We start from the raw sequence: 57,671 nt of genomic DNA on the forward strand, positions 1-57,671 counted from the left end.
AACTCATAGTGCCGGATAGCCAGCTCCGTACTGCTCCCCATTTTTGATTTTTTTCAAAAAGCAGTCACAGAATCGCTTCCTTCCTCGTCTTAATTAGACGTTTACTGAGTTACAATACAAAAAAACTCCAATAAGAGGTGAAGAGGATGATTTTAGTAACAGGCGCAACAGGTACGGTAGGACGTCACGTGATTCGGGAGCTGCAGCAGGCCGGTTATGGCGTGCGGGCATTGAGCCGCAATCCTGAAAAGGCGAAATTTCCGGAAGGAGTCGAGGCTGTCGCCGGGGACTTGGCGAAGCCAGACACCCTAACGGCGGCTCTGGAAGGGGTGGGAAAAGTGTTCTGGATATTGCCCAACGTAGCGGACTATGAGTTCCCTCGGATCGCTCGGCAGCACGGGGTTCGGCATATTGTTTTGCTCTCTACGGCAGCTGTTGTAATGGGTGCGCAAAACGCCATTGCGCGTATCCACATGCAAGCAGAGCAAGCTATCCGGGACTCAGGCGCCGCCTGGACGTTCCTACGGCCCGGCGCGTTCATGACCAATTCGTTGCAGTGGGCGGCTGCGATCCGATCCAAGGGGGATGTCAGGGTCCCGTTCGGCGACATCAGTTTCCCTGACATCGATTCGCGGGACATTGCCGCCGTCGCTGCAAAGGCTCTCATCACGGACGGTCATGAAGAGAAGATTTATAACTTAACCGGACCAGAATCGCTTACTGCAAGTGAACGGATGCGCATCCTCGGGGACCTATTGGGTCGCGATCTTGGTTTTGAAACGATTCCGAATGCCGTCGCCCGCGAGTTCATGCTTCAGCATATGCCCGCAGAGATTGTCGACGCTATGATTGATCAGTACAGGCATAGCCAAGACTCTGCCGTACTTTCCACGGTTGAAGAAGTAACCGGCCGGGCCCCTATCACCTATAAGCAATGGGCAATCGATCATATCGACGCTTTTCGGTAAATGTCGGTATTGTCTTACAATATTAAAAAGCCCAATTTCTCAGTTAAACTCAATCGTTTCTTACACAAAAATGACGCTTCCTTTATTTCGCGAAAACGCCCGTGGAACCGCTTTTTATCATTGAAAATTAATTTTTAAAGCATGGCACACGCCATAACAAGCTAAGTTAACACGAACATAACTGCGTACACTGCTACGTGGACCAATAAAAAAAGGACGCGAAGAACTACTAAGTTTTTGAGGTGGACATATGACTAGGAATGATTTAAGTAAATGGATTGAACGTCGTGAAGAAGGACGAGCCAAGCAGGACCTAGAGATCTTAAGCGAGGTTCGCGAGCACTTATTGGAACTATTGACCGATTATCCGGATGATGCCGAGATCAACTACCAAACTGGAATCGCACATGACAATTCCGGACTAGGACGTCAGGCGATTCCATATTATGAGCAGGCTATTAAATTGGGCCTTACTGGTCCTGATCTAGAAAGATGCCTAATGGGTCTGGGGAGTACGTACCGCTACTGGGGGGACTACCAAAAAGCAGTTGAGACGTTACGCAGAGGGGCGAAGGAATTCCCGGAGAACCGTGCAATTCAAGTATTTCTTGCCATGGCCCTGTACAATAGCCAAAACTACAAGGAAAGCGTTGAACTGCTGATCACCAATTTAATGGAAACTACCTCAGACGAAAAACTTCATTATTTTAAACGCGGGATACTGGCTTATAACGAAGACCTTGATGAAACAGCCGAATAAAGAGTGAGAAGATAGGTTTCTGAGGATGCGATTCGAGAAAAGCTATTTTATTTAAGCAAACTTGCGACTAATCATAGCAAGTTTTTCTTTTTTACCTAATTCCACAGCTAACTACATACATATCTACCTAATTATGATTCTGATTCTCAAAACGCAGTTAAATATCAAAAGGATCAATGGCACTACCATCAAACGAAACACTTCGTACTGTGTCTCTGTGTCATCTGTGTATATTGAGATAAGGATGAAATTTCATAATCTGTCCGTACATCATTCAGTTATTTTACTCGTTCAAAAGCAATGAAAAGTGCCCACAGGAGAGATGTGAAAAAGGAATGTATACTTATGCATGTGTGGCTGAAGTTAAAAAATATTTTTTCTAGCGATTTCTGCAACATACCGTCAATTCTGCCGCGGTGGACTTCAAATTCTAATCATTTCTGAAACATTCAAAACGGAGCCACGTGGTTTCGTGGGCTCCGTTTTCTAATTAATTCTGGAATATCACAGAAGTTGTGTGATGTCATAAATACTGAGAAAAATTTTTAAATTAGTGAGAAAAAATCTCCATATTTATTGACAAATGCATAAATATGCATTGTTCTACAATGGTTTGTGCCTTAGACGTCTGCTGTCCTCTATAGTTGATAGTATTTTGAATGGGCTAAGCGAGAGATGGCATTTTCGGCGTTTTTCGTATTATCAGGTTATCCAGTTTACTGGGTAGCCTTTTTTCTTTAGGCGTTTTACGATGGCGGTGGGAGAACGTGGGTGATTTGGGGGAAATACCCGTAATAAAAAACCAAAATGTTGTCCCACTACCCCAATGACCATGATTGAGCTGGTTAAGGCATGGATCTCGTATCACAAGTAAAGCTGTTGGATTGGAGCTATCGTGAGAATGCCGGCGATTATTCATGAGGAGATGACATGGGACCGGTTGTAGTTGTAGGGTTGGACGTCTCGAAAGGGATAAGTATGCTTCAGGCATTTACAGAATGGTATAAGCCGTATGGTAAGATCATGAGCATCATGCATACGGAGGAAGGCTTCGAGCGTTTGGGGGCTTGTTGGAGGAGTTAAAAAGAGTTAACTGGATTGGAGCCGACCGTGGTGTTGGATTTCCATGGAGTCCGGCAGTTCAACAACATTGTACATAACGCAGAGCCTGTGGATATTCATGAACCATGGGCTTTTCTTTTTCAATACACCTGGTTATTTGACGCTACGAAAAGTTGTATTGCTAACCGCGCGTGGTGGCGATTATTCGACTGAAGTGATGCAATCGAGCGAAATGGCCATGAATTAGTAAGTGTGTTTTAAATATGACACAAGGTGACATAATGAAGCTCTATAATGAGTAATAGATCAAGGAGAGGAGCAACAAATTATGAACCGACGAATCATTTTAGACTTGGCAGTTACTTTGGATGGTTTCATTGAAGGGAAAAATGGTGAAGTGGATTGGTGTATTATGGATCCTGAGCTCGAGTTTAATCAATTTTTAGATCAAATTGACACCATATTATATGGAAGAAAAAGCTATGACCAATGGGGAAAATACACTCCTAATAATGAAGATTCGGATGCTGACAAAGTATTTTGGGAATTGGTTCATAGTAAAGAGAAATATGTGTTTTCCAGGTCGCAGCAAGGGACGGACCATGAAGCCATATTCATAAACGATAATATTTTTGAAGAAGTAAATAAAATAAAGCAAAAGCCTGGCAAAGACATCTGGCTATATGGTGGAGCAAGTCTAATGACAACGTTTATCCAATTAGGACTTGTGGATGAATTTAGATTATCAGTTCACCCTGTTGTTTTGGGAGAAGGAAAACCGCTGTTTGCAGATATCAAACAACGGTTGAATTTAAAGTTGGCTCATACAAGAACGTTCTCTTCGGGCCTTGTACAGCTCATTTATCATTGGGACGGTGGGGGCCATGAACGTCAATGATATCGTCATTAAAGGTGCACGCGAGAATAACCTGAAAAACGTGAATGTCCGCATCCCGAAGCGGAAAATCACGATCTTCACCGGCGTTTCGGGTTCGGGCAAGTCTTCCCTGGTCTTCGACACCATCAGTGTCGAAGCCCAGCGGCAGCTGAACGAGACGTTCTCCGCATTCATCCGCAATCGGCTGCCCCGGTTTAGTCAGCCAGATGCCGATCTCATCGAGAACTTGTCTACGGCAGTTGTCATCGATCAGAAAAGGCTCGGCGGCAACTCACGTTCGACGGTCGGCACGATCACGGATATTTATGCGATGCTCCGGCTGCTGTTCTCCAGAATCGGCAAACCGTCTGCTGGCAATTCGCATGTTTTCTCATTTAACGACCCAGCCGGTATGTGCCCGGAATGCTCCGGAGTGGGACAGGTGGTACAGTTCGATGTGGAGAAGCTGCTCGATAGATCCAAGTCGCTGAATGAAGGCGCGATCCTGTTCCCTGCATTTAAAGTTGGTGGCTGGTTATGGAATACGTATGCCCATTCCGGACTGTTCGACAATGACAAACGGCTCGCTGACTACACGCCAGAAGAGTGGGATGTCCTCCTTCACGGAAAAGAAAGCAAGATCGTATACAACACCAAAGGCGGCGCCATCGAATCGGATTACGAAGGTCTGCTGCCCAAATTCACCCGCCTGTATTTGAAGCGGGATAGCAGCGAGATGTCCGAAGCCAAACGCGAATCGATTGACCGGTTCTTGTCCTACAGCAATTGTGACCTTTGCGGGGGAAGCCGACTCAATCAAGAAGTCCTTGGCTGCCGGATTAACGGTTACAACATCGCCCAATGCGCGGCTATGGAGATTAGAGAGCTTATTCGTATGATCGAAGCCATTCAGGATCCCGTTGCCGGACCCATGATTGACGGAATTCTGACCCGGCTGGGTCATCTAGTCTCCATCGGGCTGGAGTATCTGAGTCTGGACCGCCAGACCGCGACATTGTCGGGCGGGGAGTCGCAGCGCATCAAGATGGTCCGTCATCTGAGCAGCAGTCTTACCGACATGATCTACATTTTCGACGAGCCGAGCGTCGGGCTGCATCCACGGGATGTCCATCGTCTGAACGGCATGCTGTGCCAGCTACGGGACAAAGGGAATACCGTTCTTGTAGTCGAACATGACCGCGAAGTGATGGAGATCGCCGATTACATCATTGATGTCGGACCTCATGCGGGAACCCGCGGCGGAGAAATCGTCTACGAAGGCGACTTTGCAGGCTTGCTCCGCGCGGATACGTTAACAGGTCGGTACTTAAAACAAAGTCTTCCCTTGAAAACTTCAACCCGAGTGCCGAAGGGTTGGATGGCCGTAACCAAGACCAACCTGAACAATCTGAAGGATGTGACCGTCGATATCCCCGTCGGTGTGCTGACTGTGGTAACAGGGGTTGCCGGCTCAGGCAAAAGTACACTGATCAACGGAGCCTTCCTGCCCTCGCATCCGGAAGCGATTATCATTGATCAGTCGGCCGTGGGCACATCCATCCGCTCCAATCCGGCTACCTATACGGGGATGATGGACGAGATACGCCGGCTGTTCGCAGCCGCCAACAAGGTGAGCGCATCCCTGTTCAGCTTCAACTCCAAGGGAGCCTGTTCCAACTGTCAGGGTCTCGGCATGATCTACACGGATTTGGCTTTTCTCGAGCCCATAAGGACGACATGTGAAATATGCGCGGGCAGGCGTTTCAGCGATGAAGTACTTGAATACAAACTGAACGGAAAATCCATCAGTGACCTCCTCGCCATGACGGTACGGGAAGCTTCGGCGTTCTTCAGCAGGAAGGAACTGCTCTGTCAGTTGCAGACGCTGGAGGATGTGGGACTCGGATACATAACGCTGGGCCAGCCTCTGAGCACCTTGTCGGGCGGGGAATGCCAACGCATCAAACTGGCTGAGGAACTTCACAAGGAAGGCAGTCTGTATGTCATGGATGAGCCGACAACTGGACTGCATATGTCCGATATTTCTCGTCTGATGGACATTATGAACCGCTTGGTCGACGGTGGCAACACGGTGGTGGTCATTGAACACAACCTGGATGTGATTAAGAGCGCAGACTGGATCATTGACGTGGGTCCCGAGGGGGGGCATAGGGGTGGCCGAATTGTATTCGAGGGCACACCTGTCCAACTTGCTGCTGCTGAGCATTCTATAACGGGGACGTATCTGCGCAAGGCAGAAAATAGCTAGGGAGCGTTTTCCTGAGGTTACAACGAATTGTTCGTGTTTCTGCGTAAATGACCGGTCGAATGCCGGTCATTTTTTATTCGTTAGGGATAACATAGGACGTATAACCAGCCAACGTTAATGCCTCACGGGCTTTCTCAAGCTGATCGTATTTAACCAGCAGATAGTCCGTGTTATATATAGGAGAGACTGCAAAAACAGGGATCTCATGCTCCGCCAACGGCTTAGTCAGGGCATATAGAATCCCCGTTAGTCCGAATTCCAACACACCTGCCACCTAGATGCAGCGCCAGCCATCTCATCTTGGAAGCTTCATTGCAAATGCAGCTGAGGCACTTCAAATGCATTATGAAAACTACTGACATATTACCGTGGTATAATGAGAACCATCTACGTTATCGATTCAGTAAGGAGGGAACATTCTGAGAGCAGATCGGCTGCTTACCATTCTGTTGTTGCTGCAGAACCAGGGAAGAATGACGTCGCGGGAGTTAGCGGACAAGCTGGAGGTGTCGGAGCGCACCGTCTTTCGCGATATGGAGGCGTTAAGCGCGGCGGGCATACCCGTCTACGCCGAGCGCGGTTCCGGAGGAGGATGGTTGTTATCGGAAGGCTATCGGACCAATTTGACAGGGATGAAAACAGAGGAGATATTATCGCTGCTGCTCACCAATCCGTCCAATTTGCTGGATGACCTTGGCATTAAAGATCATTTTGAAGCTGCCTTTCAAAAATTGTTGGCCGCCTCTCCCGAGTCAATAAAAAAGAATGCCGAAATGGTGCGTCAGCGAATGCTTGTTGACGGGGCTGGATGGCATCAGTCGAAGGAATCGTTTGAGCATTTGTCGACTGTCCAGGAAGCGGTCTGGGAAGAGCGGCAGCTGAACATAAAGTACCGCAGGGACGGAGAGACCATGGAACGGATCGTCTATCCGCTCGGTATCGTCGCTAAACGAAACGTCTGGTATTTGATCGCAGAATCAAGCGGTGACTTGCGAACATATCGAATCTCTCGTCTTGTTGATGCCCGCATGTTGGAAGAAACCTTCAAGCGGCCCGACGACTTCGATCTGGAACTGTATTGGGAACAATCAACACAACAATTCAAAAAGAGTCTGCCCCGATATCCTGCGCGTCTGAGGGTCCATCTGAAGCTGCACTCTCGCATCGGACACGAGCGGTATGCCAAAATTATTCGAAGCGAGGAAGCAGACGAATGCTGTGAGTGGTCGGAGCTGGACGTTGAATTCCAGACACTCGATTCGGCTTGCGAAATCATTCTCAGCTACGGCTCTCTTGTTGAAGTGATGGCACCGGAGGAATTACGGGCAAAAGTTGTGTCCGAACTGACAGCAACCGCGTCGATCTATGCGACGAATAGAATATCATCCAGTTGAAAAGACACCCCCACGTATATTATCCAGGATTTTTGTCTAATGAATGCCATAAACAGGGTAGAGAAGCAGGGTGCACCACATTCGCATTTTTATGATATAACGTACAGTGCCCGATTTGACCTCCAAAATGAAACGGAAAGTAGATGGTCTTTTTTGGCCTTCTTGCTTCTATCCATTCTCTTGAGAGAAGAATATACGAAGCATTCGGAAAATGAACATTTACAAATTACAGATGATGCCAAGTATGATTTTACAATCATAAAAGCGACAAAATAAATAACAATTCACAATTAATAGAAACAGTCTTGAAAGATATACAAGCAAATAATAAAACTCTAGTATTGATCATCGATAATGAAATGGAATCATTATGTTCGAAAAAAAGTGCTTATGAGTGAGCAAATTCACTCGTAAGTATTTTTTTTGCTCGATTTAAACACTCTATACTTTTTTTGCATAAAAAATGTATAATTCCAAATGCAGTTTTTTGCATTAATTATGAAGAATGAGGGGAGCAAAGCTGAATCCACTCTTTGCTTGTCTCAATAAATAAGAAAATATCCCTTAATATATCAACATTTTTTAATTCATTTTTCTCAGTAAATATGACAACACACAGAAGTGTGTGGTGGCTGCTGCAGCTCTTAAATGTATGGGCGGAGAAATGCAGGGACGTCTGCTTCCGGATAGCCCAGAAGAAACAGAACGCTGCATCCGAATGGGGATTTCTAATCCAAGCCAACCTGTATATGGACGATATGGTAGGCTGGGACAGCGTCTTGTTCGTTGCAACCGGCGTAACGTCAGATGGTCTCCTGAAGGGAGTGCGCTATCTGCCGAACCAGAAAGCTGAAACGCATTCCGTCATTACGCATTCACAAAATCAGATCATCAGCTTCCTGCATACCATTCATAAAATGCCGATTTCAAGTGAGATTTTTACGGAAGCAGCGATGTAAGTGAATTTTTGTTTAAAATCACAAAGACACAGAGCGCCCCAATAAACGCAGGAATTCTTACGTTTATTGGGGCGTATTAATGAACTACCAACCTCTATTGCCTGAACATCAACGAGAATCCTCTGGCAGAAAAAACGCGAAGACGGTTGCAATCGATTGTCAACTAAACCGATAAGGGGGGAATTCATATCCATTACTTCGTGAAGAACAAAAGAATGCTGGTCGCGATTGTTGTTATTTTCATGCTGTTAACAACCGCATGCTCAGGTGGTGGATCGGGTACGGGGAAGTCGAGTGGGAATGGTGCGCAGCAAGGAACGGACAAAACTAATGCGGGAGAGCAAGCGCAGCAGCCTGCTCCGTCCACCGATCCTGTAACGATCACGATCGCTTTTCCATGGGAAGAGGAAATATTCAATTCCCGTTTCAAGCCTATCGAGAAGAAGCTTGGGAATATTACGATCAAGCGGGTCGGTGCCGCAGGAACAAATGAAGCGCTGCAGGAGCTGTTCGCCACCGGAGCTGAGCCGGATATCATTATCGGCAATCATGGCTTTAAGCCGTTATTCGATCTTGATGTCGTTGAGCCACTGGATGAATTGATGAAGGCTAACAATTTTGACGAATCGATTCTTGACCCTTCGCTCGTTGCTTATCTCCGCGCACAGGATCCCGATGGCCGGATGATGGGATTCCCTGACGGACAGGGCGGGCAAGTGCTGTTCTACAATAAGGAGATATTCGACCTGTTCGGCGTTCCATACCCGGACCCGGATAAAAGCATGACCTGGGATGAATTGCTTGGTTTGGCAGCGAAAATGACGGTGGAGCGCGACGGGAAGAAATATGTCGGGCTCGAGTTCGGATGGGGATCGATGGATTCGGACGCTATGGTTCCATTGAACGAATTAGCTTTAAATAAGACCGATCCGGATACCGGAGAAGTCCTCATTACGAAAGATCCGGGATTCACCAAATACTTTGATTGGATGAAAAAGTTCTACAGCATACCCGGAATTGTCGGCGAGCATACGAAGGGGAAAAGTCTGTTCACCATGAAACAAGCTGCAATGGCTGTAAACTGGAACGGTATTCTCACGGGGGACTGGGGCGATAAAGAGTTTAAGAAAAACATGGATGTTGCACCGGTTCCGGTATGGGCCGACGCGCCTGAGAACGGGCCGATCGTTGGGACATCGCCAATGGTCATTACGACATTCAGCAAACATAAGAACGAGGCGTTCAAGGTTCTTGCCGAATATATGTCCGATGAAAATCAGACGAACATCTTAAAGGATATGGCTTCAGGACCGGCTGTCTCCAATCCTGAAATCCGCAAAATGTACGGGACGAATGTCGAGGCTTATGCGGATAAAAACATCGGCGCTTTCTTCAAAGTATGGCCCGTCATTCCGGAGAAGCGTTTCAGCTTCTGGGATCAGTATGTCGATATCGGCGCCAGCCTGGGCTCATTCGCTGAATCCGACAAGGATGTCGTCACATTTTTACGTAAGCTGAGTGAAGAGTCGGACAAAAAGATTAAAGAAGCGATGGCAGCTAAATAACGGATTGATTACACAAAAGCTGAAGCTTTAAACGTTAACCAGGTGATCTGGGAATAGACCGGTGGGAATCTGTTTCTGCCATTGAAATTGAAACGGTTACGATGCTATGGGAAGATGCAGCACGCCAGATAGGACTGCCTTACCGACTTCAGATTACCATTGATAACATGGAGATGCGGTATGAGACCATGAACTCTCTGTACGTGCTTATGGACGGAAATATCCCGTTCTTTGCGCTCCCTTTTCAGAGAGTGGTTTCAACGAATTTCGGCCATTACAGTGGGCTGATAAAAGAAGGGTTGAAGGAGATCGTAGATGCTGCGCTTTCGCGTAATTCTCTCCCTCCTAAAGCCGCGGCAGTAGTCGAGGTATTCGAGAACGGTGAAATTCCAGAATTAATTAGAATAAATATACAAAAAATGAATATCACAACAAGAAAACTAGGCGAGGTAAATAGCCTGGTTTTTTTGTAGTTTATGTATGGCTTTCGGATAATTAACCGTCAGCATTTTCCGAACAACTTAATTCTGTGCAAATGTGAATGAACTTTCTCTATATCTGTTGAGGGCCCGTTTTTTTATGATGGGTGTGTAATCCAATATAAAGGAGGTTCACTCGAGTATGGGGAACAAAACGCAATTATTGTTAACAGATGAGCAAATGAGACAGTTTATCGTGGATGGGTTTCTGATTCTACAAACCGATTTTTCGAAGGAGTTTCATCGGAGTTTACTTGAGCAATTGAGTTACGTGTATGAGCATGAAGGAAATCCAGGCAACAATCTTCTCCCTCGGATTCGCGAGCTGCAGCAAGTTTTCGATCACCCCGTCATTACCGGCGCTTTAACGAGCGTACTCGGACCGGATTATATGCTGCATGCACATCGCCATGGGCATTTCAATGCCATTCCCGAGGCGGGCGGCTGGCACAAAGATAGCTATTGGGGTTACTCCAAAATGCGCAATCACCATCCATGGTGGGCCATGATCATGTATTTCCCACAAGACACACCAGCCCAATTGGGGCCGACCGGTGTCATGCCGGGGACTCAGAACTACCATACAAGAACTTTCGTCAACAATGAAAATAAGGAAGAAGCGCTCGCAAGTGGAGAAGCGGGAACATTTGCCCTGATCCATTACGATATCTGGCATCGCTCGACTCCGAACATGCTCGGCAAAGAACGTTATATGCTGAAATTCGAATTTATGAGAACGCAAGCGCCGACAAACCCGACTTGGAATCAAAAGGATGAAGTCTGGAAGCTTCCGGAACAGATTAAAAGTCCTTTCAGGCAGCAAGACACGATGTGGGAGGAAACGTGGAACTGGTTGTCCGGTAAGCTTGGCAGCCTCGCGAATACGGCTTCAGCGGACGCGGAGAGCGTTCAACAGCTGACCGCAGAACTGCGGGACGCTTCGGAGCCAAACGTGCTGCATGCGGCTTACGAGCTTGCCCGTAGAGGGACGCTGGGCGTAGAAGCTTTGCTCCAAGGCTTGAGCGATAATGAAGCCGGCGTATCGCGCACTTCCGCTTACGGATTATCCGTATCCGGGAGCGAAGCAGTCAGCGGCTTAACCGAAGCTCTAGATCACGAAAATCTGCATACGGTAGTGCATGCGGCTTTTGCCTTGGGCGAACAACGGGAGCTGACTAACGAAGCCGTATCCAAGCTGATTAACCTGCTTCAGCATCCTGCTCCTCAAGTTCGCTATACCGCAGCGGAATCGCTCGGAATGCTCGGCAAACCATCGGACGCAACGGTTGAAGGATTAATAGAATGTTTGAAAGATGAAGATGTGCAAGTCCGATTTACGACAGGCTTATCGCTGTCGAGATTGGGCGCAGCGGCCGAGGCGGCCGTGCCGCAATTGCAAATTGCTTTGGATGACGAGAACCGTTACGTCCGAGCCCACGCGCTAGAAGCACTGCGCTATATCGGGACGGAAGAAGCCAAAGATGCCTTGATCAAGCATCTGTTCAACTCCCGCTGGTGCTCGAACACAACGCCACAAAGCACGTTTTATCCATAAGCAAGGGAACAAGAGGGGCTGCCCGCCTTCTTCTTAAGATTATAGAATTTATAAGTTTTCAGCGAAGCTGAACAATTCTATAATCGCAAGAAAAACTTCTGCTAAAAGCGGTCTGTCTTTTGTGAAAGTACGTCGATAGACGTTTTTCTTATTTTGTCCGAGGGCCTGCCATCAGCTCCCTGTAGGTGCTCGGCGCGTAGCCGCTATGCTCTTTGAACATACGGGAGAAATAAGAAAGCTCCAGCCCGATGGAGTCGGCGATCGAAGAGATGCTCATGCTTGTGAACGTCAGCAGCTGGGTCGCTTTCTCCAGACGGTGGCGGTTAATATATTGGATCGGCGAGAGGCCGGTGAAGTTTTTGAACACATGGATGAAATAGTTCGGCTGAAAATGCGCAATATGCGCAAGTTCCTCAACCGTCATTTGAAGGGAAACGTTGTCCTCGATATGCTGCAGAACCGCGCTCATTTTATCATAGGTAGAATTGGTTGTACGATTCAGCTTGGTATGGCCGCACAGATCGAAGAACGAAGAAAGCAATTCAAGAAGTATCGAACGGATACGAAATCTGGACGTGAGATCATCTCGGTTCGCGTATCGGATGAGACGCTCGAACAGCCCTTTCATCTCCGCGGGTTCCGGTTGAACGACGTAAGAGGAAACGGCAACATGATCGAATAACTGGAGATCCCCAAGCTTCGAGGTGAAGTGGCACCAATACTTGCCCAGCGTGTTGTCACTGATCGTGCTGTAAGATTGCAAGATGCCAGCGGGCATAATATAGAGCTCTCCCGGCTTCGGATAATACTCTTGTTTGCCTATTTTCAAATAACCCTCGCCCTCCGTAATGTAATACATTTTGTTGAAGTTCGGGGTATAGTCATAATCGCGCCAAGTGACGGGTACTTTCGTATAGGCAGCGAAGAATAGATCGAGCTGCATGTTAACCAGGTATGGATTCGAGTCCAATCCAATTGCATTATCCATTCGTTTGCACCATCCTCTGCCAGAACGATCACTAATCATTAAATGCTAAGATGGAATGAAAGCATTGTCAAGACAGTTTATTGTATAGATGAAACAATGAGGTGAGTCTATTGGTGAGTAACATTCATGCGGGGGCCGACGCCCTCACAATCCATAATCAAGATCAAGTCGCGACGGTTTTGCGGGACTTGTCAGAAGGCGATACGGCATGGATACGGCATGGCGAGACGATGATTTCGATTAAACTTCTTGAAAACGTTGCATTTGGCCATAAAATTGCTATTACGAACATTTCGGAGGGATCGGTTGTGCGAAAGTACGGGGAAATCATCGGCCGTGCGACCAAAGAGATCGAAGCTGGCATGCACGTACACGTTCATAACGTGGAAGGCATACGCGGGCGTGGCGACAAAACGGCTCAGGAGGAACAACGATGAAGACGATACCTGCTTATATGCGGCCGAATGGCGATATCGGAATCCGCAATCATTTGCTAATCATCCCTACGGTCATCTGCTCGAATCAAGTGTGCAACCGGATTATGCAATCGGTTCCGGATACGGTGGCGATACCGCATCAGCATGGCTGTAGCCAGATCGGCGCCGACAAGGACCGCACATTCGACGTTCTTGCAGGAACGGGCAAAAATCCGAACGTCGGCGGTGTCATTATCATTAGCTTGGGCTGCGAAGTCGTTGATCCGAAGCGTCTTGCCGATGAAATTCGGAAGACGGGAAAGCCGGTGGAATGGTTCGACATCCAATCCGTCGGCGGGTCGGTAAAGGCCATCGGGCACGGCATCGAGATAGCTAAACGTATGAAAGCCGAGCTCGACAAGCTAACCAAAACGGACGTTCCGCTCAGCAAGTTGAAAATCGGCGTAAAATGCGGCGGATCCGATGCGACTTCCGGTCTTGCGTCCAATCCGGCTCTCGGAGAGGCTGCGGATCGCCTCGTTGCCGAAGGCGGCGGCATCGTGATCGGCGAGACGACGGAGATCATCGGCGCGGAGCATGTACTGGCGGAACGCTGCGCGTCGGAGACGACCAAGGAGAAGCTGTTCCATATCGTCGATCGGTTCGAGAAGGAAGTGGACCGCATGGGCGCCGATATGCGAGGAGGCAATCCGAGTCCAGGCAACATAGCCGGCGGACTTACGACCATCGAGGAAAAATCATTAGGCTGCATCAGTAAATGTGGCACGGCCCCCATCGAGGGCGTTATTGAATACGCGGAGCGCATCCCGGAGCATGGCCTGTATTTCATGGACTCCCCGGGCAACGATATCGAATGCGTATCCGGCATGGCCGCAGGTGGAGCCCACATCGTCTGCTTCACAACGGGGCTCGGCACGCCGACCGGCGCCGCTGTCGTCCCCGTGATCAAAATTACGGGAAACCCCAGCACATTCCGGCATATGGAAGACAATATGGACGTTGATGTCAGCGATATTTTGAGCGGTTCCTTCAGCCTCAGTGAAGCCGGAGCACGAATTTGGCAGGAAATCATGGAAGTTGCGGGCGGCAAGCTGACCAAAGCAGAAATATTGGGGCATCAGGAATTCAGTATTAATCGCATTGGTCCGAGCCTATAACGGCTTATTATGCGAATGAGGGCTTAAGATTCCGATTGTCGCTGCTGGCGGTATTCCGCAGGCGTATTCACGGAGCCGCGCGGGTTTGTGGACTCCGTTTTCTAATTAATTCTGGAATATTACAGTGAAACAAGCAATCATCGAGAAGAAGGTTAACCTTTATCTCGATTGATCGCTTGTTTTGCTATGTCATTAATCTCCTCCGTATCGACAATAAATGGGAAAGATGCTGGGACGAGACCAATGTAAGTCATTTTCAGATATGATCTGTAAGATTACGATATAGAATATACTCATGACGATTCCTACAATGAAAGTGAGAATAACATACCATTCATTGTAAGGAGGAACTGTTATGCGCAAAAATGTATTCTTGAGGGCATTTACTGTTTGTTTGATCATGGTACTGGCTAGCTCTATAGTACCCCTGAACAGTTATGCAAAACCAGCCTCATCAGCGGTATCGATTGTCGAAAAAAGTAATCGGATTGAAGCTACAAATGGAAACTATTCAATTACTTATGACTTATTAACAGGCAAAGGGAATCTTTCCTGGAAGGGTCAGACGGTCATGAAAGAATTCAGTTCAAATTATAAATTGAAGGGAACTGATAATCGGGTACAGTCTACTGATCAAGCGCAGCGAACAGCAGATTGGGTAACAATCAAAGATGATTATGGAGCAAAAGGCAAAAAGCTAACGATTGAAACAAAACTGGATTCAGGCTCAACTATCGACCTCAATTTTTATCTCTATCCCAATGTCTCCTATTTTTTAGTCGATATGCAAGTGGAGCATCCTGTAGCTAAAGCAGTCGAAATTATGGAACCGCTTTCGGCCGACAATTTAGATATCGGTGCAGGATCGGATAAACGAATTTACACAACCCCATATACGAATAATTTTGATTTTGGCGTTGCTCCTGTAGATCAATTCGGTATGAGCCAGAACGGCGCAGATCGTTTTCATGGCGAGGAACTGAAATGGGAGGAGTTTAACGGTATTAGCCATTGCGTTACTGCGGTATTCGATAATGAGAATAAGAATGGATTGGTGGCAGGCGCGGCTACCGTGCAGAATTGGAAGAGCAGCGAGAAGCTTGGCGAGGCTGCAGTGAAGAACGGATCGCTCAGCTCATTTTCCATCTATAATTGGGGCGGATCGCATAGTGGAGAGCGTGTATCCTCAGACAAATTTTTTGTTGGCTATTATGACGATTATCAGCTTGGTTTAGAGGAATATGGACAAGTCTACAACATTGCTGAGCCTCATCTGGAATGGAACGATGAAGTTCCAATTGGCTATAACACGTTCTACTCCCATGATAATTACGCTTCAGCAGAAGCCATGTATGGGATGGTTGATTATGTTGCTGAGCATCTAAAGCCACTAGGATATCGCTATTTCAATCTTGATGGCGGTTTTCAGCCGAAGTCAGGTATTCCCTTTGATGAATCCATGAAGGAATTCGCTGATTATGTCCATTCAAAGGGGCTAAAGGTCGGAGGATATTTGACTCCGTTTACCATATACGAAGGTTGGTTGGATCTTCCTATACCCGGGACTGAATATACGCATCGAGACATTTGTTTACGGGATGAGAATGGGGAGCTTATCAAAACTTATCTAAATACGTATGCCATTGATATGACCCACCCGGCAGCACAGGCAGTCGTGAAACGGAATGTAGATGATTACATCAAATGGGGTTATGACTATTTAAAGCTTGATTTTATCGATATGGGTATGTATGAAGGCAAGCACTATGATCCGACGGTCAATGGTATGCAAAATTATCGGATCGGGCTAGGCATTATTCGCGATGCAGTATTAGCAGCAGATCATCCAATCTATATTAATGAGTCTATAGCGCCATTATTGCCAGCTGCGTTTGCACATGGCAGAAGAGCGGCATGTGATACTTCACTAGGTGTTGCAAACTACTCAGGGATTGAAAGACAAGCATTTAACAGTGCGGCATCCTGGTGGACGAACGGGACGATCTATTCCTACAATGACCCTGACATGTATATCCCAGAGTATGTCATTCAGGGCTTCTGGAACAAGTATGGACAAAACGATAGTAAATTGCTAGCCACCACAGTTGCTCTGGGTGGGGGTCATTGGCTCGTTGGCGACAACATTCCATTCGTAGCCGAGGATCGGTTGCAAATAATAGAGAACAAAGCTTTATTAGACCTCGTGAAGCAAGGAAATGCGGCTAAGCCGGTAAAGATGACGAACTTCTATCATCAAGAAGAGCATTCTCCAGCTGCCATATATGTTACGGATGATGATGGTAATCGTATTGTCGGACTCTCCAACTGGACCGATCATGAGCAGGTTATAACTGTTGATTTCGCCGATCTAGGTCTAAAGCCGAACAAGAAGTATAGTTTGACCGAGCTTTACAGTGGGAACTCCATCGGCAGGGTAAGTGAGAGCTTAACATACAAATTACAGCCCAAGGGCACAGCGATTATCCGAGTGTCAGAAGATAAAAGCAATTCGGAGATTGCAGTTCCGGATAATCTCGCATTAGGCAAGCCCGTTCAGGTATCCTCTACGTGGGCAGATGAAGGATATGGCGCAGTAAATATTACAGATGGAAGCCTGGAGACGCGTTGGAACGCCGCAGATGGACAATTGAATGATCAGTGGGTTGAGATTGACTTTACGAAAGAAACGACACTGAATCAACTTGTGGTTAAGGAATTTAGAGACCCGTACTTTAAAGTAGCTAATTATACCTTGCAATACTGGGATGGAATTAAATATCAAGATATTACGAAAGGTTTCATGCTAGGTGATAATAGAGTCTTTACATTCCCCACGATAACAACGACTAAGGTTAGACTGAATATCAACACGAGCTATGGGGTTCCATCCATTTATGAAATAGAGGCTTATTATAATGCAGGACAAGGTGGGAATCGAATTGATCAGGATAGCAGCAATACGGATTATTCCTATTACTCGGATATCCGAGCTAACATTGAGCGGATGCAAGTATTCGAATTGAAGCATTCTGATCTTCCTAAACTCGATATTCATATTTATGAGAGTTATCGAAATGCGATTCCGAAAGATGCATATTACTTTGATCTTGTAACACTTGATGACAATTATAACCCAGTAGAAACGATATTCTCTGCTTCTTTGCCGCCATACAATATTCCGGGTTCCATTACACCTTATTCGATCTATCCGAAGTTAACAGGGCTGGACGTGAATAAGAAGTATGGACTTATTTTAAAGTCTCCAAAGTCCGAATACACGGAGAGTACAGATAATAACTATGGATTTGCCTATAGTGACAATAACCCTTATCAGGAAGGGTTTGCACAAGTATCGCTAGATGGTGGACAGACTTGGATAGCAGAAAAGAACCGAGATTTATTATTCACTGTGTATACAGCGGAAGATTGGAGTAAGAAGTAAAATCAATTTTTTATTCAACTGAAAACTTCCACATAAAAAACTGCACCTCCAATTGTTAGTTGTGTCTAACAATTGGGGTGCAGTTCACTTTATAGACAACCCCTCTTTACTGAGATGATAGGATCAGCTCTTAATTGCACCCAGCATCATACCTTTAACAAAATACTTCTGTACGAAAGGATAGACTAGAATAATAGGCAAGGTCGCTACCATGGTGACAGCCATACGAATACTTTCGCTGGATACCGGGACTCGACTTGAGTTTTGTGCCAGTTGCTGTGCTTGTGACATCATTCCACCGGTTTGGAATTGATTTAATATTTTTACTAAGACGGCTTGCAACGTTTTTAACTCAGGCTTATAAGTGTAAATATAGGAGTCATACCAGGAATTCCAGTGGCCGATGGCAATGAATAAGCCAATTGTTGCTAGCACTGGGACACAGAGAGGCATGACAATTCGGAAAAATATTTGCAGATCGTTCGCACCGTCTATTTTAGCGGACTCTTCAATCTCACCAGGGAGTTGTTCGATATATGTACGAACCAGAATCATAAGGAAAACTCCGATCATTCCAGGGAAGATGAATACCCAGAAGGTATCGATTAATCCAAGAGATTTAATGACCATGTAGCTAGGAACCATACCACCACCGAAATACATCGTTAATACAAAGAAGAAGGAGAAGAACTTCCAACCTAGCAGATAACGCTTACTGAGTGAATAAGAAAGCATGGAAATGCAGAAGACGGACAGAGCGGTACCGATAACGGTACGCAGTACTGTAACTTTAATGGCGCTCCATATTTCGGGATTGTTTAATATCGATTTATAGCTCTCTAAAGTAAATTCCCTTGGCCATAAGAACAGCCCGCCGCGCATCGTATCCGTTGCATCATTTAATGAGATAACGAGAATGTTCCAAAAAGGATAAAAGGTAACGATAAAGATAACGCTCAAAAAGATATATAAAGAGATGTCGAAAATGTGATCCGATATAGTCTTTTTCTCTTTCATGGAATTTACCTCCCTTACTTAGAATAATGATTGGCCATTCACCTTTTTTGCAGTGAAGTTCACGATCAGAACGATGATAAAGGCGACCACGGAACTAAACATACCGACCGCAGATGCATAAGAGAACATTCCATTTTGAATCCCGTAACGGAAAGTGTAAGTAGATAATACATCCGAGTATTCTTTAGTAAGTTCATTTCCTAACAGAAAATGTTGATCAAATCCGGCATTCAATATACCACCAAGCGCCAATATAAGCAGGATAACAATGGTCGGCTTTAAGTGTGGCAAGGTTATATAACGGATTCGTCTGAATCGATTAGCCCCGTCCACCTTAGCGGCTTCATACAATTCTGGATTAATAGAAGAGATGGCTGCCAAGTACATAATAGAGCTGTACCCCATATCCTTCCATGTGTTCCCTATAGCAACGATCCACCAGAAGTATTTACCTTCCTGCAAAAATAAAATGCTTTCATCTGTAATATTTAAAAATTTGAGAAGTGCGTTAATCACCCCGTCTGATGCGAGGAGAGTTACGATAATGTTAGCTGCAATAACCCACGAAATGAAGTAAGGTAAGTACGAAGCCGTTTGCACTGTTTTTTTAAATTTCGCATTTTTAATCTCGTTAATCGCAATAGCAATGATAATAGGCATTGGGAATGAGAAGAGCAGTGTAATTAAGGTTGAAGCTAGCGTATTCCGCATGATAATGTAGAAGTCGCCATTGGTGAAGAAGTACCTGAACCATTCCAATCCTACAAATTCGCTGCTGAATAAGTTGCTCCAAAATCCTCCGAGTGTTGGTTGGTAATTAACAAAAGCCATATACAAGCCAGCCATTGGAGCATAGGCGAATAACAACGCCCAAATGATTCCGGGCAGCATCATCAGAAAAAGAAATTTTTGCGACTTAAAGGTTGACCAAATATTACGTCGAGGAATCTTAAGTTGCTTCTTTTTCTGTAATTGTACTGATGTTTGCATTCGTGACACCTCACATTTCAAGTTATACTAAAATTATAAAACCTGAAAAAAAGAGAAGTCGATACGACAAAGTTCCGAATCATGCTTGAAAATAACTTTCATTGTGAAAGAGGATGTAGAATCGAGGTATGGAGACGGTATAATTTAAGGGAAAGTATACAAACTTAGGAGCTGACAACTATGTATAGTATCTTTTTAGTCGATGATGAACACATAGAATTAGAAATGATGCGAGATTTTATTCGTTGGGAAGATATGGAGATTTATGTTGCCGGTACGGCTGTTAATGGAAAAGATGCGTTAGAAAAAATAAAAATGATTCAGCCGGATATCATTCTTACCGATGTTAAAATGCCGCTTATGAATGGAATCGAGCTAGCTACGCAGGTTAGCGAAGAGTTTGATTGGATTAAGATTGTATTCTTAACCGGATATGATGAGTTTGAATATGTAAAGTCAGCTCTAAACGTGGGGGCAGTAGGCTATATCCTGAAACCGCTTGATCTTGGCGAGATTGCCGATGTCATGGACAGAGTGAAGAAAAAATGTGAAGAAGTACGCATGAAGAATAAATCGATACAAGTAACAAAGTCGAATATTGTTAAAGAATTAATTTATGAAAAAAAGCCTAAGCGTCGAGAGAATTTGACTAACAGCTTTAATCGGCTGGAACGAAGTGAGCAGGGTGTCCAATTCACACTCGTTTTATGTAGTATCGATCCGGATCATATGCTGCAGCATGAGATTCAATTAGAAGACAGCATTACATCGCTAGAGGAGTTTATAAATCAGTACTGCATTGAAAATGAGGTTCATGTAACCGTTTTATCACTTAAAGAAGGTGAATGGTCCCTACTAGTTGATTCTAATCAGCTTCATGCGAATAGAACGTTTTGGTCAGGTATCGCTGGTGCTATAAGACAACACTTTTCCTTCACCGTTACGATGGCCGTCAGTGAGAAATATGATGAGCTTACAAATGTCCACCTGTTATATGAACAAGTAAAAAACATAACGAATGAACGATATTATATTGGTTATGGAAACGTTATTTACGCTGGGGACATCGATGGCAAGTTTCAAAGCGATCAAATGCCGCCATTCTTGGAAAATAAGCTATTTGAAGCAGTTATGCAGTTTGATCAGGAGCAAGTTGAAAGTATCATTCAGGAGTTTTTCTCAAACCTTGTTCATCTACGAATCTACCAAAAGCATGTATGCAATTGGGCTATAGATATGATTGATCACTTGAATGAATATATCAGCAATGACGGGACGGATATTTATGCGTTGATTGTGTCCAGAGCGGATCTTTATCATTCCATTTATGAATGTCCTATTATCGCAGAAGTCGAAGCGAAGATTTTTCACATCTGTAAGCGTACGATAGAGCTGATTATGAATCGTCACACGGATAAAAATGAGAAGTTAGTACATCAAGTCCGTACACTAATTCAACATTCCTATCATGACCAAATCACGATATCGAGCTTATCCAGTCAGGTGTATCTGTCTCCGAACTATTTACGGTCCTTGTTCAAAGAGAATACAGGCATAACTATTCATGATTACATAACGAAGGTCAGATTAGAAAAAGCGAAGGAGTTACTTGGCGATGCTTCCTTGAGAGTTCATGACATCGCACAAAAAGTGGGCTATGAAAGCGCCTCCTATTTTTGTTCTTTATTTCTGAAGAGCCAAGGAGTTACACCAAATGAATATCGAAAAAACCTATAAAAAGCTGCAATTCTGGAATAAGGTATACGCAATTACCAACCCTGGAAGAAACAGGTTAAACTTTAATTTTAATTTGAAGAAAAAGTTCTTTTTAATTTTTTTGGTTAGTTCGATTATCCCGATTACTTCGTTCATTGCTTATTCCTATTTCTCAACAAGAGACCTAATAACAAAACAATCCTATTCCAGTCTAAACGAGACACTGAATCAAATTAATTTGAATATCGAGAATCGCTTGGAGTATTATCACAAGCTTTCAGATAGTCTATATATGGATTCACAACTGCGCAATTATTTGTCGAATAATTACTTGGAGGCATTTTATTATCTGGATGCATTCAATTATATTAATAGTACCCTATCAACGATGCTTACTTTAAATTCCAAAATACAAGGGATTACAATCTATACGGATAATAAGACATTTTATTCTGACGGTGTGTTTGTGAAGTATATGGAAGATATCCCAGAACGGGTTAAACAAGAGGCACTTCAAGCGGCTGGGGATACGATATATATGCAGCTTCAGGATGAGGAATCGTTGGACTATCACATTACGCTGGCACGATCACTCAGTTATTTTAGTCTGACACATCCATATGGAATACTGACCATAAATATTGATAACGATGAGATATACTCTCTTATCAAACAAGAGAGTGTAAATAAGAGTATTTATATTATAGATGAGAGTGGAACTATTATTACGGCAGGAGATAAAGAGATGGTCAGCCAATCGTTATATGATACGTTCCCGATCGAAGATCAGTTGCAGGCCTCCTCAGGTAGATTCGAAGAGGATATAGACGGACAAAAGTGCTTCTTCCTGTTTAAGCAGCTAAGCAATGGGTGGAAGTCCGTTATTACAGTGCCGTATAGTCAACTAATGGAGGATGCAGAGAAGTCAACAGAGAGGATCATCTGGATCTCTATTCTAACGATTGCTGCTTCGATCATTCTCATTCATATCACGACAAAACTGATCACAAAGAGAATAGAGCAGCTATTGCAGCAGATTCGCAAAGTAGAGCGTGGGGATTTTGAAGTATCAATCCAGTCTACTAGTAGAGATGAAATTGCTCAGCTATCGTTCGCGTTCAATAAGATGGCCTCTAAGATCCAAGAATTGATTCATGACGTATATGTGAAAGAAATTTCAATGAAAGAGGCAGAACTGACGACGCTTCAGGCGCAAATCAATCCGCATTTTCTCTATAATACATTAGCTTCTATCTCTTCCTTGGCAATAAAAGAAGGAGATATGCAGGTATATCAAATGGTAAACCATTTATCGAAATACTATCGAATATCGCTAAATAAAGGGAAACGGATCATATTAATCGAGCAGGAAATTAATCTTGTGAAAAATTACATCTCCATCCAGGAAATTCGGTTCAAAGGGATGCTGCGTATGCATTATGACTTGGATGAAACGCTGTTTCAACTGTCTACAATCAAATTGATACTGCAGCCTTTTGTTGAGAATTGCATTAACCATGCCATTTGGAATGAATCGGGGATTAATATTATCGTAAAATTGAAATCGTACGGTGACGATATCTTACTTCAAATTATTGATGATGGCATGGGTATGACACCGGCTAATCTGGAAAAAGCGCTGAAAAAGACAAGTAATAATTCTGGCTATGGCATCAATAATGTGGATGAGCGGATTAAGCTTACCTATGGGGAGTCTTACGGCGTTGAAATTTTTAGCCGTCTAGGAATTGGCACATCGGTTACGGTGCGTATACCTAAAATGAAAATTTACGAGGTTTAGTCAATACATGAAAGACGTTTTCAAATATGAATAGTAATATTGCGATATGGATTATCTGTATGATCGTTTTTACAATAAAACTATAGGGATGAAGGTACAATTTCCCTAAGTAGTTAATTTGTAATCGCTTTAATTGCACAACAAGGACTAACTTGAGAAAGGGGTAAAAAGGATGAAAAAGTTAAATCTAGTTATTGTTTTCATCTTAGTGCTCTCATTGCTTTCCGCATGTGGAGCCAAAACAGATGAAGCATCGAATCAAGCATCAGCAGGTAATGATGGTACGACGAGTAGTAAAGAAAGCAATGAACCGTTAAAATTAACAATATTTGACAAAAATGTAGGTGATCCATTTAATAACCCGGTTGCACAAGAGATTACGAAGAGAACAGGCGTCACGGTTGAAGTGCAACAGCCGACAGGTAATCCTGCCGAGAAATTAAACTTGATGCTAGCTAGTAATGATCTGCCGGACGTGCTTATGATCGATCGTGGTAGCGATATCATGAATAAATACATCGCGACGGGTGCTATTATTCCACTCAATGATCTTATTGATGAATATGGTCCTAACATTAAAAAGATGTACGGTGACACATTACAGAAAACAAGACATACTGATGGGAAAAACTATTATCTTCCTAACTGGTATGGTCTTGAACAGTATCCAATCTTCGGTTTTCTAATGAGAATGGATCTGTTGAAAGAGCTGGGTGTGGAAGGTAAAGTAAACAACGGAGAAGCTTTTACAGCAGATGAGTTTGTAGATTTGCTGACCAGATTTAAAGAGAAATATCCAACCATTGATGGAAAGCCTACGATTCCAATTACATTGAATGGCGAGAATATGGGTGCAGTTACGGGAACCTTCAAAGGCATGTTCGGGATCATGCCTTATTATGAGGTAAACGGTGAGCTCCAAAAAGATATCCGAGATCCTCAGTACCTCGAAATGATTAAGTTTATGAACTCGCTTTACACGAAAGGCTTACTGGACAAAGAGTGGGTAACGCTGAAAACGAAACAGTATGAAGAGAAATTAGCGGGAGGTAATGTATTTGCGACGGCAGACACATCGTGGAACGTTGTTCCTTCGAATGATTTGCTGAAAGCAGACGCGCAAGATCCATCCACTAAAGATGATAAACAGTTCTACCAGTACAAAGTAGTTGCACCTGGGGTTGATCCAGCTAAAACAACATATAGCCCAAAAAGCTCATTAGGATGGGATGGAGCTACGATCTCCAAGACGAACAAGGATCCAGTTCGAACTATAAAATTCTTAGATTTCCTCGCAAGTGAGGAAGGACAATATTTAATGATGTGGGGTATCGAGGGTGTACATTGGGATATGAAGGATGGGAAGCATACCCCTCGTCAAGAAGTGTTGGATGAATTCAACAACAACTTTGCAGAGGCCTCCAAAAAAACCGGTATTCGTAAATGGACTTGGATGATTAAAAATGGACCCGGTGAAGACGGAACAGCTCATGATTTAATTTATCGCTATCAAAGTGATCCAAAGACCGATTTAGCCATTAAAAATCTAGCTGATTCTTCGTTTGATACCGCACCATATGATGGTTTAGGTCCTGCAGGAGGAACACCAGAAGCCATCATGGAGCAGAAGGTGAACGAAACGATTAATAACTATTTCATCAAGATGGTAGTAGCTCCTTCAGAGGAAAAAGCTGTTGAATTGTACAACCAAATGATGAAGGAGACAGAAACTGCAGGCCTTTCGAAGTTAGAGAAGATTTATAACGAAAATTACAAAACGCGTATGGAGTTATGGAAATAGAATAGCTTATGTGAGATGGAAGGGAGCCAGGGACAATATCCTTGGCTTTCTTCAGCAAGGCGGCTCATTAATTTAACTAGAGGGTGATATCATGTCGATTCAATATGATAAAGAACTGAAGATATTTTCGATTCAGATGCAAAAGAGTTCTTATGTGTTCGGTTTGAATGAAAGAGGGACATTACAGCATCTGTATTGGGGTGACCCGGTTATTGCACAGGATTGCGCTTCGATGCTTCACTCCAAGTTTCATAGTTCATTCGATGCTGGAGTGGAGCGGGAAGTAGAAGAATACAGCTTCTGGGGAGGTCTTACTTATATAGAGCCTTGTCTTAAAGTAAGATGGGATGATCATGTACGTGATCTGCATGTTATGTATGTCGATCATCAAATTATGGAGAAGGATGGGACAGTAACACTCAGGATTACTTTCAAGGATAAAGCTTATCCGTTGCAGGTGCAATTATACTACAGTGTGATCCCAGAATATGATTTAATCGAACGTTATGTGGAGATTTGCAATACGGGTACACAAGAAGTCATTCTAGAAAGTATGCAATCTGCTGCTTGGACAATGCCCCACCTGCAAGATTACCGCTTAACACATGTAACAGGTAAATGGGCAGGTGAATTCCAACTCCGCGAAACCCTGCTTTCAGAAGGGAAGAAAGTACTGGAATCAAGAAGAGGATTCACAGATTCTCATGCCAATCCATGGTTTGTAATAGATGATGGACAAGCGACCGAGGATTATGGAAAAGTATGGTTTGGGGCTCTTGCGTGGAGCGGCAACTGGAAGATAACTACTGAGAAAACGGTGTTTAATCATGTCCAGGTAACAGGTGGAATTCACGACTTTGATAGTGAATGGATACTCGGCCCAGGTGAACACTTTAAGACCCCTGTATTTACAGGAGGCTATACTGCAGGCGGCTTTGGTGAGATGAGCCGTCATCTTCACCACTATCAGTATGATTATATCCTGCCTTGTAAAGAAGAGCGTAAGGTACTGTATAACTCCTGGGAAGCAACTTATTTCGATGTAAATGCGAAGGATCAGATGGCATTGGCGGAGAAAGCGGCAAAGATGGGAGTAGAGCTGTTCGTTATTGATGATGGCTGGTTCGGTCAAAGGAACCATGACCGTGCAGGGCTTGGCGACTGGTCGACTAATCCAGAAAAGTTCCCAAATGGATTAAATGAACTGATTCATAAAGTGCATGACCTTGGGATGGAGTTTGGCATCTGGGTAGAGCCGGAAGCGGTGAATCCTGATAGTGATTTATATCGCCAGCATCCGGATTGGGTTTATCATTTCCCAAACCGTGATCGGACTGAGCTACGTAATCAACTAGTATTGAATATTTCAAAACCTGAAGTAAAGAGCTTTATTCTCGAGTTTATGTCGGATCTGCTTGGTAACCATCATATTAAATTTATTAAATGGGATATGAACCGTACGATCACTGAGCCCGGAATGAAGGATCATCCGCTGCATCGTCAGAAGGAAATATGGATACGTCATGTTCAGAGCCTATACGAGATATGGGCAGAACTAAGAAGAAGATTTCCACATGTAGAGTTTGAGACATGCGCTGGTGGCGGTTCGCGAATTGATCTTGGTATATTTCAGTATGCGGATCAGGCATGGCCAAGCGATAATACGGACGCATTTGATCGCTTGAGTATTCAAGAAGGTTTCTCTTATGTATATGCGCCTAAGATGATGACCTGCTGGGTAACAGAATCGCCAAGCGGAATGAATCGGAGAGCGCTGTCGTTGCAGTATCGATTCCATAGCGCCATGATGGGGGCATTAGGTGTTGGTGCCAATTTGAATGAGTGGAGTGAGGAACAGATTGAACAATCTGCTGAATTCATTCAGCTCTATAAACAGATTCGCCCATTAGTGCAATACGGCAAGCAATATCGTCTGCAAGCTCTAAGGAAGAAAGGAGTTACGGCTGTTCAATATGTAAATATGAGCGGCGAAGAAAGCGTTCTATTTGCATTCTTGCAATCACAGCGCTTAGGCGAGCCGCTTCCTAGACTACGATTACAAGGGCTTCAGCAGGATAAACTTTATATCATTGACCAGCTGCCAGGAGTCTGGAGTGGAAGAGCGTTAATGAATATAGGAATTGAGCTTCCGCTTCGTGGTGATTTTGACAGTCTGGTTTACCGAGTGAAAGTGAAGGAATAGAGTTTTAAGTACCACAACATCGAGATTATACCTTCGTATTTTGAATTATACCCGCTTTTCAAGCAGATTCATTTCAAATACAGTAGAAGGAGAATCCAGGATGGACGAATTCAAGTTATGGTACACAGAACCCGCCAAAGATTGGTCACAGGGGCTTCCGATTGGAAACGGAAGAATCGGTGCGGTCATCCACGGGGGCACGGATTCTGAGATATGGAGCATGACAGAGATAACCTATTGGTCGGGGAAAGCGGAGGTCATTCCAAGTCAATCGAATGGGAAGGCTGACCTCGAAAAGATGAGAAAGTATTTTTTTGCGGGAGACTATGCGACAGGAGATCGGCTTGCGAAACAAGTGCTGCAGCCAAAGAAACAAAATTTCGGAACGAATTTGCCGCTTTGCAATGTTAGGTTCCAGTTTCCTCCCATAGGAGAGGCAGAGCAATTTGTCCGTGAATTAGCACTGGATCATGCGATAGCTCAATTATCGTACAAGGTAAATGGCAACACGCTCAGGCGTGAAGTATTCGCTACACATGCCGATGATATCGTCGCATCCCGACTATGGGGAGAACTTCCTGGCTCAGTTTCCTTCATTCTTAGCATCGAAGGGACTACGGACTCTTTCATAACGGAAACGGTAAACGGCAATGAGATAAAGTTCAGAAGTCAGGCTAAAGAATATGTCCATAGTGATGGAACTTGCGGCGTGCGGAGCCAGGGTCTCGTAAAAGTAGTAGCTTCCGGCGGAACCCTCCGCTGGGAAGCGGGACAGCTGCTTGTATCCGATGCCGATGAAGTCTTTATTTACTTTGCCGTCAACACAGATTATCAAAGAGATGACAACTGGGCGGAGGCATGCGAACTTCAAGTAGAGTCTGCACTAGCCAAAGGCTATGCTCGCCTCCGAGCAGATCACATTGCGGACTACCGCCAGCTCTATGACAAGGTCAAATTGCAGTTAGGCCATTCGGAATATGAAAGTTTGCCAACAGATAAACGTATCCATTTGTTTAAGACGGAACAAGTCGATGATCCACAGTTATTCGCTTTATTTTTACAATACGGTCGCTATTTGATGATCGCCGGATCACGAGCGGATTCTCCGCTGCCTTTACATTTACAAGGGATATGGAACGATGGCGAAGCCTGCCGTATGGGCTGGAGCTGCGACTATCATCTCGATATCAATACAGAAATGAATTACTTCCCAGCAGAAGTAACGAATCTGGGGGAGAGCCATCTTACGTTAATGCGCTTCATCGAAAATCTGTCACAGTCAGGGCGTTCTACGGCGCGTAATTTTTACGGGAGTGACGGCTGGGCTGCGCATGTATTTTCCAATGCATGGGGCTTTACGGCTCCGGGCTGGGAGACGTCTTGGGGATTGAATGTAACGGGAGGGTTATGGATTGCGACGCATATGATCGAGCACTATGAATACAGTCAGGATCGTACTTTCTTAGAAAATCATGCGTATCCCGTTCTGAAAGAAGCAGCCGCATTTTTCCTGGATTATATGACCGTACATCCTACATATGGATGGTTGGTGACAGGTCCATCGAATTCGCCGGAAAATCATTTCTTTAGCAATGATCGAAGCCAGGGTGTGCAGCAATTGTCTATGGGGACTACCTTGGATCAGGTGCTTGTGCGGGATTTATTTACGTTTTGTCTGAAGTCATCGGAATTATTGAATGTTGACGATCCATTTCAGCAACGGCTGAAAGAGGCTATCGATATATTGCCGCCCTTGCAAATTGGCAAGAAAGGACAATTGCAAGAATGGCTGGAGGATTATGAGGAAGCCCAGCCTGAACATCGGCACTTGTCACATATGTTCGCACTATATCCAAGCCATCAGGTAACGCCGGATGAGACGCCTGAATTAAGCGCAGCCGCCAGAGTCAGTCTTGAGAAACGAATGATCCAGGAAGAGTTGGAAGACATCGAATTTACAGCAGCGCTCTTTGGATTAAATTTCGCTCGGTTGCATGATGGGGAGAGAGCTTACAAGCATATCTCTCATTTGATTGGGGAATTATGCTTTGATAATTTATTGACCTATTCTAAAGCAGGGATCGCGGGTGCTGAGACCAATATTTTCGTAATTGACGGTAATTTTGGCGGTACAGCCGCCATTGCTGAAATGCTGCTGCAGAGTCATGCTAATGAAATTCGTCTGCTGCCTGCCTTGCCGCAATCTTGGAAGGCAGGATCGGTTACCGGCCTGCGTGCAAGAGGGAATGTGGAGGTCGACATCGCGTGGGAAAATGGTCAAATGTTAGAAGCAACGATCTATGCTCACACGAAGAGTATAATCACCGTACGATTTAGGAACGAAAAGGTATCGCTGGATGTAGAAGCAGGCGGTGTATACACATTGAATCGCCAATTGTACTTAGTCTAAATTCGGAAAAAATCTTTAAAGAGATAAGACAACCATAGCGATCAAAAAGCTGATTAAGCAACAGCGTATGAAAACGAGGTCAGGCGCTCATGTTATGAATGGAGGTGAACGTCATGACTGGAAGAAACAACAAGCCGAAGAACAACGGACCTGCCTCTTCTCCTGGACGGCTCGATCAATTCGGTGAGAAGCTGACAGGGGATGAAGGAAACAAACCGATGAACCCAGGTAAAAACAAAGGAAAGAGCTGCTGAGTGAAGATCTCAGCCATTTTTCAGAGAGATTTCAAAGAAAAGAAACGGCGCCTTTAAACCGCAGCCGTTTCTTTTCTTTATGCAGGTTTAATCTTGTCTACGCGCATGGAGTAAGATCATCTTCTATTCCATGTTTGTCTTTTTGGAGATATGTGCAGATTTTGGAGTTCAAATTGTTCAAAAAATCGGAGTTTTTCATTTTTCTTGTGTATACAGTTATTTGAAATTCGGATTAAGATAGTGCCAGTTAAACTGAATCCGCTTCTTCTCGCTTGGCCAGTGAACAACTAGCAAATGGAAAGCGCTATCACAAATCCTGAGTACAGGTACTTTTGTTTTTTTATAGTAATAATTTGAAAGGAGGTGATGATTTATATATTTATAGCGTTGCTTAAGTTAAAAGAATACTTGCTTCAAAAGCCAAAATGTTAAAGGAGTTTGATGGATTATGCAAACCAAACGAAGACTTTTATCAACTATTCTAACCTTATGTTATTTCGTAACAGTATCGCTTACGTCATATGTTGCGGCGGCGCCGGCAACAGGTGCCTCTCCGGGAAATCTTGCATATAACGCCACCGTAACGGGGTCCAATTATGATTCAACCGGTCAAAGTACCGGTGGTTGGTGGGGAGGCTCCCCATTTTCACTCCAAAACATAACAAGCGGCACATTAAATACAGATTTATGGGTTGCACCGCACGTTAGCGGCACTTCCGGCACTCCCGGCGATACTGCCTCCGTATATCTTCTCATCGATTTAGGAACAGAAAAAACGATGAATGTCATAAAAATTTGGAATTATTATAGGAATCACCCAGCATCAGGCCTAAGAACATATCATAACCAGATTGTTCAGCTTTCGGCAGACGGCATCAACTGGGTCAACGTATTCAATCAGGATGTCAACGATGTCGCTCATCAGGATCCGAAGGACTCGAATCAGACATTTGCAAACGAAACTCTTGTAAACGGAACCATCACGGGTGTTTCGGCCGGAAATGACGCCGAATATCAGGAGGATACAAATGCCGGCGGTCATCAGATTGACTTTGCGCCGACAACTGCACGTTACATCAGATGGTGGTCTGGCGGTGAAACCGGCACAATCTCCAACAATAACCTTCCGCAGATGGTCCAACTACAAGCATACTATATGAACACCGTCACTTATGATTATAATGACGGAGTTAACCCTTCAACTACTGTAAATGTAAGCAGCGACACAGTATTAACCAAGCCAAACGACCCCGTTTCCCAAACATTGGGTCAGGTTTTCGACGGATGGACGGTGGATGTTGCCGGCGGAACAGCGTGGGATTTCTCTCAGCCGGTAACAGGTGACATGAAGCTTGTGGCTAATTGGAAAACCGTCCCTGTATACACCGTTAAATTTTCTTACAGCGAGAATGCGGAACCAATGACTGTAAAGGTCACGAAAGGCAATACGGTGACCCCTCCTGAAGGTCTAACAAGCGATGGTATGGTTTTGGCAGGATGGAAGCTTAAGGGCGTGCCCTATGATTTTTCTACTCCGATTATAAAGGATGTAACTCTGGCAGCGATATGGGTACCTGTGCCCAGTCAAGACGCTTATGTAATTCCGGCAGGCGTGTTGAATATTGTGCTAAACAGCGCTGGTCAGATTACAAAACTTATCAACACTCTTGACGGCACCGACTATGTTACAACTAATCCGGACGGCAAGGCGTCGTATCTGATGTCCCTGATTGTGAACAATGCTCCGCAGTATCCAACAGCGGTACATTATGCGAAAGGAAACGGGACCTTAACCTTGGATTTTGCCTCTGTGAAGGGAAAGGCTACCGTAAATATTGATAAAAAGGGCGGCTATACCACCTTTACGCTGACAGATTTGAAATTACCGTCAGAATGGTCTGCGCAGGCAGTATTGTGGGGTCCCATCAAGATTGGCATTAAATCAGGCGGTCAGGTTGCAGGTGTTGCATACAACGACAAATTCGGCATTGGTATTCATAGCTTGAACAATAAGACCGTCGGTGGTTGGCCGGTTGAATTTAACAATTTAAGCTACCCATCGGATCTTCCGAACGTTAACGGATACTTAAATCCCCTCGATACCAGAGGTTTCAACAATATCGCGGCTGCTTTCAGCACATGGGGCAGTGCGTTGCAGGCATACACATGGGATTATACTAAGCCAACCGAGCGTAAGGTTCAGGAATGGAATGCCGCTTCACCTACGCGCACCATTCCCGCGCTTACCGGTGATTACGCAGGCGATGCGAGCATGATAGGCTCCTCTATTGCCTTGTTCGGAACAAGAACTCCTAACATTTTAAACGTTTTATCCAACATAGAGGTAAATGAAGGCTTGCCGCACCCGACGATTAACGGTAAGTGGCAAAAGACCTCTCAGGAAACAGCGCAGGATTTCTTGGTATTTACCGATAATATGTACAATAATATTGTAAATGACTCGAAAATGGCCCTTGACGCAGGTATTAATTACATCTACGGGCAATACGGTGCGTCAGGCCCGTGGATTACAGACGGTGGTTTCCAATTTAACGGCAACTTCGGCGGTTCCGATGCTGCGGCAAAACAGATGGTAGACACCGCAGCAAGCTACGGAGTTAAGGTGGGTGTTCATACCTTGTCGAACGAGATTTCCCCAGGCGATGCGACATATATCCAGCCCCTTGCTAGTGCCGGACTCGCAAGCGCAGGCATTGCGCATCTGACAAGACCGATGTCGGATACCGACACTACCGTATATATCGATAACGGCAAGGAATTCTCACCGGCTGCTGTCAGCGCAGCAGATTCAAACAGCGTTCTTATTGACAATGAAATGATAGCATTTAGCACCTGCACTCAAGTGAGTGACAACGAATGGCAATTGACAGGCGTTGTACGCGGTTATCGTGCAACTACGGTAAGCGCTCATGATACAGGAGCTGCTGCTAAGCTGCTTTGGTTTTATTATGATAGATATATTGCGGATATGGAATTGAATAAGCAGATGACTGACCGGATGGTGGACATATTTAATAACGTAGGTGTCCATGCAATGTCTTATGATGCACTTGAGGCAACCAAAATGACAACTTACGGTCCTCTTCAATTCAGCGAATTTCCTATCGCAGTTTATAATCGTATAAATGAAGCGGGAAACAAAGACGGATTTATAACAGAAGCAAGTGATATGGGCTCAAATTTGTGGGATGTGCAATCTAGAATCAGCTGGGGAGAATCCGATACCCCGGTCAACCTCATTTCCAATTACTTGGAATTCTACGGTCTAAACTTTATGCCGAAAATGCTTGGCTGGACATACACCCACGGAAATCATGGAGCTTCCAACGAGCCCAACCTGCTTATGAACCTTGCTATGAAGGCCGGTTGGAATGCCGGAACCGGTTGGTATGTTACTGCAAGCACATTTCAACAGAGACCTTACATGGCAAAGGAAATCAAACTTTGGAATAATGCGATAAAACATGGCGCGTTTGTTGTAGGCGGCGATTTCACGTCTGCGGTCCAGGCTGATATGAGAAAATCATGGTCTAACGGTAAAATATGGAGGATAACCGAGGTTGTACCGGATCAGCAATGGACCTTGCAACAGGTTACCAAAGACACTAACTTCACTCCTATCGGAAACCCCATAACCCTGCATGCAACAAACAATATTAATGTTGTGCAATCCGCAAACGGCGATATTGCCACCAGCACAAGTCTTGACTACTCAAGGGCGCACAGCAGCGACACTGTGAAGATTTATACCCAGGCATATTCAGGCTTTCAGCTTGTCGAAGCCACTTTGACGGTTACAGGCGCGGATAACACCGTATATCCGATAACGGCAAGCGGTGACGGTACTTACACATTCCAAATGCCGTCGCAGGACGTGACGATAACGGCACAGTTTAGCAAAGTTAAGAACTAAATCATAAAACCAAGAGAGCCCTGCTGCAGCGCCGCAGGGCTCTCTTATTTGCACCCAACATGGGCGATTCATTAACTATAGATATGAATTTGTATTCCTTATTTTTGTGCGGCTTTCCAGGTGTCGATTTGCTTCTGCATTTCCGTTAGTATTTTATCGGCGCCCGCAGCATTCATTTTCTTCAAGAACTCGTTATATTTCTCTTCGCTGGTCACACCGAGCTCGATGCCTCTGTAGTACTCGTCAAATACAGCACTTGTTTTACCGATTTCCGCTTTAACCGGTTCCGCATCGAAGGAGAAGCCGAGCAGTTTCGACGGTTCTGCAGTTTCGTTCAGTTTTTTCGTATCTTCCCAGACGGTTTTCGGCATACCTTCCTGGATATAGGCGAGGAAGTTGGATGCGAACATCCACGGCACTTGCGGGTTGTAAGCTTGTTGGTTCGAACCGGCGACCATGTAGCCATCGTTATTGATCTTGAAGTGGTCATCTTTGATGCCGAAGTTGAGCAGGTTGAACAGCTCGACGTCTGTGTTCAAGAGCTCCAGCAACATCATCGCTCTTTCCGGGTTTTTCGACGTACGGCTGATCGCGTGCATCGTAGCGATAATTCCGTTTGTCGTCAGATGCGCTTTGGAAGTCGGAGCGTTGACATACGGCTCGCCGCCCAACGATGAGGCAAGCACATCTCCGCCTGGTTTGTAGGCGCCGCCGATGTCCATGATCCACTTGCCCGCTTTCCCGTCAGCCCAATCGTCTTGCTTCTTGGAGATGCGTTCTTTGGAATTCATGTAGCCTTTGGCGTTCCAATCTCTCATGACCGCGGCGAACTTCTTGAACTCATCGGTTTCGAACTGGTTGACAACCTTCAGGGAGTCATCGTTGTAAAACACGGCGCCGGGGATATTGATACCCGAAATGGTTTCGAAGGTGAACATATCCTGAATTTGCGTTAACGCTGTAATGAATGCTTTTTCCGGATGGTCTTTCTTGACCGCTTGAATGTACGGCTCGAGCAGGTTCATCGTATCCGCGCTCAGTTTACCGCCAACGCTGCTGATGTCGAATCCGTATTTTTCCGCGAGCGCTTTCGAAGTGGATACTTCGGGTGTTCGGGCGGAAATTTGATAGTTAATGTAGCCGTAAATTTTGCCGTTGACGCGAGTTGCATCCCAGAAATTTTTCGGTATGGCGGCATAGGATTTCGGAGCATACTGCGCAAGCAAATCATCCAGCGGCAGGAAGGCTCCCTTCGCGACGTTCTGGGTGTAGTTGTTGATCCAGTTGGAAGTAAAGGCTAGGTCGTAAGGCTCGCCGGAGGCGATGATCACTTTCATCTTTTGATCGTAATCGCCAAACGAGATCGGCTTAAAGTCGATGGTGGCGTTAATTTTTTGTTTCACGACTTTGTTCACTTCGGAAAACACTTTGTCTTGCTCAGCTTGAGGCCAGTTACCAGGGAAATACCAAGTTAGTGTGACGTCAGGCAAATCTCCGGCTGTATTTCCGTTCCCGGAGGGGCTGGTGTTTGAAGTGGAAGCTGGCTGCGATGCGTTTGACGAACCGGCCTTCTCTTTGTCTGTGTCTCCGCATGCGCCAAGCAACAGGCTGAATATAAGAATCAAGATTGTTGTCATGATACCGGTTCTGATAAGACGGGTGCGTCTTTGCATTTTTTGAATCCTCCCTTTGTCGTAAGTGTTTTATTCTTAAAATGAACTGAGGTCCATGTTTAAGCTATCCTTTGACTGCGCCTACCGTAAGTCCTTTGACAAAATATTTCTGAAAAAAAGGAAACACGACGAGCATCGGGCCGGCAGCGAGGATCGCCATCGCCATCCGGGCCGTTTCCGCAGGCACGACAGCGTTATTCATGCCAGGTGGCATCATGTTCGTTGAACGGGTAAGAAACTCAATGTTGTTGATCATGCGGTACAGCATATATTGCAGGGGAACGAGACTTTCTTTTTCAATATATAGCAGGCTGAGCCACCAATCGTTCCAGTACTGCAGCAAGGTGAATAATCCGACCGTAGCTAAGCCTGGTTTGGCGAGCGGCAAAATCATTTGGAAAAAGATACGGAATTCGCTCGCGCCGTCGATCATGCAAGATTCAATGATGCTGTGGGGAATTTTTTGCATGAACGTTCGCAGGATCAAGATGAACCAGGGGGTCGCGAGATAGGGCAGAATGAGCACCCAGATCGTATTTTTCAGGTGCAGGTAGTTGCTAATGAGCATATAAGTCGGTACGAGGCCGCCATTAAACATCATTGTAAAAAATACGTAGAAGCTTAGCTTGTTTTTGTACTTGTAGTCCTCCCGGGACAGTACATATGAAATGCCTGCAGTGATCAGCAAGGAAATGAGCGTACCTAAAATGCTGACAAGCAGCGATACCGACAAGGCGTTCAACAGCTGAATCGGTTTATATAGAATATAGGCGTAAGCGCGAAAATTAAAGTCTTGAGGCAGCAGGCTGTACCCGTTCTTCAGAATGGTTGTTTCGTCGCTTAACGATACGGAAATGATCGATAGGAGAGGGATAATACAGGCGATGGCGAATAAGATTAGCATGAGATGGATCAACAGTTTCGGCAGTTTTTTACGGAGCGTCATAGGTTCACCTCGATTTGCGAATTTAGAACAGTTTGTTCTCTTCGTTCACTCTTCTGACCAGATAGTTGCTAATAAGGACGACAACGAATCCCATCAGCGATTGGAATAAGCCGACCGCAGACGACATGCCGATATCACCTGACTGCCTGAGCATACGGTATACATACGTATCGATTACTTGAGTTACGGGGTACAATTGACCGACTTCCCTCGGAACGAAGAAGAACAGGCCGAAGTCCGAATAGAAAATTTTTCCGATCGATAGAAGCGTCATGATCGTAATCAACGGCATGAGCAACGGGATTGTAATATTTCGAATGATTTGGAATTTATTAGCGCCATCAATTGCAGCCGCTTCAAAGTATTCCTGCGATATACCGAGAATTCCGGCATAAAAAATGATGCTGGTGTACCCCAGTCCTTTCCAGATATTAATGAATATCAAGAGGAAGGGCCAAATCCACGTTTCAGTATAAAAATCAAAGGATTTAAGCCCGAGATGTTCCATCCAGCCCGTCACAGTGCCGTAAGGTCCAATAAATGAGAATGCCATGTACGCCACGATGATCCAAGAGAAGAAATAGGGGAAGAAGAACAAAGTTTGATACATTTTCAAAAATCTGCGGCTGATCACTTCATTTAAGAAGAGTGCAAATATAACCGACAGCATGGTGCCAAGAACTATAAAGACAAGGTTGTAGCCGAGAGTATTCCTAATGACCATCCATGCATCGCTCGAGGTGAAAAAGTAGCTGAAGTTGTCAAATCCGACCCAAGGACTGCCAAAAATGCCTTTCTCGTAATTGACGTTCTTAAAGGCGATAAATATACCCGCCATCGGGATGTACGAGAAGACGAATATCACCAAAATTGCCGGGAGCGCCAGTATTGTAAGCGTTAAACTTTTTTTGTACTGTTTGTTTTTTGATTGTTTCATCAGTGCTGTCTTAGTCACGATCACCTTCTCCTTTGCCGTTTCTATTTTGCTAATCGATTAGTCTATGGAATCATACTAGCAACCCTCCGCAAGAAAACAATTTCTAATCCCATTCTTCTGTCCTGTACGGAGTAAAATTCGAGTTCTTAATTTGGTTTCTTGTTCTGATTTTTGATATTTCATAATTGGAGCCGCTTGTTTTACCGAAAATTACCAATATGATAGACATATTTAGGGGAGGAGATAGGGGCATGTTTAAGCAGCTTGTTTTGAAAAATCCGTTTCAGCTCTTTTTGACGATTTCGCTACCGTTTCTGCTCAGCGTAGTGGTCTTGCTGTTCGTTCAGTCCTCTATTTTGAAACAGAATTTTGAAGACTTTGCGCTTCAGATGATCTACAACCAGCAGAAAACCGAACTGCAAAATACGAGCCGGAATGTTCAGTCGATGGCTGATTCGGTCAGATCGCTCGCCATCACCGCTTTTTTTGACGATAAGATCAAAGATTTGCTGTATTCGGATGTAGCGGCAGAAGATTATGTGAAATATCAGACGAAAATAGAATCCTACAAGAACATTTACCCGTTTCTCCAATCGATCTATATTTACAATGGTCAAACGATTTATTCGGTACCGAGCGAAAGTTTCGTTTATAATCGGGCAACCTTTGCAGACAAAGGCATATTTCAGATCCTAGACGATATCAAGAATAACCGGTCTCACAGTATCGTTTTGCGTAAAATTCCAAATGTGATGTCCGGAATCTCAACTGGAGCGCCTTCAGAGATCAACGTATACTCGTACTTGTTTTTTGACACTCAGCTGCAGAACGGAAAAGTAGACGAGGCTCTTATTCTGAACATATCCGAGGATTGGATCAAGCGGAGTATTAGTACATCCCATCAATTGAACGATAATCGTATGTTCATTCTCGACTCGAATGGCAGGATGATGTCTAGAGATCCGAACCATCCGCTGCTTAGCGATATGAACGGATCTGAATATACCCGAATCATCAATTCCTCGAAGGGAATGTCAGGCAGTATGCGCATGGATGCCGACGGAGTCGATTCGTTCATCACGTACACGGATACAGGTGTTTTTGGCTGGAAGCTGGTTAGCGTTACTCCTTATACCAAGATCGTCCAGGAAATCGAGTCCATGAAAAAGAAAACTTATCTGCTTATGCTGATTTTCCTCACCTTAAGCATGCTGATCATGTTCTATTTCTCGCGAAGGCTCTATGTGCCCGTCAAGCTCGTAATTCAGAACTATCGCAGCCTGGAGATGGAGAAGAAGGATGAGTTTTATAACCGCAAGCAGGAGTGTTTAAGGAAACTGGTACAGACCAACGATTTCGGCTCCGCCCATTTTCTTCACAGCGCTTTTCATAAATACCGGATTGCCATTGATCCTGCTGGTTCATTCCTGCTCTTGCTCCTTAAAATCGATCATTTCTCGGAGTTTTGCTCGAAATATCGCTCGAGAGATCGAGGTTTACTGAAGTTCGGTATGATGAACATCGTCTCGGAGCTTCTCTCCGGTGTTTATAATCATGAATGTATCGAAGTTGAAGATGATCAAATTCTCGTCTGGATTAACTTCAACGAAAGAGAAGAGCCGCCTGGGCAGGAACAACTATTTGCGCTCGTACAAGAAATCCAGCAGAAGGTGTCAAAATATTTGAGCCTATCTGTTTCCGTTACGATCAGCGAGCCTTTCGAAACAATCTCAAATTTGAATTTCCATTATTTAAAATTGCTTGATCTTTCGTATTACCGCATGATCTTGGGACATCAAGCAATCATCACGGAGAGCAGCATCAGCAACCGGAATGAAGATTTCAAATATCCTCAGGATAAGGAAAAGGAGCTGACGGACGCACTGATTCAAGGACGCTTCCAGGAAGCGGACCGGCTGCTCATGGGCATGATCGGCCATGCGTCCTCGTACAGCTATACGGTTCTCAACTCGGTGCTGATCCGATTGCTGCTGTCCATTCGATACGCGCTTGAATTGCTGGAAGCCAATCACTCGATCAAAGTAAACTTCAACTTTCATTCGTACCTGAACAAGCTGCAAACTATCGAGACTTTGGATAAGATCAAATCCGATTTTCACGAGCTGTTCGAGCATTTGGCACAAGAGCTGGAATCCAAAAAAGACCTCAAATATAAGAATTTGCTCGAGGACGTCAGCCGAATAATCCAGAGAGACTTCGCCAATCCGGCGTTGTCGCTTGATACGGTTGCGGGTGAAGTGGGCTTTTCCTCTTCATACTTGGGAAAACTATTCAAGAAGCACCTCCTCATCTCCGTGAACGACTATATCAATCAGGTTCGTCTAACACACGCAACTGAATTGATTGCGACGACCAACGAAACGATATTGGATGTCATGCAGCAGTCGGGCTTCTCCAGCCGAAGCCACTTCTTCACCTTGTTCAAGAAAGAGCATGGGCTGACGCCCGTCCAATACAGAAACCTTGTAAAAAAATCCGGATAAGTGGCCAGGTTGTAAACATAACAGGGTCTGGCAGCGGGATAGGTTCGGTAGTCGGAAATTAAAAGAAAAGTGTATTTTTTGGTGACCATAATAGCGTTTTTTTGTAGGAAAGTTTATTTTATTTAATTTTAGTATTTGTCAGCCTCTGTATAGTGAAAGTGTAGAGATGCTCTTTCAACTATAAAAGGAGGATGAATTGTACGTCATGATGATGAGAAGGAGAGGGCAAAAGACATAATGCACGTAAGGGAAATTTGTTTTTTCGCCCTCCCGGTATAAAAGTGCAAGGCTTTGCACCTTATTATTGCTACATGGTTGTTTTCGACATATCCTATAATCCAGCCAAAGAACAAATTTACCATGCCCCGTTATCTTTAAACAACGACGCCGAAACCGGAAATGCCGATAAGTATTGGAAAGAAATTTTTCCGATGTTTAAAGAGGCAATAGAGAATCCTGAGTGGGAAATGCTGTTTAAAAACATCTTCGAGGAGTGTGTTCTATCGGGGAAGGGCAATCAATTCACTTTGAAAACATTGCTAATGCAGCTGTTGCACAAACTTTATCAAACGAGAAATGATGAAGCCGTGTTAGCCGCTCGGCACCATTCTCTTCGGAGACATCTGAACGGAGTTCTTAAAGCAAAAGCCTACATTGATCATCATCCGGCATCATGCTTCAATTTAGAACAGTTGTCAGTGCTCGCTGGCTTAAGTAGCACATTTCCAGCATTCTTGGGTTCGATAACGTAACTTATTTTCACCGGCTTTTTAAAAGCATGGAGGGCGTTACTCCCCATCAATATCGGGAGCAAGCAAAGATGCATTGACATATAAAAATAAGAGGGAGAAAATGCTCTCCCCCTTTTTTACATAAAATTACGCCAAGGCTGGTGTGGCAGCGCCACCTATGGCAGCCTTAGTTTCCGCCAAAATCGAAGCACTAGATATAGGATTAAGCAAATGGTTAGAAAAAGTATTCTGCTGGTTGACCGGATGATGGCTGATTCCGCTCCGATGTAAAGTAAAAAAGATTCGAATGAAGGGTACAAAAAAACGATTGCAGCCAGAAAAATCAAACTGAGTAATAGTGGAAACAAAGGAAAGATGCCTATGCAGCGTTTCCGCAGAAACACAGCGTTCCAAAGAAGGGAAGAGAGTTCTAACCCCAGGATACTAATTGCTGCACCGGCATATCCAAAGTTCGGGATCGCCACCAGGAAGTATGCAGATGCTGCTGAACAAATTAAACCGAACAATAAGCCAATCAAGGGTATTCTCTTTTGATCTGCCGCCCATAACATCGTTGTCGTTAATTCGCGCATCCCCGTAATGAGGGGCACAAAAGACAAATATCGAATGGCATCGGCTGCCCTTGTGCTGCCAAAGATGAACATGGCTAACTCATCCGCATGAAAAAAAAGAAATCCGATTGAACCAATCCCCCAAAACCATCCAATTTCTAAAGATAAATTAGAACGCACAACAAAATCTCTTTTCTTTTGGTTTTCCCAATCAGCCGTTAATTTAGGGGCAATCGTAAACGATAGTGCAGCAGTAATAATGGTAGGCAAATATACGATCGTTGCCGCCATTCCGAAAATTTCGCCAAATATGGCGAAGGCTTCAGATTGACTAAGACCTGAAATTTGCAAGCGGTTCGGTATAATGATGGCATCGAGGAAATCGGATGCAGGGACCATTAAACGTGTTAATGTAATGGCAAGTGATGACTTGATGAACCAAAATAACCCGGGACCAAAAACTAACCAGCGAATGGATTTTTTTTCATGACGACCATATCTAATGGTAAATGAGGGCAATTTTTTGCTATTGTGCAGCATCCAAAGGAATCCTAACGCGACCAAGGCTCCCGTAAATGCGCCGAAAACGGCCCCTCCCACGGAAGTATGAATGCCATATTTCATCCACACGACAACGAGAAAAAGCATCGTGATGACGCGAACGATTTGTTCAATGAGCTGAGAAGCGGACTCAATTCCGTAATGTTCCAAGCCTTGCAGGAAACCGCGATACAACTGCAGCAGCGGCACGATTGCAAGGGCCGGCGCCATAAAACGGATGGGTATGGCCAGTTTGCCATCCCCCAGAAAAATCGCAATATAGGGTGCAAGCACATAACAAAGAAGGCCAATACTTGTCCCAAAAACAAAAAAGGGGATGCTCATATTTCTGAAAAATTGCCAGCCCCGCGTTTTGTCTTTGGCAGTCATCAGCGCCAAGGATGTTGGAAAACCGCCGGAAATGAGCGTAAGCGTAAAACCATAAATCGAATATACAATCTGATAGATGCCTGTTCCTTCGGATCCAAGTATTCGAAACAATGGAATACGAAAAGCGAGTCCTATGGCCTTCACAAGAAAAATAGCGATAGAACGTAGCGCGGTCTGTTTAATAAAGGAGGGAAGATTCATTTTTTCACCCCAAACACTCTTGTCCACATCATTATATGAATGAGACTGTAGGGGTAGACTTCATGATGACCTTCAATTGTTAATATGGATCAATATATATTTTGTGAATTTATCCCAACCTAAATCAAATGGTACGCGATAGCGATCTACGGTATGCGAGTTGACCAAAGGATAGCCGTTATCATCTTGTCCAACAACAATGGAAAAATGATCCGTATCCCCTTTAAGTTCGTAGCCGATTAAATCCCCAGGCTGAAGTTTTGCGATTGCGCCATGTTGATGTTTTCCGCCCGATCGAGTAATTTCTTCAAAGGTTCCTTTTGCCATCAGGCGACCATATCCGGAGTAAAGCAAGAAATGTTCAAAGGCATCCGTTTGTACCCATGCACGGATTCCGCTTCCCCGATGCCCCCATGCGCCCGACATAGGTAATCCTCCGCCTTCCTTCGCGTCGCCAAGAACTTGGGAGGCAAAATTGGTGCAGTCTCCTCCAAGGGACGTATAATCCTTATACTTCCGGTTATATCGATTGTTATTTCCGGCTCCCGAGGCTAATCCCGCATATTTATTTGCGTAAGCAACAGCACGTTCCCGGTTGTATCGTCCTTTTTTATTCGTTGCGTTATGATCGGGCGAAAGATATGGAAAGCCAGCAGGGGAGTTTGGTATTAAATCCGGGTTTTCTTCAAGTGGATCCAAATACCACTCCTTTTTTACCACCCATCCGTCGCCCGTCTTTTTTAACGTGAGGGCATGCCGGGTACCGATTCCAAATGATTGCGGGGGAAGGGACAACGATTTGTAGTTGTAAGAAATCTTGACGGATTGTACTAAAGAAATGCTGGCTTGATCCCCATTCCCTTTTAAACGGGCGATTCGAATATTCGGTTCAGCCTTTACAAGCCCAAGACCGCGTTTTTCGGTCCACGCGTTGATGTACTTTGCGCGTTTTAGTTCCATTTGATAAGCGTGGCGGCTTCCAGCCTCGGATAAAACATAATACTTCTGAATGGTTTTCGGCTGTTGATTAATAAGCAATTTATTGCGATCCGTAAATAATTGCCGCAAAAAAACCATTATTTCTTCCTTGTCTTGATCCTGGTTGGGGGAGAGTGCATAAGCATTTAATGGTGAAAAGACTATGATTAATGAAACACTAATCAGCAGAAACAATCGTAGCACAGCAGCAAATCCCCCTTGGTTATTATTAAAAACTTATTTAGGGGTCAGGTGAAAACGGTTTTTGATTCTCCCCATAAAACTTCACTTTGTTCTATTGAAATCTAACATTATACTTCCCACCTTTAACTGGAATATGCTTGAGAGCGAAAAATTGGAAGGTGCAGTCATCACTATGGATAAACGTGCATCAGAAAACATATTATCCCGATATGAAGCAAGTCAAGTTATAATCCACAGAGGCCGGGGAGGGTTCATGTTGTCGAACGAAATCGAAAAAGCCTATGAACTCGCAAGGGAGCAGTACGCCAAACACGGCATTGACACGGACCAGGTTCTTGAACAGCTTGATAAGATCAAAATTTCCGTTCACTGCTGGCAAGGAGACGATGTCCGTGGGTTTCTATTTCAGGATCAGGACCTCAGCGGCGGCATATCCGTGACAGGCAGCCATCCTGGAGCAGCCAGGACCGCTGGTGAATTGCGGCAGGATCTGGAGCAGGCCTTCAGCATGATTCCAGGCAGACATAAAGTGAATCTGCATGCCATCTACGCAGATACGGACGAAAAACCGGATCTGGATGAAATCATGCCGCATCACTATGAGCCCTGGGTGGAATGGGCCAAGGAGCAAGGCCTGGGGCTGGACTTCAATCCGACCTGTTTCTCTCATGAGAAATCAAAGGAGGGCTTTACTTTAAGCCACCCGGACGCCTCGATTCGGCAATTCTGGATCGACCACTGCAAAGCGTCCCGTAGAATCGGAGCTTACTTCGGGGAGCAGCTCGGGCAGACCTGCGTTACGAATATCTGGATACCTGACGGGTACAAGGATACGCCTGTGGACCGTATGGCTCCAAGAAAGCGACTTATGGAATCACTTAACGAAGTGTTTGCCGAGCCCATTGATCCTGCATTCAACGTGGACGCAGTTGAAAGCAAACTGTTTGGTCTAGGTTCGGAAGCGTATGTTGTCGGTTCACATGAATTTTACATGGGTTACGCAATTAAGAACCAGAAGCTCACATGTCTGGACTCCGGGCATTTTCACCCGACCGAGACCATCTCGGGCAAGCTGTCCTCACTTGCGCTGTTCACCAGTGGACTTCTTCTACATGTCAGCCGTCCCATGAGATGGGATAGCGACCATGTCGTTGTTATGGACGATGAGCTGCTTGAGATTGCACGGGAGCTGGTGCGGCACCGGTTGCTGGACGTCACACATATCGGGCTCGACTTTTTCGATGGGAGTATCAACCGGGTGGCCGCTTGGGTAATTGGAACGCGCAGCACGATTAAAGCGCTGCTTCGTGCGATGCTAGAACCCGTGGAAACGTTGAAACAAGCCGAGCTCGAAGGGGACTATACCACACGCCTTGCGCTAACCGAAGAGTTTAAAAGCTATCCCTTCGGTGCGGTATGGGACTACTACTGTCTGAAGACTGGCGTACCGGTACGGGAAACTTGGCTGGAGCAAGCAAAGGATTATGAGCAGAACGTGCTTTTGCCGCGTTGGAATTCATCGCTATCATGAGTGATCTGCGGCCGCCAAGACAACTTGGCTCCATCCTATTTTCGGATTAAAAACGGCAGCCTGGATCCTTGAATCAAATTCCAGACTGCCGCTTTTTATTAAACAATGGATTCCACATGGTGGATTCTCAAAAATATTAGGCCCCGTTACGATTCTCCTTTAAGGCTTAGGATAGCGTAATCACTCTTTTATTATAACCAGAAAGGTCATTCCTTCGTGATATACCCTTTACTAAGCAGCCACATTCCGGCGCTTAAAATCAAGAAATAGATTGGCATCGTCACGAGAGAACTGTTGTGGAGAGAGCTCATGCCCCATGTCGTTAAACTGACCAGCAGGTAATATCCCAAGCTGAATATCGCGCCTGCCGTTCCTGCCACATCATGGAACTGGACAAGAGCCAGACTTAAACAATTAGGCAAAGCGATGCCGGCGCCCATTAACAAGACAAACACGCTCATTAAAATACATCCAATGACTACCGGATCAGGCAGCGCTGTAAGGCTGCTCGCGACGGTTAATAGTAAAGCCCCGATGGTCATAACCAGACAGCCCATATGGATGATCTTTTCAGGTGCATAGATGTTTAACAATCTTTTTGATATCATGGCGCCTACAATAGAGGCCAAAGCCACAATAATACCCAGAAAACCATAGACTCCCGGCGACATATGGAAATGTTCAATAAAGATAAAGGGAGCTTCGGCGTAGTAACTGAATAATATCCCGTTGATGCCGCCGATCAGAAGTCCAAACACAAGCACCCGAGGTGATGAAAGCATCTTTTTCGCTATCGGCAGTATGAAGACCTTGTTTCTTCTGGAAACATCGGTTGTTTCGGGTAGCTTCAAAAAGGCATAGATGAACAGCAAGACGCTCATGATCACAAGTACCAGGAAAACGGCTCTAAAACCCAGAGCTTGGTCGACCCATCCGCCAATAAGCGGCCCTGCTGCGGGTGTAAAAGCAATGACAGCAGATATTTGGGCGAACATGGCATGCCGCTTATTTCCCGAAACACTTTCGCGAAGAATCGTCTGTGTAATGATCGACCCTGTCGCAGCTCCAAAGGCTTGTATGAAACGGCTGAAAAGAAGCCATTCGATAGAATCGGCGTAAAAGCACATCAAGCTTCCAATGCCGTAGACAATGAGGCCGCCAAGCATGGCAGGTCTTCGTCCAATAAAATCGGAAAGCCAGCCCCAACAGAAGACGCCAAAAGCAAAACCGATAAAATAGATGCTTAAAGTCAACTGTACGGAATTATTGGTGGTTTCAAGCGCAAAAGCAATATCCGGTAATGACGGTGTGTAGATCGTCTCGCTAATTTGCGGAAAAGCCACTAGAACAATCATTAACAGCAAAGAAGGTACTGTATTTTTTTTCATTTGTGTTCGCCCTCCTACAGGCTCATATTCTGGAATTAAAGAAATATAAGCCTAGCTAGGGAAATGGGGGCATCATGATCGCAATACGACTATAAATCATCATGTTCAAATCACCTTTATTTTTTTGTAGGAGGGCTTGCCAACTGACTGCTAATCAAAATAAATAGGCCTTTGTTGTCCGCCTAAGTTCGGATTTAAAAAAGAATACCATGTTCTACTAACTAACTCAAGATTCGGAAGCTTTGCTGATGAGAGGAATGGGTCTAAAAAGCAAACATTCCAATATTCACAATATATCCGATGAGTTCGATGGGATATTTGTGCTTTCACTAATGGCTTTTCGCGGCAGTTCACACTTTATAGAATAAATTCTTTGTACTGTTTTCCAAAAAAAGTTTTGCCTTTCATGTCCAACTACCCTTATATTAAAAGTACAATCTACGTTCAATGTTCGTCTTTGGAAGTTGAACAATGCTTGAATATTCAGTTTGGGAAAGGTGACTCTGCTTTGAAGAAATCCATTTTTCAGTTGAACACAAGAACAGTGGTGACGATCGGCATCGGTGCGGCCCTATATGGAGCCACCAGCTTTATTGGTATTCCCGTGGGACCCGATACCTCGCTGCGTCCGGCGATTGCACTGCTGGCGATTTTTGGCGCTCTGTTCGGCCCGGTTGTCGCGTTTATTGCTGGGCTCATCGGCCATGTGCTGAACGACCTGCTGACGAGCGGTACAGTATGGTGGGGCTGGGCGCTTGGCTCAGGCATCACCGCCGCATTTATGGGACTTATTTATTTATCCAAGGGATTTGACCCGCAAAACGGTTCGTATAAAGGAAAACACATCGGTTTGTTTATCGTATACGGGATCGTCGGCATCATTTTGTCGCTCTTGTTCTCCGGCTGGTTTGATATTGCCTTCATGGGAGAGCCGTCCGACAAATTGGTCGTACAGGTAACCGCCGCTTCGATTTCCAATATGATCGTATTTCTGGTGCTGGGCGTTCCGGCCGTCATCGGCTTCGCGAAAAGAAACGCCAAAGTCAGTAATTTGAGCGTCAACGAGTAGGTGCCTGCAGCACCGAAGAGATAGGAGTTTTTAATTGTTATGCAGCCAATCATCTCGTTTCAACAATATGGATTTAAATATAAAAATCAGTCGGAGCCCACGCTGAAGGAGATTACGCTGGATATCTATCCGGGGGAGAAGATCTGGATCGCGGGACCCAGCGGCTCCGGCAAATCGACATTGGCCCATTGTATCAATGGGCTTATTCCTTTTACATACGGGGGAGAAGCCACCGGAAGCCTGAAGATCGGCGGCCAGAACCCGTCCGATTTAAGCATTTTCAAGCTGAGCCGCACGGTTGGGACCATCCTGCAGGACCAGGATTCTCAGTTCGTGGGGCTTACCGTCGCTGAAGATACCGCCTTTGTCATGGAAAATAAAGCGATGCCCCGCCCTCAGATGAAGCAGGAGGTGGCGGCCGCGTTAGATATGGTTGACATGCTTGAATATATCGAGCAGAGCCCGTATGAGCTTTCGGGAGGCCAGAAGCAGAGTGTGTCCTTGGCTGGCATCCTGTCCACCGATGCGGAAGTGCTTCTTTTTGACGAGCCTTTAGCGAACCTGGATCCGGCCAGCGGGCGCAAGGCGATGCAGCTTATCGACGATATTCACCGCCAGAGCGGGAAGACGGTCATCATTATCGAGCACCGTGTCGAGGATGTTCTGCAGCAGGCTGTAGACCGGATCGTGCTGATGAATGAAGGACGGATTGCTGCGATTGGTACGCCGGATGAGATATTGTCTTCCGGTATATTGCGCAGCTACGGCTTGAGACCGCCGCTTTACGTGGATGCGCTCGAATATGCCGGACTGCCGGTTACCGGCGTGACCGGACTAAGTCATCCGCAGGCGCTGGACATTCCGGGATTAAAGTCAAAGCTTGATTCATGGAGCGAACAAGTGGGAGTGGAGCAGGAGCACAGGCAAGCGCAAGCCTTGCTTGAGGTCCGTGGCCTTACGTTCGGATATGATCCCAAGCAGCCGGTCATTCAGGATGTGTCCCTGCAGATCGGCGCGGGCGAGGTTGTCGCTCTGCTGGGCAACAACGGGGCCGGCAAATCGACGCTTTCGCAGCTGATCACAGGTATTCTGAAGCCTCAGTCAGGCGGATTATCGTATGACGGGCAGGATATCAGCTCCTGGTCCATCCGCCGCCGCGGCGAAGCCATCGGGTATGTCATGCAAAATCCGAACCGGATGATTACGCAGCATATGATTGCTGAAGAGGTTGGTCTCGGGCTGAAAGTTAGGGGAGTACCTGCGGCGGAGATGAAGGAGCGCGTCGAACAAGCGCTGCGGATTTGCGGGCTGTACCCGTACCGCAATTGGCCAGTTTCCGCACTCAGCTACGGGCAGAAGAAACGGCTCAGCATCTCCTCCATTCTGGTATTGGAGCCTAAACTAATCATTCTGGACGAGCCGACTGCAGGTCAGGATTACCATCATTACAAGGAATTCATGGATTTCATCGTTTCCTTGTCCGCTCGCGGCATGGGATTTCTCCTGATTACCCATGACATGTATTTGGCGCTGGAGTATGCTGCTCGGGCTATCGTACTCAGCGGAGGCCACGTCATTGCCGAGGATTCGGTCGCGGCTGTGCTGAGCAGTCCGGAAATTACGAAAGCCGCCCATCTGAAGGAAACCTCGCTGTCCTTGTTTGCCAAAGCGAACGGGCTGGCTTCGCCGGAACGGTTCGTGCAAGCTTTTATCAACGAAGAGAAAAAGGGGAAAGGCCATGAATAGAACGGGAAGCCTCTATGTAACGGGGAACTCGCTGTTTCACCGGCTGGACGGAGCTGTCAAGCTGGTACTCTTCATGGCCTGGACGGTCATGACATACATGTTTTTGGATCTGCGCGTGTTCGTGCCGATGCTGATCGTGGGCATCGCGCTGCTCGTCACCGCAGGGATTCCTTTTAAGCGGATGGCCTTTTTGTTCTGGCTGATGATTATTTTCACCGTGCTGAACGGGATCTTTATCTTGCTAATTACGCCGACATTCGGAACCAGACTTACCGGAACAGATACACCGGTCATTCCGCTAGGCTATAATACGATCAATGCGGAAACGTTATTTTACGTCTTAACGCTGTCAGCCAAATATCTGACGCTGCTGCCGATCACGATCCTGTGTATCTTCACCACGCAGCCCAGCGAGTTTGCATGCAGCTTGAACCGCATCGGCATTCCTTACAAGATTGCATATGCGGTCAGCATTGCACTGCGGTATATCCCGGACCTGACGGAAGAGTTCCGCAGCACCTTGAATTCGATGCAAGCCCGCGGCATGGGTATCTCCAAGGAGGACGGCAGCATCATGCAGCGTCTACGTAACCTGGCGGCCGTCGTCGTGCCTGTTCTGCAATCGGCCCTGCACCGGATCGATTCAGTCACGAATGCGATGGAGCTGCGTGGCTTCGGCACGCAGAAGCGCCGGACCTGGTACAGCGGCAAGGACATGAAGTCTTTGGACTGGACTATTGCTGTCCTTGGGGTCGTGTTGCTTGGGGCGGGGATCTGGCTGAAGGTTAACGTGCTTCGAAATTTTTGGTATCCTTTTTCATAAAAGACAGTCACCATTTGAGTGAAAAGAAGCTGAGGCCAAAATAAACTGTACCCTATCGAGAGACTTTTTTTAAAGTGTCTACTCAATAGGGTACAGTTTAAACCGGCAGCCATTTCTTTTTCTCTATGCATGTTCAATTACTTATTAATGATCTGTCTACCCGCTATATGCAAGTGATCCACCATGAGTCAATCAGTATCTAAAAAGAGAGGTGATGTCATTCTCTTTTTTGGACCATCTTCATGATATTCAACCCCTTTTTTATATTAGTTCGCTCCAGCCCAACGGTCATAGGCAGTCTGATACACTTCGAGCAGCTTGTCTACACGCATATCCTCAATCGTTTTCAGGAAGGTATCCCATTTCTCCAGTGGCGTTTCGCCTGTCACAAATTTGGCTTCCATACTCTCCACATAGGTATTCAGGTCGGTTTCTATGCCCTGGATCTGCTGCCGCTCTTCCGGAAGTAAATAGATATAGGGGAACACGGGCTCGCCATAAGGTGCCAGCTTCTCGTCTACTTCTTTAATCCGGAATTGATGCATGGTATCTTTCCAGTTGGCTTCCACTTCATTGGTGGTGAACATCGGGATCGCTACACCGACAGCGGGTGTAATGCTGCCGCCGCGATATTCTTCAAGATTCATGCCCTCAGGCGGCTTCCTGTATTTACGCAGCTTCTTCTCCGAGTCGGCCCATTCCCACAGATTCCCTTCTTTTCCGTAGTGGACCAATATTTCTCCTTCTGGACTGTACAAGTAATCGACCCATCTTATCAATACTTCCGGATCTTTACTTTTGTTCGTAATAGCGAACGTTCCCCGTGTCATGCCAGGCCCCTCGGGAACGATCGGTTTACGATCAGCAGAACTGGTAAGGGCGGGCAGAACCGGATGAATGATGGAACTCTCGGCATCTCCGCCCAAGGTAAGGTATGGGAGTGCATCCCTGAATACACCGATCTGTCCCGCATTGCCCTTGGCAGTTTTCTGCTCTAGCGTCTGAGAGAACGTACCCGGATCAAGCAGCTTCTCTTTCCATAGTTTGTTCATAAACGTCACGTACTCTTTATATTCAGGCTGAACGGCTCCATAGATGACCTTGCCATCCTTTACGATATGCGCTCTTCCAACAATGCCAAAGGCGGGTAAAAGGAAGCCGCGAACGTCACCTAGATTAATCGAGGTTAGCGGGATTTCGTCCGGCTTGCCGTTGCCGTTAGGGTCCTTCTCCTTAAACGCGGTCAACAGTTCATAAAACTCATCCGTCGTATGGGGGAGCTCCGTTATACCCAGCTTCTTCAGCCAATTACCGTTGATCCACGTAGTTGACAGTTTGTCGATGGATGACAAGTTAATGGATGGCAGCGCGTAAATATGACCGTCCGGCGCGGTGATCGATTTTTTAATTTCCGGATGCTCAGCGAACATCTTTTCAATATTCGGTGCATATTTCTCGATCAGTCCTTCCAGCGGGATAAGAACGCCTTGTTTACCATACGTTACCTCATCGTCCGCGGTTAACTGGCCACCGAAGAAAACGTCTGGAAGTTCGCCGCTAGCGAAGGCCAGATTCTTCTTCTCACCATAATTCGCCGTCGGTGGCGTATTGAATTCAAACTGAATGTTGGTCTTCTGCTCCATTTCCTTAAAGAACTCTAAATTTTTCCATTCACCGACAAGCGGGTGACGGGCTCCCATCATCGATACCTTTATCGGTTCTTTAACAATAGGAAATCCTGCTTCATTGAAATTGCCGCTCGGTTCCCGGTTTTCTTGCGCATCCTCAGGTTTATTACCTCCGCCATTCGAGCAAGCGCTAAGCAGCATCGACCCAACAATCGTACAAGACAGACAGAAGGTTAGCCATTTTTTCATCTATTCCAATCCCCTTTTTGACCGAATATTGTTATTCCTTAATGGAACCGACCAGAGCACCCTTCAGAAAGAATCGCTGCAAGAAAGGGTAAGCAATAAGCAGCGGGAGAGAGGACACGACGATAACACCATATTTCAGGATGGATGCGATGCGGGCTTGCGCCGCCAAGGCTTCTCCCTGAATCGCACTGCTTGATAAATTCTCGGAACGCATCTCCTGGGTGACGAGAATTTTGCGAAGCACCAATTGCAGCGGATACATACTGTCATCGTTTAAATAAATCAGCGCGTTGAAATACTGATTCCACAATCCAACCCCATGAAAGAGCGACATGACCGCAATAATGGGTAAGGAAAGGGGCAGAGCGACACGAAGAAAAATATAGAAGTAAGACGCTCCATCCACTTTAGCCGCTTCAACGAGTGGATCAGGTACATTTTGCTGAAAAAAAGTTTTTGCCACCAGGATATCCCACGCTCCCACCACACCGGGAATGACCATTGACCATATCGTGTTAAGCATGCCTAATTGTTTCACCAGCAAATAAGTTGGAATCAGGCCTCCGCCAATCATCATGGTCAAGAGAAAATACCACATGATCAGCTTTTTACCCATTAATTCTTTTCTCGAGAGCGCGTAGGCACATGGCAGCAGTACGACCAGATGGAGCAATGTTCCGAGGACCGTGTACACAATGCTGTTTAAATACCCCATCCATATTTCGTTGTTGTGCAGAATGCGTTGGTAGCCCTCGAATGTAATACCTCGCGGCCATATCCACACCTGCCCCATATTCACAAGATTAGGATCGCTAATGGATGCGGACACGACGAACAAGAGGGGAAAAAGAATCATCCCGATGACAATCAGCAGCAGCCCGTTGTTGATAAAATCAAATACCCGGTCAGTAGATAAACTCCGATACATGATGTTAGTGTTTCCCTCCCTTACCATAGGCTGTTGCCTGTTGTTCTTCTGGCCACTAGATTGGTCAGAACCAGTAAGACGACATTAATAAGCGAATCGAACAGCCCAACTGCCGCCGAGAAACTGTACTCCGATTGCAGCAGACCGCTGCGGTACACGAACGTCTGAATGACGTCGGACGATGACATATTCAAGGCGTTCTGGAGCAGCAATACCTTCTCGAAGCCAATGGACATGAAGCTCCCCATCGTCAAAATAAACAAAATGATAACAGTCGGCATAATGGCAGGAATGTTGATGTGCCATATACGGCGTATTCGTGATGCACCATCAACAGACGCAGCATCGTGTAGATCAGGATTCACTCCCGCGAGGGCGGCCAGATAAATGATCGCTCCCCATCCAAGGCCTTGCCATTGACCCGACCATACGAAGATGTGCTTAAACCATTGCGGAATGATCAGGAAAGGGATCGCGTTGCCTCCAAAAACTTTGATGATGCTGTTGATCAGTCCAGTCTCGGGGTCAAGAAAGGCAATAACCATGCCTGCCATAACAACCGTTGAAATAAAATGGGGGGCATAAGTAATCGTCTGCGCCCATTTCTTGAACGTTGCATTCTTCACCTCATTAAATGAAAGCGCTAATAGAATTGGCAAAGGAAACAACAGCAACCCATACACATTGAGGACGAGCGTATTTCGAATGAGATCCTTGAAATAGTAGGAGTTAAAGAATCGCTGAAAGTGATCCAGGCCGATCCATGGGCTTCCCCAGATCCCCTTGGTGGCCATGTAATCCTTGAACGCAATCTGTACTCCATAAAGCGGAATATAATGCAGGATGAAAAAATAGAGCAGCGCGGGAAGAAGCAGTACGTATAGCTGCCATGTTCTTCTAAAGTTTCTAAGAACCGTAGCGATCGCTGATTGCGACACCCGGTCAGTGCCTTGACCGGCTTGATCCAAGGCTTCTACCGTATTCAAATGTATCTCCTCCCCTAAAATGATGATGTGCATATCCATAAACACCGGCGTTTGGATGCGCTTTTATTGTATGTCCGATCCAAAATTGTCGTAAATATGCCATTTCTCAAATGACAATGCACAACATCGAATACTTGACGCCTAAAGACGTATACGCGGTAAAGGATATGTGATTTTTGACCTTGAAAATGTGCGATTTGCCAAATGACAATGGCTTGCAGAATCAAAAAGGAGCACATTCGGTATGGAAAGTGCTCCTTCTTTATTCAATGGATGAATTATTCTGTTCTTCGTTTGCGGTATTCGCCTGGAGTCAATCCCTCCGCCTTCTTGAATTTGCGGATGAAATTAGGCGTATCAAAGTAACCCACCTCCTGAACGAGGGTTCTTATCGGCTTGTCGGTATGCTCAAGCTCCCTCTTGACCGCATTCAACCGGAGCTCCCACAAATACTGCATAAAGGTAATTCCCGTTTTCTCCTTGATAAATCGGCTAAGATAAGATTCAGACAATGTAAAGTGGGCAGCAGTTCCCTCAAGACTGCAATCGCTCTCTCTGAAATGCTCCTGAATATAAAGAACAATCTGCTCACTCAGCAGCAGGCGCTCCATCTCCTTATTTTGGGTTGCCTGTTGGCAGATTTTTTCATTAAATTGGTACAACAGAGCTTCCAAGTCCTCCATTGAGGAAAAATTGACTATTTTCTCTTCCAGTTCAACATTCGCATATTCCACACTTGTCGCCGCCCGGAAGAAGATATTAATGACATCAAAGCAATAGCATCGAAGCAAATCAATTGGCACGCGCAGCGTTTTGAGTTGATGCAGCATCATACCGAGCGTTTCCGCCGCCGCCTGTTTATTGCCCTTTCTTAAACTTTGCGTAAGCTTGAGGTGAAGATCGCTCTGATACCAACCACTCGTTTCTTTCCGGTCTCTTGCCTGCTTGAAATAAACGACCGCATCGGTTCCGCTATCGCTGGCAAGCTTATAATCCGTTGCCGCCGAGGCCTCAATGTACGAACTATATACGCGTGTGATATCGTCGTATATCCCGCCAACCCCCATCGTCATGCCCCTGTCCGAGTCCGCCTTCTGCTGCCCCAAGCTTCGGACCGTATTTTCTATGGATGTCGCATCTTCAGTCTGGCAATTCATCAAGACAGCGACCGCATGGTCATGAATAAGCTCCACACCAAAGCCAACCGCATTCTGCAGATCCCAGCCTTCCAGTTTCTTCAGCAGTGCGCTCCTCGCATGTGCTTCATGTGAGAACATATCATCACAGGAAATATAGACCACAAAAAAATAAGGGAATGGAAAAACAATGCCGGACATCGCACAAACCTCGCGAATATTGTCCGGATCCTCCCAACTTCCACCCAGTAGCTTCAACAAACACTGATCTCGAACATAAGGTTTCTGTATAGACATCCGTTCCTGCATCCGATTAACCGGTCGATATTGGCGTACTGCAAAGAGGAGAGCCAGGGTCAATCCAGTAAGGATTAACCACCCAGCGATAAGCAGCAAGAGCATTGGAAGATGAAACGCTTTCTTGAAGAATTGCGCGGTCGGCATGGCCGTCACGAACGTCCAACCGGTTTCCCTCGAGTGGACCTTGACCACGGAATATTTCGTATGATGAATGGTTGCTTGCGAGACACCTGTTGCCGACAGATCGACGGATGCCAAGTCTTTGAATTGGAGCTCCCCGCCGTTGCTCTGGGATAATATGATATCGTTATTGTCGTTTGTAATATAAACATTGCCTTTGAAGTCGCCGAGTGTACTCTGAATCATGCTCTGAAACACATCGTCTTTGACAAAATAGATGACTGTTCCATGTTTGTTCGTCTCTTGCAGTGGAATGGGACATAAAAACAGCATCGTGCCCGGTCTCTTGTTTCCTGTCGATTCGAAGTAGTCCGCAGGCAGTACAGTAGCCGTCTTGAGCCCTTTGATGAGATTGAGGAAACGTTCCTTTTGTACGTCATTCGCCCCCAGTACCCGCTTCAGTAGCGTGTCGACAGAGTAGTAGCCCCGGTCCGAATACATATTTTGCGAATCTCGATAGTAGAGCAGAATTTCATCGATAATGGCCGTTGAAGATTTGTAAATACCTAATTTCCCGATTGCCTCCCGGCTGCTGTAGGGATGACTGACCCTATAGGGCGTCAGATCCGAGTCATACGTGATTCGGGCAGCAATCTGGTTCATTTCCTTGATCCGATTGTTGGTCAACTCACTGGCCTGAAGCAATTTGTTCATATTGGTCTGTTCGACTTCATTATTCCATGTTTCGTCCGTTTGATGGTAAATAAACAAGATCATGACGCTAAACGGGACGAAGAAAATGATCAGATAAGATAAAACATAGCGTTGAAACACTTTGGACTTTATAAATGAATTAAGCATAGTATCCACCTCAAACAGAAATATAGCGCTTACATTCCGAGATATGGAACACCCTTGAAACGTACAGTAGGATACTTTTTCTGTTTGTTTATTAAAATATCCTTCTTGCGATTGGAGAAATGTAGTATTCGCCTCTTTACCCCTAGCCTTATATTCGTTAATCTCCGTTATGGGTACAATAAGCGGGCATGAATAGAAGGATGGGAGGTAGCCCTTTGAAAGCACTGGTGTTTGATCATTTTGGCGGACCAGAAGTACTCGAATACAGAGACATTCCGGATCCTGAAGTTTCTGCCGGTCATGTGATTGTGAGGATGAAGGTGATTGGTCTGAACTTCGCCGACATTTACCGTAGAAAAGGCAATTATCACTTAAAGGGAACGCCTCCCTATATTCTTGGCTATGAGGGGGCAGGCGTCATAGAGCAGGTGGGACCAGGTGTAAGCGGGCTGAGTACAGGAGACCGTATCGCTTTTGCCGATGTGCCGTTTGCCAATGCGGAGCTGGTGTCGGTTCCGGTTGACAAAGTAATCCCGCTACCTGGTGATATATCGTTCGAACAAGCTTCTGCCGTGCTGCTGCAGGGGCTTACTGCTCATTATCTCGTTCACGACAGTTACCCGGTACAGTCAGGGGAAGAGGTGCTCGTACACGCAGCGGCAGGCGGCGTAGGTCAGCTGCTGACCCAATTGTGCAAGGCTAAAGGCGCTCGTGTATTCGGACTTACCTCAAGTGAGGCCAAGAAAAAAGTGGCGCTTGAAGCGGGAGCGGACGAAGTGATGCTGTACAATGAAAAGTGGACGAAGGCTGTACTTGCAAGGTCGACAGACGGAGGGGGAGTTCACGTAGCTTATGATTCCGTAGGCTCAACACTGATGGACAGCTTTGCCGTCGTTCGGACCAGAGGGGCGGTTGTCTTTTACGGCATGTCAGGTGGAGATCCGCAGCCGGTTGATCCCAGAATGCTGATGGATACTTCGAAGACGCTAACTGGAGGGGACCTATGGAATCATGTCACTACGTGGGAAGACCGAGTCCGCCGTGCCGAAGCGCTGTTCGAAGAGATTCGTGCAGGTCGTATAAGATTGGGTGAGCCGCCCCGATTTGGTTTGTATGAAGGTGCGGAAGCCCACCGATTTTTGGAAAGCCGTAAGAGTACAGGCAAAATTTTATTGATTCCCTAATGAAATAG

41 protein-coding genes and 1 pseudogene are annotated in these 57,671 nt (G+C 45.6%); 28 read left to right on the forward strand and 14 right to left on the reverse strand.

From position 1 onward, the window contains the following. Positions 1-146 precede the first annotated feature (146 nt). The 5 genes from MUG84_RS01520 to MUG84_RS01540 all read left to right on the forward strand — a co-directional run bounded on the left by MUG84_RS01520 (position 147) and on the right by MUG84_RS01540 (position 5,936). Positions 147-968 (forward strand): SDR family oxidoreductase, encoded by an 822-nt coding sequence (locus MUG84_RS01520; RefSeq protein ID WP_244718410.1) that lies wholly within the window; start codon positions 147-149, stop codon positions 966-968. 250 nt (positions 969-1,218) lie between these two features. After that, positions 1,219-1,728, forward strand: a complete 510-nt coding sequence (locus tag MUG84_RS01525; RefSeq protein WP_244718413.1) for a tetratricopeptide repeat protein — start codon at positions 1,219-1,221, stop codon at positions 1,726-1,728. 930 nt (positions 1,729-2,658) lie between these two features. After that, the gene (locus MUG84_RS01530) at positions 2,659-2,811 is read left to right on the forward strand and encodes a hypothetical protein (protein WP_244718418.1); all 153 of its coding nucleotides are present in this window, start codon (positions 2,659-2,661) and stop codon (positions 2,809-2,811) included. 307 nt (positions 2,812-3,118) lie between these two features. Continuing rightward, the gene (locus MUG84_RS01535) at positions 3,119-3,688 is read left to right on the forward strand and encodes a dihydrofolate reductase family protein (protein ID WP_244718421.1); all 570 of its coding nucleotides are present in this window, start codon (positions 3,119-3,121) and stop codon (positions 3,686-3,688) included. Beyond that, a complete protein-coding gene (locus MUG84_RS01540; RefSeq protein WP_244718424.1) occupies positions 3,675-5,936 on the forward strand; it encodes an ATP-binding cassette domain-containing protein in 2,262 nt (753 codons plus the stop codon). The genes MUG84_RS01535 and MUG84_RS01540 overlap by 14 nt, the downstream gene beginning before the upstream one ends. 73 nt (positions 5,937-6,009) lie before the next feature. Here MUG84_RS01540 and MUG84_RS01545 read toward each other — a convergent pair whose 3' ends face one another. After that, positions 6,010-6,198, reverse strand: a complete 189-nt coding sequence (locus MUG84_RS01545; protein WP_244718427.1) for an ACT domain-containing protein — start codon at positions 6,196-6,198, stop codon at positions 6,010-6,012. 157 nt (positions 6,199-6,355) lie between these two features. On the opposite strand from MUG84_RS01545, the gene MUG84_RS01550 reads away from it, so the two are divergent. From MUG84_RS01550 to MUG84_RS01570, 5 genes and pseudogenes are all read left to right on the forward strand, one after another. After that, positions 6,356-7,330 carry a helix-turn-helix transcriptional regulator gene (locus MUG84_RS01550; protein WP_244720878.1) on the forward strand — a complete coding sequence of 325 codons (975 nt, stop codon included), beginning with the start codon at positions 6,356-6,358 and terminating at the stop codon, positions 7,328-7,330. Positions 7,331-7,994: 664 nt separating this feature from the next. Then, positions 7,995-8,289 (forward strand): annotated as a pseudogene (locus tag MUG84_RS27190) (fructose-bisphosphatase class II). 215 nt (positions 8,290-8,504) lie between these two features. Next, positions 8,505-9,854 (forward strand): ABC transporter substrate-binding protein, encoded by a 1,350-nt coding sequence (locus tag MUG84_RS01560; protein ID WP_244718433.1) that lies wholly within the window; start codon positions 8,505-8,507, stop codon positions 9,852-9,854. A 101-nt stretch (positions 9,855-9,955) separates the two neighbouring features. Then, complete coding sequence (locus tag MUG84_RS01565; protein WP_244718436.1) at positions 9,956-10,327, forward strand: hypothetical protein; 372 nt, start codon at positions 9,956-9,958, stop codon at positions 10,325-10,327. Between the two features lie 148 nt (positions 10,328-10,475). After that, complete coding sequence (locus MUG84_RS01570; protein ID WP_244718439.1) at positions 10,476-11,888, forward strand: HEAT repeat domain-containing protein; 1,413 nt, start codon at positions 10,476-10,478, stop codon at positions 11,886-11,888. Positions 11,889-12,036: 148 nt separating this feature from the next. Here the strand turns inward: MUG84_RS01570 and MUG84_RS01575 are convergent, their stop codons facing one another. Further along, a complete protein-coding gene (locus MUG84_RS01575) occupies positions 12,037-12,876 on the reverse strand; it encodes an AraC family transcriptional regulator (protein WP_244718442.1) in 840 nt (279 codons plus the stop codon). A 113-nt stretch (positions 12,877-12,989) separates the two neighbouring features. Here MUG84_RS01575 and MUG84_RS01580 point away from each other — a divergent pair, with 113 nt between their 5' ends. The 3 genes from MUG84_RS01580 to MUG84_RS01590 all read left to right on the forward strand — a co-directional run bounded on the left by MUG84_RS01580 (position 12,990) and on the right by MUG84_RS01590 (position 17,912). After that, on the forward strand, positions 12,990-13,313 hold the full coding sequence (locus MUG84_RS01580; RefSeq protein WP_342346084.1) for a UxaA family hydrolase: 324 nt from the start codon (positions 12,990-12,992) through the stop codon (positions 13,311-13,313). Continuing rightward, entirely contained in the window at positions 13,310-14,470 is a 1,161-nt protein-coding gene (locus tag MUG84_RS01585) for a UxaA family hydrolase (protein ID WP_244718449.1), read from the forward strand. Before MUG84_RS01580 ends, MUG84_RS01585 begins: the two co-directional genes overlap by 4 nt. Positions 14,471-14,825: 355 nt before the next feature. Continuing rightward, positions 14,826-17,912 (forward strand): discoidin domain-containing protein, encoded by a 3,087-nt coding sequence (locus MUG84_RS01590; protein WP_244718452.1) that lies wholly within the window; start codon positions 14,826-14,828, stop codon positions 17,910-17,912. Between the two features lie 123 nt (positions 17,913-18,035). Here the strand turns inward: MUG84_RS01590 and MUG84_RS01595 are convergent, their stop codons facing one another. Next, the gene (locus MUG84_RS01595; RefSeq protein WP_244718455.1) at positions 18,036-18,929 is read right to left on the reverse strand and encodes a carbohydrate ABC transporter permease; all 894 of its coding nucleotides are present in this window, start codon (positions 18,927-18,929) and stop codon (positions 18,036-18,038) included. 18 nt (positions 18,930-18,947) lie between these two features. After that, on the reverse strand, positions 18,948-19,919 hold the full coding sequence (locus MUG84_RS01600) for an ABC transporter permease (protein WP_244718458.1): 972 nt from the start codon (positions 19,917-19,919) through the stop codon (positions 18,948-18,950). A 180-nt stretch (positions 19,920-20,099) separates the two neighbouring features. On the opposite strand from MUG84_RS01600, the gene MUG84_RS01605 reads away from it, so the two are divergent. The 7 genes from MUG84_RS01605 to MUG84_RS01635 all read left to right on the forward strand — a co-directional run bounded on the left by MUG84_RS01605 (position 20,100) and on the right by MUG84_RS01635 (position 34,038). Then, the gene (locus tag MUG84_RS01605) at positions 20,100-21,656 is read left to right on the forward strand and encodes a response regulator transcription factor (RefSeq protein WP_244718461.1); all 1,557 of its coding nucleotides are present in this window, start codon (positions 20,100-20,102) and stop codon (positions 21,654-21,656) included. Beyond that, positions 21,634-23,436 (forward strand): sensor histidine kinase, encoded by a 1,803-nt coding sequence (locus tag MUG84_RS01610; protein WP_244718464.1) that lies wholly within the window; start codon positions 21,634-21,636, stop codon positions 23,434-23,436. Before MUG84_RS01605 ends, MUG84_RS01610 begins: the two co-directional genes overlap by 23 nt. A gap of 172 nt (positions 23,437-23,608) precedes the next feature. Then, positions 23,609-25,237, forward strand: a complete 1,629-nt coding sequence (locus MUG84_RS01615; RefSeq protein ID WP_244718471.1) for an ABC transporter substrate-binding protein — start codon at positions 23,609-23,611, stop codon at positions 25,235-25,237. 91 nt (positions 25,238-25,328) lie between these two features. Next, complete coding sequence (locus MUG84_RS01620) at positions 25,329-27,440, forward strand: alpha-galactosidase (protein WP_244718474.1); 2,112 nt, start codon at positions 25,329-25,331, stop codon at positions 27,438-27,440. Between the two features lie 100 nt (positions 27,441-27,540). Continuing rightward, positions 27,541-29,850 (forward strand): glycoside hydrolase family 95 protein, encoded by a 2,310-nt coding sequence (locus MUG84_RS01625; protein WP_244718493.1) that lies wholly within the window; start codon positions 27,541-27,543, stop codon positions 29,848-29,850. Positions 29,851-29,963: 113 nt separating this feature from the next. Beyond that, entirely contained in the window at positions 29,964-30,104 is a 141-nt protein-coding gene (locus tag MUG84_RS01630; RefSeq protein WP_244718495.1) for a hypothetical protein, read from the forward strand. A 448-nt stretch (positions 30,105-30,552) separates the two neighbouring features. Further along, positions 30,553-34,038, forward strand: coding sequence for an InlB B-repeat-containing protein (locus MUG84_RS01635; protein WP_244718498.1), 3,486 nt, complete (start codon positions 30,553-30,555; stop codon positions 34,036-34,038). Positions 34,039-34,136: 98 nt separating this feature from the next. Here the strand turns inward: MUG84_RS01635 and MUG84_RS01640 are convergent, their stop codons facing one another. From MUG84_RS01640 to MUG84_RS01650, 3 genes are all read right to left on the reverse strand, one after another. Continuing rightward, a complete protein-coding gene (locus tag MUG84_RS01640) occupies positions 34,137-35,711 on the reverse strand; it encodes an ABC transporter substrate-binding protein (RefSeq protein ID WP_244718501.1) in 1,575 nt (524 codons plus the stop codon). Positions 35,712-35,775: 64 nt separating this feature from the next. Further along, entirely contained in the window at positions 35,776-36,657 is an 882-nt protein-coding gene (locus tag MUG84_RS01645) for a carbohydrate ABC transporter permease (RefSeq protein ID WP_244718503.1), read from the reverse strand. Positions 36,658-36,679: 22 nt separating this feature from the next. Beyond that, positions 36,680-37,612 carry an ABC transporter permease gene (locus tag MUG84_RS01650; protein ID WP_244718505.1) on the reverse strand — a complete coding sequence of 311 codons (933 nt, stop codon included), beginning with the start codon at positions 37,610-37,612 and terminating at the stop codon, positions 36,680-36,682. Positions 37,613-37,845: 233 nt separating this feature from the next. Between MUG84_RS01650 and MUG84_RS01655 the strand changes: the two genes are divergently transcribed. From MUG84_RS01655 to MUG84_RS27580, 3 genes are all read left to right on the forward strand, one after another. Continuing rightward, entirely contained in the window at positions 37,846-40,098 is a 2,253-nt protein-coding gene (locus MUG84_RS01655; RefSeq protein ID WP_244718508.1) for an AraC family transcriptional regulator, read from the forward strand. A gap of 254 nt (positions 40,099-40,352) precedes the next feature. Continuing rightward, positions 40,353-40,850 (forward strand): hypothetical protein, encoded by a 498-nt coding sequence (locus MUG84_RS01660; RefSeq protein ID WP_244718511.1) that lies wholly within the window; start codon positions 40,353-40,355, stop codon positions 40,848-40,850. Next, the gene (locus tag MUG84_RS27580) at positions 40,829-40,927 is read left to right on the forward strand and encodes an AraC family transcriptional regulator (RefSeq protein WP_425313139.1); all 99 of its coding nucleotides are present in this window, start codon (positions 40,829-40,831) and stop codon (positions 40,925-40,927) included. The genes MUG84_RS01660 and MUG84_RS27580 overlap by 22 nt, the downstream gene beginning before the upstream one ends. A gap of 78 nt (positions 40,928-41,005) precedes the next feature. Here the strand turns inward: MUG84_RS27580 and MUG84_RS01665 are convergent, their stop codons facing one another. Together MUG84_RS01665 and MUG84_RS01670 are read right to left on the reverse strand one after the other, a co-directional pair. Beyond that, on the reverse strand, positions 41,006-42,532 hold the full coding sequence (locus MUG84_RS01665; protein WP_244718514.1) for a polysaccharide biosynthesis protein: 1,527 nt from the start codon (positions 42,530-42,532) through the stop codon (positions 41,006-41,008). 72 nt (positions 42,533-42,604) lie between these two features. Then, positions 42,605-43,714: an amidase domain-containing protein gene (locus MUG84_RS01670; RefSeq protein ID WP_244718534.1), complete on the reverse strand. Its 1,110-nt coding sequence runs from the start codon at positions 43,712-43,714 to the stop codon at positions 42,605-42,607. A 253-nt stretch (positions 43,715-43,967) separates the two neighbouring features. Here MUG84_RS01670 and rhaA point away from each other — a divergent pair, with 253 nt between their 5' ends. Beyond that, on the forward strand, positions 43,968-45,245 hold the full coding sequence (rhaA, locus tag MUG84_RS01675) for an L-rhamnose isomerase (RefSeq protein ID WP_425313115.1): 1,278 nt from the start codon (positions 43,968-43,970) through the stop codon (positions 45,243-45,245). A 206-nt stretch (positions 45,246-45,451) separates the two neighbouring features. Here the strand turns inward: rhaA and MUG84_RS01680 are convergent, their stop codons facing one another. Further along, positions 45,452-46,633, reverse strand: coding sequence for a multidrug effflux MFS transporter (locus tag MUG84_RS01680; protein WP_244718538.1), 1,182 nt, complete (start codon positions 46,631-46,633; stop codon positions 45,452-45,454). Positions 46,634-47,141: 508 nt separating this feature from the next. Here MUG84_RS01680 and MUG84_RS01685 point away from each other — a divergent pair. The 3 genes from MUG84_RS01685 to MUG84_RS01695 are packed head-to-tail and all read left to right on the forward strand — an operon-like array spanning position 47,142 to position 50,271. After that, complete coding sequence (locus MUG84_RS01685) at positions 47,142-47,702, forward strand: ECF-type riboflavin transporter substrate-binding protein (RefSeq protein ID WP_244718542.1); 561 nt, start codon at positions 47,142-47,144, stop codon at positions 47,700-47,702. Between the two features lie 39 nt (positions 47,703-47,741). Beyond that, positions 47,742-49,448 (forward strand): ABC transporter ATP-binding protein, encoded by a 1,707-nt coding sequence (locus MUG84_RS01690; RefSeq protein ID WP_244718545.1) that lies wholly within the window; start codon positions 47,742-47,744, stop codon positions 49,446-49,448. Next, positions 49,441-50,271, forward strand: a complete 831-nt coding sequence (locus MUG84_RS01695) for an energy-coupling factor transporter transmembrane component T family protein (RefSeq protein WP_244718549.1) — start codon at positions 49,441-49,443, stop codon at positions 50,269-50,271. Before MUG84_RS01690 ends, MUG84_RS01695 begins: the two co-directional genes overlap by 8 nt. Positions 50,272-50,537: 266 nt before the next feature. Here the strand turns inward: MUG84_RS01695 and MUG84_RS01700 are convergent, their stop codons facing one another. The 4 genes from MUG84_RS01700 to MUG84_RS01715 all read right to left on the reverse strand — a co-directional run bounded on the left by MUG84_RS01700 (position 50,538) and on the right by MUG84_RS01715 (position 56,479). Further along, complete coding sequence (locus MUG84_RS01700; RefSeq protein WP_244718552.1) at positions 50,538-52,148, reverse strand: extracellular solute-binding protein; 1,611 nt, start codon at positions 52,146-52,148, stop codon at positions 50,538-50,540. A 31-nt stretch (positions 52,149-52,179) separates the two neighbouring features. Continuing rightward, a complete protein-coding gene (locus MUG84_RS01705) occupies positions 52,180-53,076 on the reverse strand; it encodes a carbohydrate ABC transporter permease (protein ID WP_244718556.1) in 897 nt (298 codons plus the stop codon). 20 nt (positions 53,077-53,096) lie between these two features. Then, the gene (locus tag MUG84_RS01710) at positions 53,097-54,014 is read right to left on the reverse strand and encodes an ABC transporter permease (protein WP_244720882.1); all 918 of its coding nucleotides are present in this window, start codon (positions 54,012-54,014) and stop codon (positions 53,097-53,099) included. Between the two features lie 326 nt (positions 54,015-54,340). Beyond that, positions 54,341-56,479 carry a helix-turn-helix domain-containing protein gene (locus MUG84_RS01715; RefSeq protein ID WP_244718559.1) on the reverse strand — a complete coding sequence of 713 codons (2,139 nt, stop codon included), beginning with the start codon at positions 56,477-56,479 and terminating at the stop codon, positions 54,341-54,343. 215 nt (positions 56,480-56,694) lie between these two features. Here MUG84_RS01715 and MUG84_RS01720 point away from each other — a divergent pair, with 215 nt between their 5' ends. Beyond that, positions 56,695-57,663, forward strand: a complete 969-nt coding sequence (locus MUG84_RS01720; RefSeq protein WP_244718562.1) for a quinone oxidoreductase family protein — start codon at positions 56,695-56,697, stop codon at positions 57,661-57,663. Positions 57,664-57,671: the final 8 nt, after the last annotated feature.

It is taken from the genome of Paenibacillus mangrovi (genome assembly GCF_022898935.1).
GTDB lineage: Bacteria > Bacillota > Bacilli > Paenibacillales > Paenibacillaceae > Paenibacillus_AQ > Paenibacillus_AQ mangrovi.

Excerpts from the sequence above, each read along its gene's own strand:
- MUG84_RS01570 (WP_244718439.1), top strand. The coding sequence starts at position 10,476 with ATGGGGAACAAAACGCAATTATTGTTAACAGATGAGCAAATGAGACAG.
- MUG84_RS01605 (WP_244718461.1), top strand. The coding sequence starts at position 20,100 with ATGTATAGTATCTTTTTAGTCGATGATGAACACATAGAATTAGAAATG.
- MUG84_RS01705 (WP_244718556.1), bottom strand. The coding sequence starts at position 53,076 with ATGTATCGGAGTTTATCTACTGACCGGGTATTTGATTTTATCAACAAC.
- MUG84_RS01540 (WP_244718424.1), top strand. The coding sequence starts at position 3,675 with ATGAACGTCAATGATATCGTCATTAAAGGTGCACGCGAGAATAACCTG.
- MUG84_RS01560 (WP_244718433.1), top strand. The coding sequence starts at position 8,505 with ATGCTGGTCGCGATTGTTGTTATTTTCATGCTGTTAACAACCGCATGC.
- MUG84_RS01520 (WP_244718410.1), top strand. The coding sequence starts at position 147 with ATGATTTTAGTAACAGGCGCAACAGGTACGGTAGGACGTCACGTGATT.
- MUG84_RS01600 (WP_244718458.1), bottom strand. The coding sequence starts at position 19,919 with ATGCAAACATCAGTACAATTACAGAAAAAGAAGCAACTTAAGATTCCT.
- MUG84_RS01635 (WP_244718498.1), top strand. The coding sequence starts at position 30,553 with ATGCAAACCAAACGAAGACTTTTATCAACTATTCTAACCTTATGTTAT.
- MUG84_RS01630 (WP_244718495.1), top strand. The coding sequence starts at position 29,964 with ATGACTGGAAGAAACAACAAGCCGAAGAACAACGGACCTGCCTCTTCT.
- MUG84_RS01535 (WP_244718421.1), top strand. The coding sequence starts at position 3,119 with ATGAACCGACGAATCATTTTAGACTTGGCAGTTACTTTGGATGGTTTC.
- MUG84_RS01595 (WP_244718455.1), bottom strand. The coding sequence starts at position 18,929 with ATGAAAGAGAAAAAGACTATATCGGATCACATTTTCGACATCTCTTTA.
- MUG84_RS01590 (WP_244718452.1), top strand. The coding sequence starts at position 14,826 with ATGCGCAAAAATGTATTCTTGAGGGCATTTACTGTTTGTTTGATCATG.
- MUG84_RS01615 (WP_244718471.1), top strand. The coding sequence starts at position 23,609 with ATGAAAAAGTTAAATCTAGTTATTGTTTTCATCTTAGTGCTCTCATTG.
- MUG84_RS01690 (WP_244718545.1), top strand. The coding sequence starts at position 47,742 with ATGCAGCCAATCATCTCGTTTCAACAATATGGATTTAAATATAAAAAT.
- MUG84_RS01620 (WP_244718474.1), top strand. The coding sequence starts at position 25,329 with ATGTCGATTCAATATGATAAAGAACTGAAGATATTTTCGATTCAGATG.
- MUG84_RS01625 (WP_244718493.1), top strand. The coding sequence starts at position 27,541 with ATGGACGAATTCAAGTTATGGTACACAGAACCCGCCAAAGATTGGTCA.
- MUG84_RS01665 (WP_244718514.1), bottom strand. The coding sequence starts at position 42,532 with ATGAATCTTCCCTCCTTTATTAAACAGACCGCGCTACGTTCTATCGCT.
- MUG84_RS01610 (WP_244718464.1), top strand. The coding sequence starts at position 21,634 with ATGAATATCGAAAAAACCTATAAAAAGCTGCAATTCTGGAATAAGGTA.
- MUG84_RS01700 (WP_244718552.1), bottom strand. The coding sequence starts at position 52,148 with ATGAAAAAATGGCTAACCTTCTGTCTGTCTTGTACGATTGTTGGGTCG.
- MUG84_RS01640 (WP_244718501.1), bottom strand. The coding sequence starts at position 35,711 with ATGCAAAGACGCACCCGTCTTATCAGAACCGGTATCATGACAACAATC.
- MUG84_RS01715 (WP_244718559.1), bottom strand. The coding sequence starts at position 56,479 with ATGCTTAATTCATTTATAAAGTCCAAAGTGTTTCAACGCTATGTTTTA.
- MUG84_RS01565 (WP_244718436.1), top strand. The coding sequence starts at position 9,956 with ATGCTATGGGAAGATGCAGCACGCCAGATAGGACTGCCTTACCGACTT.
- rhaA (WP_425313115.1), top strand. The coding sequence starts at position 43,968 with ATGTTGTCGAACGAAATCGAAAAAGCCTATGAACTCGCAAGGGAGCAG.
- MUG84_RS01525 (WP_244718413.1), top strand. The coding sequence starts at position 1,219 with ATGACTAGGAATGATTTAAGTAAATGGATTGAACGTCGTGAAGAAGGA.
- MUG84_RS01695 (WP_244718549.1), top strand. The coding sequence starts at position 49,441 with ATGAATAGAACGGGAAGCCTCTATGTAACGGGGAACTCGCTGTTTCAC.
- MUG84_RS01575 (WP_244718442.1), bottom strand. The coding sequence starts at position 12,876 with ATGGATAATGCAATTGGATTGGACTCGAATCCATACCTGGTTAACATG.
- MUG84_RS01530 (WP_244718418.1), top strand. The coding sequence starts at position 2,659 with ATGGGACCGGTTGTAGTTGTAGGGTTGGACGTCTCGAAAGGGATAAGT.
- MUG84_RS01645 (WP_244718503.1), bottom strand. The coding sequence starts at position 36,657 with ATGACGCTCCGTAAAAAACTGCCGAAACTGTTGATCCATCTCATGCTA.
- MUG84_RS01585 (WP_244718449.1), top strand. The coding sequence starts at position 13,310 with ATGAAGACGATACCTGCTTATATGCGGCCGAATGGCGATATCGGAATC.
- MUG84_RS01655 (WP_244718508.1), top strand. The coding sequence starts at position 37,846 with ATGTTTAAGCAGCTTGTTTTGAAAAATCCGTTTCAGCTCTTTTTGACG.
- MUG84_RS01680 (WP_244718538.1), bottom strand. The coding sequence starts at position 46,633 with ATGAAAAAAAATACAGTACCTTCTTTGCTGTTAATGATTGTTCTAGTG.